Source organism: Micromonospora sp. CA-269861, from assembly GCF_050948505.1.
Lineage (GTDB): Bacteria > Actinomycetota > Actinomycetes > Mycobacteriales > Micromonosporaceae > Micromonospora.
Genome location: NZ_CP192014.1, coordinates 56515 through 111648, shown reverse-complemented (window position 1 = coordinate 111648; position 55134 = coordinate 56515). Strand labels below are relative to the sequence as shown.

At 70.8% G+C, this 55134-nt stretch carries 56 protein-coding genes, 2 tRNA genes and 1 riboswitch (2 of these 59 cut by a window edge); of the genes, 28 read left to right on the top strand and 30 right to left on the bottom strand.

From position 1 onward, the window contains the following. On the bottom strand, positions 1 to 237 hold the 5' portion of the coding sequence (locus ACQP0U_RS00555) for a septal ring lytic transglycosylase RlpA family protein (protein WP_433314823.1). Its footprint begins 396 nt before the window's first position; only the first 237 of its 633 coding nucleotides appear in the window; it begins with the start codon at positions 235 to 237; the stop codon falls past the left edge of the window. A 187-nt stretch (positions 238 to 424) separates the two neighbouring features. On the opposite strand from ACQP0U_RS00555, the gene ACQP0U_RS00550 reads away from it, so the two are divergent. From ACQP0U_RS00550 to ACQP0U_RS00540, 3 genes are read left to right on the top strand one after another with little or no spacing between them, the layout of a single operon-like run. Beyond that, a complete protein-coding gene (locus ACQP0U_RS00550) occupies positions 425 to 976 on the top strand; it encodes a phosphoribosyltransferase family protein (RefSeq protein ID WP_433314821.1) in 552 nt (183 codons plus the stop codon). A 33-nt stretch (positions 977 to 1009) separates the two neighbouring features. Continuing rightward, on the top strand, positions 1010 to 2056 hold the full coding sequence (locus ACQP0U_RS00545) for a questin oxidase family protein (RefSeq protein ID WP_433314818.1): 1047 nt from the start codon (positions 1010 to 1012) through the stop codon (positions 2054 to 2056). A gap of 56 nt (positions 2057 to 2112) precedes the next feature. Beyond that, positions 2113 to 2544: an ASCH domain-containing protein gene (locus tag ACQP0U_RS00540; RefSeq protein WP_433314816.1), complete on the top strand. Its 432-nt coding sequence runs from the start codon at positions 2113 to 2115 to the stop codon at positions 2542 to 2544. Positions 2545 to 2578: 34 nt separating this feature from the next. Here ACQP0U_RS00540 and ACQP0U_RS00535 read toward each other — a convergent pair whose 3' ends face one another. Continuing rightward, positions 2579 to 3460, bottom strand: coding sequence for an LLM class flavin-dependent oxidoreductase (locus tag ACQP0U_RS00535; RefSeq protein WP_433314813.1), 882 nt, complete (start codon positions 3458 to 3460; stop codon positions 2579 to 2581). Between the two features lie 184 nt (positions 3461 to 3644). Between ACQP0U_RS00535 and ACQP0U_RS00530 the strand changes: the two genes are divergently transcribed. The 3 genes from ACQP0U_RS00530 to ACQP0U_RS00520 all read left to right on the top strand — a co-directional run bounded on the left by ACQP0U_RS00530 (position 3645) and on the right by ACQP0U_RS00520 (position 5471). Further along, positions 3645 to 4013: a hypothetical protein gene (locus ACQP0U_RS00530; protein ID WP_433314811.1), complete on the top strand. Its 369-nt coding sequence runs from the start codon at positions 3645 to 3647 to the stop codon at positions 4011 to 4013. Between the two features lie 76 nt (positions 4014 to 4089). Next, on the top strand, positions 4090 to 4794 hold the full coding sequence (locus ACQP0U_RS00525) for a dihydrofolate reductase family protein (RefSeq protein ID WP_433314808.1): 705 nt from the start codon (positions 4090 to 4092) through the stop codon (positions 4792 to 4794). Positions 4795 to 4826: 32 nt separating this feature from the next. Continuing rightward, the gene (locus ACQP0U_RS00520; protein WP_433314805.1) at positions 4827 to 5471 is read left to right on the top strand and encodes a dihydrofolate reductase family protein; all 645 of its coding nucleotides are present in this window, start codon (positions 4827 to 4829) and stop codon (positions 5469 to 5471) included. Positions 5472 to 5490: 19 nt separating this feature from the next. On the opposite strand, the gene ACQP0U_RS00515 is transcribed toward ACQP0U_RS00520, so the two are convergent. Then, entirely contained in the window at positions 5491 to 5832 is a 342-nt protein-coding gene (locus ACQP0U_RS00515) for a VOC family protein (protein ID WP_238677566.1), read from the bottom strand. Between the two features lie 184 nt (positions 5833 to 6016). Between ACQP0U_RS00515 and ACQP0U_RS00510 the strand changes: the two genes are divergently transcribed. From ACQP0U_RS00510 to ACQP0U_RS00495, 4 genes are all read left to right on the top strand, one after another. Further along, positions 6017 to 6772 (top strand): hypothetical protein, encoded by a 756-nt coding sequence (locus tag ACQP0U_RS00510; RefSeq protein ID WP_433314802.1) that lies wholly within the window; start codon positions 6017 to 6019, stop codon positions 6770 to 6772. Next, on the top strand, positions 6769 to 7122 hold the full coding sequence (locus ACQP0U_RS00505) for a transcriptional regulator (RefSeq protein WP_433314799.1): 354 nt from the start codon (positions 6769 to 6771) through the stop codon (positions 7120 to 7122). The genes ACQP0U_RS00510 and ACQP0U_RS00505 overlap by 4 nt, the downstream gene beginning before the upstream one ends. An 89-nt stretch (positions 7123 to 7211) precedes the next feature. Next, positions 7212 to 8156 (top strand): ATP-binding cassette domain-containing protein, encoded by a 945-nt coding sequence (locus ACQP0U_RS00500; protein ID WP_433314796.1) that lies wholly within the window; start codon positions 7212 to 7214, stop codon positions 8154 to 8156. Beyond that, entirely contained in the window at positions 8153 to 8902 is a 750-nt protein-coding gene (locus tag ACQP0U_RS00495; protein WP_433314793.1) for an ABC transporter permease, read from the top strand. The genes ACQP0U_RS00500 and ACQP0U_RS00495 overlap by 4 nt, the downstream gene beginning before the upstream one ends. Here the strand turns inward: ACQP0U_RS00495 and ACQP0U_RS00490 are convergent. Beyond that, positions 8886 to 12023 (bottom strand): BTAD domain-containing putative transcriptional regulator, encoded by a 3138-nt coding sequence (locus ACQP0U_RS00490; protein ID WP_433314790.1) that lies wholly within the window; start codon positions 12021 to 12023, stop codon positions 8886 to 8888. The genes ACQP0U_RS00495 and ACQP0U_RS00490 overlap by 17 nt on opposite strands. 80 nt (positions 12024 to 12103) lie before the next feature. Beyond that, complete coding sequence (locus tag ACQP0U_RS00485; protein ID WP_433314787.1) at positions 12104 to 12490, bottom strand: winged helix-turn-helix transcriptional regulator; 387 nt, start codon at positions 12488 to 12490, stop codon at positions 12104 to 12106. 101 nt (positions 12491 to 12591) lie between these two features. Between ACQP0U_RS00485 and ACQP0U_RS00480 the strand changes: the two genes are divergently transcribed. The 3 genes from ACQP0U_RS00480 (at position 12592) to ACQP0U_RS00470 (ending at position 14723) form a co-directional block, all read left to right on the top strand. Then, positions 12592 to 13215 (top strand): NAD(P)-dependent oxidoreductase, encoded by a 624-nt coding sequence (locus ACQP0U_RS00480; RefSeq protein ID WP_433314784.1) that lies wholly within the window; start codon positions 12592 to 12594, stop codon positions 13213 to 13215. Continuing rightward, a complete protein-coding gene (locus ACQP0U_RS00475) occupies positions 13215 to 13637 on the top strand; it encodes a nitroreductase family deazaflavin-dependent oxidoreductase (RefSeq protein ID WP_433314781.1) in 423 nt (140 codons plus the stop codon). Before ACQP0U_RS00480 ends, ACQP0U_RS00475 begins: the two co-directional genes overlap by 1 nt. A 147-nt stretch (positions 13638 to 13784) precedes the next feature. Continuing rightward, the gene (locus tag ACQP0U_RS00470) at positions 13785 to 14723 is read left to right on the top strand and encodes an LD-carboxypeptidase (protein ID WP_433314778.1); all 939 of its coding nucleotides are present in this window, start codon (positions 13785 to 13787) and stop codon (positions 14721 to 14723) included. Between the two features lie 63 nt (positions 14724 to 14786). Here ACQP0U_RS00470 and ACQP0U_RS00465 read toward each other — a convergent pair. Together ACQP0U_RS00465 and ACQP0U_RS00460 are read right to left on the bottom strand one after the other, a co-directional pair. Then, a tRNA-Gly gene (locus ACQP0U_RS00465) sits at positions 14787 to 14860 on the bottom strand. Positions 14861 to 15040: 180 nt separating this feature from the next. Next, positions 15041 to 15598 carry a pyridoxamine 5'-phosphate oxidase family protein gene (locus tag ACQP0U_RS00460; RefSeq protein WP_433314775.1) on the bottom strand — a complete coding sequence of 186 codons (558 nt, stop codon included), beginning with the start codon at positions 15596 to 15598 and terminating at the stop codon, positions 15041 to 15043. Positions 15599 to 15697: 99 nt separating this feature from the next. Between ACQP0U_RS00460 and dcd the strand changes: the two genes are divergently transcribed. Beyond that, positions 15698 to 16276 (top strand): dCTP deaminase, encoded by a 579-nt coding sequence (gene dcd / locus ACQP0U_RS00455; RefSeq protein ID WP_089018323.1) that lies wholly within the window; start codon positions 15698 to 15700, stop codon positions 16274 to 16276. Positions 16277 to 16352: 76 nt separating this feature from the next. Here dcd and ACQP0U_RS00450 read toward each other — a convergent pair whose 3' ends face one another. After that, on the bottom strand, positions 16353 to 17393 hold the full coding sequence (locus ACQP0U_RS00450) for an NlpC/P60 family protein (protein WP_433314771.1): 1041 nt from the start codon (positions 17391 to 17393) through the stop codon (positions 16353 to 16355). 13 nt (positions 17394 to 17406) lie between these two features. Further along, a riboswitch (cyclic di-AMP (ydaO/yuaA leader) is annotated at positions 17407 to 17542 on the bottom strand. A gap of 235 nt (positions 17543 to 17777) precedes the next feature. Between ACQP0U_RS00450 and ACQP0U_RS00445 the strand changes: the two genes are divergently transcribed. Together ACQP0U_RS00445 and ACQP0U_RS00440 are read left to right on the top strand one after the other, a co-directional pair. Further along, positions 17778 to 18437 carry a hypothetical protein gene (locus ACQP0U_RS00445; protein ID WP_433314768.1) on the top strand — a complete coding sequence of 220 codons (660 nt, stop codon included), beginning with the start codon at positions 17778 to 17780 and terminating at the stop codon, positions 18435 to 18437. Then, the gene (locus ACQP0U_RS00440; RefSeq protein ID WP_433314765.1) at positions 18344 to 19759 is read left to right on the top strand and encodes an N-acetylmuramoyl-L-alanine amidase; all 1416 of its coding nucleotides are present in this window, start codon (positions 18344 to 18346) and stop codon (positions 19757 to 19759) included. Before ACQP0U_RS00445 ends, ACQP0U_RS00440 begins: the two co-directional genes overlap by 94 nt. Before the next feature lie 55 nt (positions 19760 to 19814). Here the strand turns inward: ACQP0U_RS00440 and ACQP0U_RS00435 are convergent, their stop codons facing one another. The 5 genes from ACQP0U_RS00435 to ACQP0U_RS00415 form a co-directional block, all read right to left on the bottom strand. Continuing rightward, complete coding sequence (locus ACQP0U_RS00435; RefSeq protein ID WP_433314762.1) at positions 19815 to 20828, bottom strand: NlpC/P60 family protein; 1014 nt, start codon at positions 20826 to 20828, stop codon at positions 19815 to 19817. A 167-nt stretch (positions 20829 to 20995) separates the two neighbouring features. Beyond that, positions 20996 to 21997 (bottom strand): hemolysin family protein, encoded by a 1002-nt coding sequence (locus ACQP0U_RS00430; protein ID WP_433314759.1) that lies wholly within the window; start codon positions 21995 to 21997, stop codon positions 20996 to 20998. Beyond that, a complete protein-coding gene (locus tag ACQP0U_RS00425) occupies positions 21990 to 23315 on the bottom strand; it encodes a hemolysin family protein (RefSeq protein ID WP_433314756.1) in 1326 nt (441 codons plus the stop codon). Before ACQP0U_RS00425 ends, ACQP0U_RS00430 begins: the two co-directional genes overlap by 8 nt. 103 nt (positions 23316 to 23418) lie before the next feature. After that, a complete protein-coding gene (locus ACQP0U_RS00420) occupies positions 23419 to 25617 on the bottom strand; it encodes a heterodisulfide reductase-related iron-sulfur binding cluster (protein ID WP_433321350.1) in 2199 nt (732 codons plus the stop codon). Positions 25618 to 25823: 206 nt separating this feature from the next. Next, positions 25824 to 26087, bottom strand: coding sequence for a cell division protein CrgA (locus ACQP0U_RS00415; RefSeq protein WP_433314753.1), 264 nt, complete (start codon positions 26085 to 26087; stop codon positions 25824 to 25826). Positions 26088 to 26308: 221 nt separating this feature from the next. Between ACQP0U_RS00415 and ACQP0U_RS00410 the strand changes: the two genes are divergently transcribed. The 4 genes from ACQP0U_RS00410 to ACQP0U_RS00395 are packed head-to-tail and all read left to right on the top strand — an operon-like array spanning position 26309 to position 29721. Continuing rightward, a complete protein-coding gene (locus tag ACQP0U_RS00410; protein ID WP_433314751.1) occupies positions 26309 to 27109 on the top strand; it encodes a DUF881 domain-containing protein in 801 nt (266 codons plus the stop codon). Continuing rightward, positions 27106 to 28785, top strand: coding sequence for a class E sortase (locus ACQP0U_RS00405; protein WP_433314748.1), 1680 nt, complete (start codon positions 27106 to 27108; stop codon positions 28783 to 28785). The genes ACQP0U_RS00410 and ACQP0U_RS00405 overlap by 4 nt, the downstream gene beginning before the upstream one ends. 4 nt (positions 28786 to 28789) lie before the next feature. Beyond that, positions 28790 to 29068, top strand: a complete 279-nt coding sequence (locus ACQP0U_RS00400) for a hypothetical protein (RefSeq protein ID WP_433314745.1) — start codon at positions 28790 to 28792, stop codon at positions 29066 to 29068. 2 nt (positions 29069 to 29070) lie between these two features. Then, positions 29071 to 29721, top strand: coding sequence for an aminodeoxychorismate/anthranilate synthase component II (locus tag ACQP0U_RS00395; RefSeq protein WP_433314742.1), 651 nt, complete (start codon positions 29071 to 29073; stop codon positions 29719 to 29721). Positions 29722 to 29776: 55 nt separating this feature from the next. Here the strand turns inward: ACQP0U_RS00395 and ACQP0U_RS00390 are convergent, their stop codons facing one another. From ACQP0U_RS00390 to ACQP0U_RS00355, 8 genes are read right to left on the bottom strand one after another with little or no spacing between them, the layout of a single operon-like run. Beyond that, a complete protein-coding gene (locus ACQP0U_RS00390; RefSeq protein ID WP_433314739.1) occupies positions 29777 to 30472 on the bottom strand; it encodes a SanA/YdcF family protein in 696 nt (231 codons plus the stop codon). A gap of 19 nt (positions 30473 to 30491) precedes the next feature. Further along, complete coding sequence (gene pknB, locus ACQP0U_RS00385) at positions 30492 to 32309, bottom strand: Stk1 family PASTA domain-containing Ser/Thr kinase (protein WP_433314736.1); 1818 nt, start codon at positions 32307 to 32309, stop codon at positions 30492 to 30494. Further along, positions 32306 to 33715, bottom strand: coding sequence for a protein kinase domain-containing protein (locus ACQP0U_RS00380; RefSeq protein ID WP_433314733.1), 1410 nt, complete (start codon positions 33713 to 33715; stop codon positions 32306 to 32308). The genes pknB and ACQP0U_RS00380 overlap by 4 nt, the downstream gene beginning before the upstream one ends. A gap of 1 nt (position 33716) precedes the next feature. Further along, positions 33717 to 35222 carry a peptidoglycan D,D-transpeptidase FtsI family protein gene (locus tag ACQP0U_RS00375; RefSeq protein WP_433314730.1) on the bottom strand — a complete coding sequence of 502 codons (1506 nt, stop codon included), beginning with the start codon at positions 35220 to 35222 and terminating at the stop codon, positions 33717 to 33719. Further along, complete coding sequence (locus ACQP0U_RS00370) at positions 35219 to 36712, bottom strand: FtsW/RodA/SpoVE family cell cycle protein (protein WP_433314726.1); 1494 nt, start codon at positions 36710 to 36712, stop codon at positions 35219 to 35221. The genes ACQP0U_RS00375 and ACQP0U_RS00370 overlap by 4 nt, the downstream gene beginning before the upstream one ends. Positions 36713 to 36742: 30 nt before the next feature. Next, entirely contained in the window at positions 36743 to 38218 is a 1476-nt protein-coding gene (locus tag ACQP0U_RS00365; RefSeq protein ID WP_433314723.1) for a protein phosphatase 2C domain-containing protein, read from the bottom strand. Next, positions 38215 to 38700 (bottom strand): FHA domain-containing protein FhaB/FipA, encoded by a 486-nt coding sequence (locus ACQP0U_RS00360; RefSeq protein WP_030331975.1) that lies wholly within the window; start codon positions 38698 to 38700, stop codon positions 38215 to 38217. Before ACQP0U_RS00360 ends, ACQP0U_RS00365 begins: the two co-directional genes overlap by 4 nt. 6 nt (positions 38701 to 38706) lie before the next feature. Beyond that, positions 38707 to 39495 carry an FhaA domain-containing protein gene (locus tag ACQP0U_RS00355; RefSeq protein ID WP_007454122.1) on the bottom strand — a complete coding sequence of 263 codons (789 nt, stop codon included), beginning with the start codon at positions 39493 to 39495 and terminating at the stop codon, positions 38707 to 38709. A 207-nt stretch (positions 39496 to 39702) separates the two neighbouring features. Between ACQP0U_RS00355 and ACQP0U_RS00350 the strand changes: the two genes are divergently transcribed. The 3 genes from ACQP0U_RS00350 to ACQP0U_RS00340 all read left to right on the top strand — a co-directional run bounded on the left by ACQP0U_RS00350 (position 39703) and on the right by ACQP0U_RS00340 (position 41771). Continuing rightward, positions 39703 to 39788: transfer RNA gene (locus ACQP0U_RS00350), tRNA-Leu, on the top strand. A gap of 64 nt (positions 39789 to 39852) precedes the next feature. After that, positions 39853 to 40968, top strand: coding sequence for an NAD-dependent epimerase/dehydratase family protein (locus ACQP0U_RS00345; protein ID WP_433314720.1), 1116 nt, complete (start codon positions 39853 to 39855; stop codon positions 40966 to 40968). After that, on the top strand, positions 40965 to 41771 hold the full coding sequence (locus tag ACQP0U_RS00340) for a WecB/TagA/CpsF family glycosyltransferase (protein ID WP_433314717.1): 807 nt from the start codon (positions 40965 to 40967) through the stop codon (positions 41769 to 41771). The genes ACQP0U_RS00345 and ACQP0U_RS00340 overlap by 4 nt, the downstream gene beginning before the upstream one ends. A 68-nt stretch (positions 41772 to 41839) precedes the next feature. Here ACQP0U_RS00340 and ACQP0U_RS00335 read toward each other — a convergent pair whose 3' ends face one another. After that, positions 41840 to 43711: a S8 family peptidase gene (locus ACQP0U_RS00335; RefSeq protein ID WP_433314714.1), complete on the bottom strand. Its 1872-nt coding sequence runs from the start codon at positions 43709 to 43711 to the stop codon at positions 41840 to 41842. A gap of 217 nt (positions 43712 to 43928) precedes the next feature. Here ACQP0U_RS00335 and ACQP0U_RS00330 point away from each other — a divergent pair, with 217 nt between their 5' ends. Further along, on the top strand, positions 43929 to 44528 hold the full coding sequence (locus ACQP0U_RS00330) for a hypothetical protein (protein ID WP_433314711.1): 600 nt from the start codon (positions 43929 to 43931) through the stop codon (positions 44526 to 44528). Here the strand turns inward: ACQP0U_RS00330 and ACQP0U_RS00325 are convergent. The 3 genes from ACQP0U_RS00325 to ACQP0U_RS00315 all read right to left on the bottom strand — a co-directional run bounded on the left by ACQP0U_RS00325 (position 44496) and on the right by ACQP0U_RS00315 (position 46180). Next, positions 44496 to 44894: a hypothetical protein gene (locus tag ACQP0U_RS00325; RefSeq protein WP_433314708.1), complete on the bottom strand. Its 399-nt coding sequence runs from the start codon at positions 44892 to 44894 to the stop codon at positions 44496 to 44498. The genes ACQP0U_RS00330 and ACQP0U_RS00325 overlap by 33 nt on opposite strands. Before the next feature lie 213 nt (positions 44895 to 45107). Continuing rightward, positions 45108 to 45329 (bottom strand): DUF397 domain-containing protein, encoded by a 222-nt coding sequence (locus tag ACQP0U_RS00320; protein WP_130405931.1) that lies wholly within the window; start codon positions 45327 to 45329, stop codon positions 45108 to 45110. Beyond that, complete coding sequence (locus ACQP0U_RS00315) at positions 45299 to 46180, bottom strand: helix-turn-helix domain-containing protein (protein WP_091396372.1); 882 nt, start codon at positions 46178 to 46180, stop codon at positions 45299 to 45301. Before ACQP0U_RS00315 ends, ACQP0U_RS00320 begins: the two co-directional genes overlap by 31 nt. A gap of 627 nt (positions 46181 to 46807) precedes the next feature. Here ACQP0U_RS00315 and ACQP0U_RS00310 point away from each other — a divergent pair. Together ACQP0U_RS00310 and ACQP0U_RS00305 are read left to right on the top strand one after the other, a co-directional pair. Beyond that, positions 46808 to 47092 (top strand): hypothetical protein, encoded by a 285-nt coding sequence (locus ACQP0U_RS00310; protein ID WP_124775688.1) that lies wholly within the window; start codon positions 46808 to 46810, stop codon positions 47090 to 47092. A gap of 97 nt (positions 47093 to 47189) precedes the next feature. Next, on the top strand, positions 47190 to 47666 hold the full coding sequence (locus ACQP0U_RS00305) for a hypothetical protein (protein WP_433314705.1): 477 nt from the start codon (positions 47190 to 47192) through the stop codon (positions 47664 to 47666). 7 nt (positions 47667 to 47673) lie between these two features. On the opposite strand, the gene ACQP0U_RS00300 is transcribed toward ACQP0U_RS00305, so the two are convergent. Together ACQP0U_RS00300 and ACQP0U_RS00295 are read right to left on the bottom strand one after the other, a co-directional pair. Further along, positions 47674 to 48549: a PASTA domain-containing protein gene (locus ACQP0U_RS00300; protein ID WP_433314702.1), complete on the bottom strand. Its 876-nt coding sequence runs from the start codon at positions 48547 to 48549 to the stop codon at positions 47674 to 47676. A 160-nt stretch (positions 48550 to 48709) separates the two neighbouring features. Further along, on the bottom strand, positions 48710 to 49396 hold the full coding sequence (locus ACQP0U_RS00295) for a PASTA domain-containing protein (protein ID WP_433314699.1): 687 nt from the start codon (positions 49394 to 49396) through the stop codon (positions 48710 to 48712). Between the two features lie 123 nt (positions 49397 to 49519). Here ACQP0U_RS00295 and ACQP0U_RS00290 point away from each other — a divergent pair, with 123 nt between their 5' ends. Next, complete coding sequence (locus tag ACQP0U_RS00290; protein WP_433314696.1) at positions 49520 to 50944, top strand: hypothetical protein; 1425 nt, start codon at positions 49520 to 49522, stop codon at positions 50942 to 50944. A 73-nt stretch (positions 50945 to 51017) separates the two neighbouring features. Here ACQP0U_RS00290 and ACQP0U_RS00285 read toward each other — a convergent pair whose 3' ends face one another. Further along, positions 51018 to 52496 carry a glutamate--cysteine ligase gene (locus tag ACQP0U_RS00285; RefSeq protein WP_433314694.1) on the bottom strand — a complete coding sequence of 493 codons (1479 nt, stop codon included), beginning with the start codon at positions 52494 to 52496 and terminating at the stop codon, positions 51018 to 51020. A 311-nt stretch (positions 52497 to 52807) separates the two neighbouring features. Next, positions 52808 to 53389, bottom strand: a complete 582-nt coding sequence (locus ACQP0U_RS00280; RefSeq protein ID WP_091396394.1) for a YceI family protein — start codon at positions 53387 to 53389, stop codon at positions 52808 to 52810. 99 nt (positions 53390 to 53488) lie between these two features. Here ACQP0U_RS00280 and ACQP0U_RS00275 point away from each other — a divergent pair, with 99 nt between their 5' ends. After that, the gene (locus ACQP0U_RS00275) at positions 53489 to 54007 is read left to right on the top strand and encodes a MarR family winged helix-turn-helix transcriptional regulator (protein ID WP_433314691.1); all 519 of its coding nucleotides are present in this window, start codon (positions 53489 to 53491) and stop codon (positions 54005 to 54007) included. Positions 54008 to 54217: 210 nt separating this feature from the next. Here the strand turns inward: ACQP0U_RS00275 and ACQP0U_RS00270 are convergent, their stop codons facing one another. Further along, positions 54218 to 55134: the 3' end of an ATP-binding protein gene (locus ACQP0U_RS00270; protein ID WP_433314688.1), read on the bottom strand. It continues 1741 nt past the right edge of the window; only the last 917 of its 2658 coding nucleotides appear in the window; its start codon lies off the right edge, out of view; the stop codon is at positions 54218 to 54220.

Genomic DNA, 55134 nt, shown 5'->3' with positions numbered 1-55134 from the left:
GGTCACGCTCGGCGAGGCGCTCACGCTGGGGGAGGTGGCCGGGGAGCTGGGGGTGAGGCTGCTCGCGGCGGTGGTCGGAGTCAGGTCGAGAGCCACCTGCCCCGACTGGTCAGGGCCGGAGACCAGCTGCACGGCACCGACGGTGCCGCCGACGGCGAGGGCGACGCCGACCGCCGCGGTGGCCACGATGCCCGCCGGGGAGGAGAAGATGCGGGTACGGGAGTGCTTGCCTGCCACCGGCCCGGTCCTTTCGTCGTCTGAACAAACCGGGTCGGACCGTAACGAGAGAAGCACTTCCGAAGTCAACGTGATCATGGCGGTATGCCCGCATTTGCACAGGTACGTGTAGCCGATCATCCGACCCGGGGTGGGCCGGGTGGCCCGGGTGCCGCCACGCCCACCGCCCGTGCCGCAGGATGGGCGGATGCCCGCCGATCTGACCGAACGCCTGGCCGCCCTGTTCCAGTGGATCGACCCCGGCCCGGGCACCAGCCACCTGGTCAGCGACATCTCCGGCTGGTGGCGGGACCCGGCGGTGCTGGCCGAGCTGGGGCCGGCCCTGGTGGCGCCGTACCGGGCCGCCCGGCCCACAGTGGTGCTCGCGCCGGCCGTCACCGGGCTGCTGCTCGGGCCGTTGGCCGCCACCGCCCTCGGGGTCGGCTTCGTGGCCGCCCACAAACCCGGTGACGGGCGACTGCCGGCCGGGCCGCTCACCTGGGCGCAAAGCCCACCGGACTACCGGGGCCGACGGGTCGACCTCGCCGTACGGGACCGGCACCTCGGCCCCGACGACCGGGTGCTGGTGGTGGACGACTGGGTGCGGACCGGGGCGCAGCTACGCGCCCTCTACGACATCTGCGCCGCACGGGGCGCCGAGGTGCTGGGCACCGCCGTGGTGGCCGTGGACTGCCCGCCCGACGTCGCCGCAGACCTCCGGATCACCAGCCTGATCCACGCGGCGGATCTACCGGCTTGACTTCAACCAAGGTTGAGCACCGACGATCGGCGAATGAGTGACGGAGTTCTCGACGAGGCGTACGAGCGGCTGCACCGCACCGGCCCCGAATTCCAGGGCTGGCTGTCCAACCACGGGCCGATGGCCGTCGAGGCTTTGGTGCGACACGGCCACCAGCACCGGGTACACCGATGGCTCGACGACTACCTCGGCCGACTCGACGATCTGCCCCGGGGGCTGCGCGCGATCGACGACTGGCGGGACGCGCTGGGCGATCCGAAGCGGGCCGGTGACTGGCTGGCGTACTTCGACAGGCAACTACGCGAACGCCCGTGGCGCGAGGTCCTCGGCACCTGGTGGCCTCGGCTGCTGCCGGGCATCGCCGCCGGCGCCACACACGGTGTGATCCGGGTCGGGCACGCCGTCCGCGCGCTCGACCTGGACGGCGAGAACCGACAGCGGCTCGCCGAGTTGGGTCAGGCGATTGGTTACTGGGCCGCCCGCTGGCAGCCGATCCCCGGCGCCGACAAGCTGCTCGCCGGCGAGACCGAGCGGCCGGGCACCGACGACATCGACGTGGAGACCGCACTGGCCGGGCTGCCCCGGATCGACGACCAGACCGGGGGTGTCCGGGATCGGCTGGGCCGCCTGCCCGGCGTACCCCGGTGGGAGCCAGCGCTCGCGACGCTGCGCCCCGTGCGGAGCCCGGCCGAGGCGCAGCGCGGGCTCACCGCGCTGGTGCACCGGGCCGGCCTGGACTACCTGCGCTTCGGGCACGCCGCGCCGGTCATGCTGGTGCACGCCGTGACCGCGCCGACCGCCGTGCTGCGTACCCTGCCGGCACTGGACCCTGGGCTGTGGGCGCCGAGCCTCGCCGCGGCCTGGGCCGCGACGGCGGCCATGACCTCGGTGTACGCCCCAGCCGACGGCATCGCGCCACCGACCGTGAGCCCCGCGACACCGGCGGAGGTCTTCGCCCGCGCGGCCCGGCACGGCGACGAGCACGTGGTCAAACTGGCCGACGCGATCCTCGACGCGCACGAGGCCAGTGGCGACGACCGACTCCTCACCGCACCCGGCTACGCCGGCCAGCTGATCTGAGCGGGCGACGCGTATTGCGGCAGCGTCCCGGGCCGTGCTGGCCTAGCCTCGGCAGGATGTGGCCTCGGATCGGTGAACTGCGCGCCCTCGCCCTCGGTACTCCCGGCGAGTTGCGGGCAACCCTCAACACCCTGGTGCTGGCCGGTGTGAAGACCGCGACGGCCGGCCGGCTCGCCGAGTACGCGGAGGAGGGCGAGGAGTTGGAGCACGTCGGCGAGCGCCTGGCCCTTGTCGACGACGACAACGCACTTGCCGGCGTGGTGGAGATCACCGGAGTCGAGGTGGTCCGCTTCGCCGACGTGCCCTGGGACTTCGCCCACGCCGAGGGCGAGGGTGACCGTTCGATCGAGGAGTGGCGGGCTGGGCACTCGGCCTACTGGGCGCGGCTCGGCACCCCGGTCGACGGCGACACCCCGATCGTCTGCCTCCGCCTCCGGCTGGTCTCCGGCGGCGAGGGCGGTGTGGCCGGCGGCGACCTCGGCACCTGACCCGGCGGCTCCCAGCCCGGTCGGTGCGGTGGCCTCAGCCGCGGAGTTGTGGCAGCAGCCGCGTCGCCACATCCACCAGGACGGCTTCGTCACCGGCGTACCAACTGCTGGCGCGCGGCCAGTGCGTCACCACGTCGGTGAAGCCCAGCTCGGCGGCCCGGCCGACCTGATCGGCGAAGAACTGTGCGCTGCTGAGCGAGAAGACCGGCGCCGCGTCCAGCGAGAGGTAGCGGTCCAGGCTGGCCGGATCGCGGCCGGCCTCGTCCAGGGTCCGGTCCATCCGCGCGGACAGCGCCGACACACTGGCCCACCAACCCGCCAGGTCGTTGTCGTCACCGGTGCCGGTGGTCACCCACCCCTGCCCGAAGCGGGCCACCAACCGCATCGACCGTGGCCCGTTGGCGGCCACCACGAACGGCACCCGGGGCTGCTGCACGCAGCCGGGGTTGTTGCGGGCATCCACCGCGGCGAACCACTCGCCGCGCCAGGTGGTGCCGTCCTCCCGCAGGATCAGGTCCAGCAGTTCGGTGAACTCGGCGAACCTGTCCACCCGCTGACGCGGCGGCAGCGTCTCGCCGCCCAGCACCGCCGAGTCGAAGCCGATGCCACCCGCGCCCAGACCGAGCAGCAGCCGGCCGGCGGAGACGTCGTCCACCGTGGTGATCTGCCGGGCGAACGCGGCCGGGTGCCGGAAGTTCGGCGACGCCACGAGGGTGCCCAGCCGAATCCGCGAGGTCACCGTGGCGGCGGCCGTCAACGTGGCCATCGAGTCGAACCACGGGCCGTCGACCAGGTCACGCCAACCCAGGTGGTCGTACGTCCACGCGTGGTCGAAGCCCCACTCGTCGACCTGTCGCCAGCGACGCTGCGACTCCGTCCACCGCTGGTCCGGCAGGATCACGATGCCAATCCGCATGATCGCCACCCTAGCCGGGCCGGACACCCGCGCCCCTGCTCATCCTGACCGGTCTCGGTCTGCGGATCGAAGCGGCGATCGCCGACCGGAAGTCGTAGGTCCACCGCTGCTTCCGGCCCGTACCCTCCGGGGAGTGCCCACCGAAACACCTGCTGCCCGCGTATCCCCGGACCGCCGGACGCGCATGATCCGCACGGTGGCGCTGCTGGTCGGGGTGATCATCCCGTCCCTCGTCCTCCGCGAGCTGGTCGAGTCCGAGTTCGGCAGCGGGCCGATGGCCGACATCAGCGCGGTCGCGGTGCCGATGACGGCGACCGCGTGGCTCGCGCCGTACGCCTCCTATCGGCGGCGCGACGCCCTGCTCTGGCTGGTCGGCCCGGGCATCTACGTCTTCACCGTGATCGCCTGGCGGGTGGCCCTCGCGCCCCACCGGGACTGGCGGCCCCGCCCGGAGGAGAAAGCCCACATGCGCTGGTCACGCGACCCGGAACACGCCGGAACGTGGCTCCTGACCGAGCCCGTGGGTGACACGCGTCACACTCCTTCCCGGTAGGGACATCGCCTTCGGCTCCGACCCCTCGGGGAGCGGCACCCAGGCGGGGTGTCGCCCGAGGAGAGGACCAGGCGCGATGACGAAGGTGACGGCACAAGTGTCGGTGTCGGTGGACGGCTTCTACGCCGGCCCACGGTTCGACGGGGACGGCGACTGGATGGCCTCGGCGGAGAGCGCCAAGTTCTTCCGGGTCACCCGGTGGGCGACCGAAGCGGCGGCCTGGCGGGAACGGCAGGGCTTCGCCGGTGGGGAGCAGGACACCGACTCCGAGGTGATCGCCGAATCGTTCGGCGCGGCCGGGGCGTACGTGATGGGGCGCCGGATGGCCGACGGGGGTGAGATCCCCTGGGGTGCGGAGCCGCCGTTTCGCGCACCTGTCTTCGTCGTCACCCACCGCCCCCGCCAGACGCTGCTGAGGGGAGGGGGCACCAGCTTCACCTACGTCACCGATGGCGTGGCCAGCGCCGTCGCGCAGGCGCGCGAGGTGGCCGGTGGCAAGGATGTCGCAGTGGCCGGGGGCGGCAGCCTGGTGCGGCAGGTGCTCAAGGCCGGCCTGCTCGACGAGTTGGAGCTGCACGTCGTACCTGTCGTGCTCGGCACCGGCCTGCGGCTCTTCGACGCGGACCTCGACCTGGGCGACCGGGAGGCGGTCGAGCTGACGCCGACCCGCGTCCTTGCCACCCCGCAGGTGACCCACATCCGGTACGCCATACGCGGTCGCGCCCCGCTCGTGCTCGACGACCGGGGCAGCGGAGGCGGCCCGACGGTAACCGCGAACTGAGTCACGGCCCATCCGAGGAAGTAGGAGAAACCATGCCGCAACTGTTGCGGGTGCAGTGCTTCAACGTTTCGCGCGACGGGTTCGGGACCGGGGAGGGGCAGAGCCTGGAACGGCCCTTCGGCCACGCGGACCCCACCCCGCTGTTCTCCTGGCGTGCCGCCACCGCCAGTTTCGTGTACCGCACCGAGCCGGGAGGCACCCGCGGCCTGGACGACTACCTGACCCGCGACGCCGAGTGCAACATCGGCGCGGAGATCATGGGTCGCAACAAGTTCGGCCCGCAGCGCGGCCCCTGGGAGGACCATGAGTGGCAGGGATGGTGGGGGGACAACCCGCCGTTCCACACGCCGGTCTTCGTGCTCACCCACCACGAACGCCCGTCGTTCACCCTGGCCGACACCACCTTCCACTTCCTGAACGCCGGCCCGACCGAGGCGCTGGCCCAGGCGAAGCAGGCCGCCGCGGGTCGGGACGTACGCCTCGGTGGCGGGGTGGCGACCATCCGCGAGTTCCTCGAGGCCGACCTGGTCGACACGATGCACATCGCCGTCGCGCCCGTCGACCTGCACCGGGGCGAGCGCCTGTGGGACAGCCACACCGAGTTGCTCGACCGCTTCCACCTCGAGTCGGTGCCCAGCCCCAGCGGAGTCACGCACCTCCTGTTCTGGAGACGATGACCGCGCGCGGCACGGACGACTACAGCCGGGCCAGCACCAGCAGCCGGTTGCCGTCGGGGTCGGTGACCCGCGCGGACCGTTCACCCCAGGGCTGGTCGACCGGCTCCTCGGTGACCGTTGCTCCTCCGGTACGCAACGCGCCCACGGCGGCGTCGCAGTCGTCGGCGTAGACGCACAACTCCCAGCGGTGCGAGTCGGCCGGCTCGCCAGCCTCCGGGTTGGCGGCCAGGCCGAGTTCGCTGCTGCCCAGCCGCAGCGCGACGAACTCCGGGGCGCCCTCGTCCGGGAACCGGTAGGTCAGCTCGAAGCCGACCACGTCCCGGTAGAACGCGATCAGTCGTGGCAGGTCAGGTGTCGTCACGATCGGAAAGGCTTCGGTGAACACGGACCACCTCCAAGCGGACCCTAGCCGGTACCGAGGCCCAGCAGGAACCACCGCTGTCGATCCAGCGGATGTCGTCGCCTCGCTGGAACTCTTGCGCAGAATGATTTGCGATGCAAACCTATTGGTAGTGCAGCAGCCGTGGAGCAGTCTGGAGGCCACCGTGTCGGACCGATCGAGCACCCCGCCGACCAGCGGCAACACACCTGGAGAGCTGCTGGCGTCGGTGACCGCTCTCCAGCGGCGTACCCGGGCCGCCCGCAACGCCTACTGGCTGCCGCTGCTGCTGTTCGGTCTCCTGACGGCGGTGGCCGCACCTCTGTACGTCGAGTCGGTCGAGCCGCTCGCCATCCGCGCCGGGCAGGACAACCCCGCGCTGACCGGCCTCGGTGGGGACTTCCTCGAACGCGCGGCGGCCCTCGGCTGGTACTGGCTGGCGGCGCTCATCGGCGGCTACCTGCTCAGCCTCTGGTGGTATCGGTGGCATGGTGTGCGGGTGGGCGTCGAGACACCGGCTCGGCCGTACGTCGTCGCCGGCATCGTGGGCACGGTGGTCGGGCTCGTGCTGCCGATCGTGCTGCGGTACCTCTTGCTCAACACGGCGACGGTGATCTCGAACGGGACCGGCTGGGTGACCACACCGCTGCTGGGCATATCCGATCGGGGCATGTTTCCGCACCTGATCATCGCTGTGGGACTACTGGTCCTGGCCCGACTCGAGCGCAGCCGTGGCCTGACGGTCGTGGCTGCCGTCTACGCCGCGGCGGTCGTCCTCGTGAACATCTTCTTCCAGACCGCCGATTTCCAGCCGGGAGACCTGAACCGCTACAGCTTCCTATTGGCGGCCCTGCTGCCCGCACCGATCCTGCTCGTCGGCGGTGGCGTCGCCCTCCTCAACTCGATCAAGAGGTCGGCGTGAGCAGTGACGCAGCGGCCGCCGGCCCCGGCAACGGTGGGCACCCGACGAACGGCCTCAACGACACCGTCCACCAACGCAACAGGCTCGGCATCCTCACCATCGCGGCGGAGGCCGAGCGGGTGGAGGTCGCCTACCTGCGCGACGCACTCGAACTCACCGCCGGCAACCTCTCCCGACACCTCGCCGTGCTGGAGGAGGCAGACCTGATCCAGATCGAGAGGGGCTACCACGGCCGTAGGCCCAAGACCTGGATCAGGATCACCGAGCAGGGGCAGGCCGCACTGGCAGCGGAGATCAGCGCACTACGGGAACTCCTCCGACGCCATCAGGAGTTCCGTGCCGCCACCTGAGCGTCACCGTGGTTGCCCACCAGCCCGTGTCAGTGGCCGTGTCAGGGCCGTGTCAGGGGGGTGACAGCCCAGCCGCCGATGGTAGTTGCATGACGAGTTCAGCGATTGCAGTCTCCGGGCTGCGGAAGGCCTACAAGGACAAGGTCGTGCTCGATGGCATCGACCTGGATGTCCGTGCGGGCACGATCTTCTCCCTGCTCGGTCCGAACGGGGCGGGTAAGACGACGACGGTGAACGTGCTGACCACGTTGGTGAAGGCCGACGGTGGGACCGTACGCATCGCGGGGCACGACGCCGCCACCCAGGCCAAGGCGGTGCGCGCGGCGATCGGGGTCACCGGTCAGTTCGCGGCGGTGGACGAGCTGCTGACCGGCCGGGAGAACCTGCAGCTGATGGTGGATCTGAGCCCGGTGCCCGCCAAGGACGGCAGGCGGATCGTCACGGAGCTGCTGGAGCGGTTCGATCTGGTGGAGTCGGCACAGAAGCCGGTGTCGACCTACTCCGGTGGTATGCGCCGCAAGCTTGATCTGGCGATGACGCTCGTCGGCGACCCGCGGATCATCTTCCTCGACGAGCCGACGACGGGCCTGGATCCGCGGAGCCGCCGCACGATGTGGTCGATCATCCGTGACCTGGTTGCCGACGGCGTGACGATCTTCCTCACCACCCAGTATCTGGAGGAAGCTGATCAGCTCGCCGACCGGATCGCCGTACTCGACCAGGGGCGTCTGGTCGCCCAGGGCACGCCCGACGAACTCAAGCGCCTGATCCCCGGCACCCACGTCCGGCTGCGGTTCACCACCGTCGCCGAACTCGACGCGGCTGCCCGGGTGCTCAACGACTCCACACGGGACGACGAGGCACTTGCCCTGCGGGTCCCCAGCGACGGCGGCACGGCCTCGCTGCGGGCCCTGCTGGACCGGCTCGACGAGTACGCGATCAGCGCCGAGGGGTTCTCCGTTCAGACGCCGGACCTCGACGACGTCTTCCTCGCCCTGACGGGCAGCCGCACCCAGGAGGTTTCCGCGAAATGAGCACCAAGTCCCACTCGATCGTCATGTTGCGCCGCAACTTCAAGCACATCGCCCGGAATCCGACCTCGGTGTTCAACGCGGTCCTGATGCCGATCGTGATCATGTTGATGTTCGTCTACATGTTCGGTGACGCCTTCAACGTCGGTGTCGACTACATCGACTACGCGACTCCCGGGCTGATGCTGTTGGCGGTCTGCTACGGGCTGGGGGCCACCGCGACCGCGGTGAACTCCGACATGACAAAGGGCATCATCAACCGGTTCAAGGTCATGCACGTCTCCCGCGGTGCGGTGCTGACCGGTCACGTCGTCGCCAGCGTGCTGACCAACCTGGTCGCCATCGCGGCCCTCGTCGGGGTGGCCTTCCTGCTCGGATTCAGCCCGTCGGCGAGCCTCCTCGGCTGGCTCGGTGCGATCGGCATCATCGTGTTGCTCGGCTTCGCCGCCGGCTGGCTCACGGTCGCCCTGGGGCTCTCGGCGAAGTCTCCGGAAACGGCGGGGCTGGCCTCCGTACCGCTGGTCATGCTGCCGTTCTTCAGCAGCGCGATCGTGCCGGCGGACAAGATGGGACCCGGGCTGCGGGAGTTCGCCGAGTACCAGCCCTTCACACCGATCATCGAAACTCTGCGCGGGTTCCTCAACGGCACGGCGTCTGCCGGTGACGTGATCCCCGCCCTCGCCTGGTGCGTCGCCATCGCTCTGGTCGGCTACCTGTGGGCGCGCTCCACGTTCACGAAGCGAGCGTGATCGCGACCACCTGACTCCAGCTCGTCCGACTGCCTTCCAGCGCCGCCTCTGCGAATCCCACTTCGCCGAGGCGGCGCCGTACTTCCTGCTCGATCCGGGCCACGTCCGGCTGGGAATGATCCTGCCGTCCGCGCACACCGGTGCTCGCGGCAAGCAGCTGCGCGGCGTGCTCGTACTGGTCACGGCGCAGGGCCAGGTTCGCGACGCCGACGATCACCCGCGCGATCGAGGGTGCGTGCCCCGTCTCGGCTGCCGCCTCGCAGGCCGCGGAATGGTGCTTGCGCGCCTCGTCGAGATCGTCGGCGACATACCCGAGCAGGTCGTGTGTCACCGCGCGGATGTGTGCCTGCTCCGCCTCGTCGCGCAACAGGGTCGTCGCGACGCCGACCTGGCGGGCCACCTCCTCGGCGTCGCCACGCCAGCGAGCGAGTTCCGCCCGTGACAGGGCCAGCACGGCCAACGCACCCGGCCACGTGACCCGTTTCGCGCAGCGCCGCGCCTCGGCCATGGCAGCCGCGCTGGACTCCTCGTCGCCGAGCAACCAGTACAGCTGAGCCTGCCGGGACCGTATCCGGATGATGTCCTCGACGGTGCCGACCTCGGTGACGACCGCTGCCGCCTCCTCGTAGTGCTCGCACGCACCGGCGAACTCACCGCGTACGGCAATCAGCTCCGCCAGCTCGGTCAGTGCGAACGAGATCCCGAACCGTTCGCCGAGTGCCCGGAACTCGGCGAGCGCCGCCACGAGATACGCGTCCACATCCCGGCCGTCCTGGCCGAGCACGATCCGCATCTTGCCGAGTTGCAGCCGGGCCAGCGCGCGTACCCAGGGATCCTCGTCGTTCAGCAGCGGTTCCCATGCGGCCAGGATCGCGTCCGGGGCTCGCAACATGCGTTCCAGCGGGACGACGAGAGCCGTCCCCGGGTGGCTGCCGTCACTGCGCTGGCTGAACTCGTACGCCCGGTGGATCCACTCCGCCGCCTGGCGCTCGTCACCCGGCCCCGAGTTGACGAAGAGCACGACGAGCGCGTACACCGTGGCCCGGATCTCGTCGCTGACCTCGCCGGGCGTCTCGGTGGCCGCCGTGATCAACTCCATGCCCTCGGTTCGGTGCCCGCCGAGCCACCAGTACCAGCCGGCGCCCGCGGCCAGCCGCATCGCCGCGTGCGCCTCGCCGGCGGCGAGCGCACCACGCATGGCGGAACCGATGTTGTCGTGCTCGACTTCGAGAGTGGCGAGCCATGTCACCTGGTCCGCGCGGCGGAGCTGCGGCTCCGCGGTCTCGGTGAGTTCGGTGAAGTACGCCAGGTGCGCGTGGCGCGCCAGGTCCGATTCGCCCGCCTCGGCGAGGCGGTGCGCGGCGTACTCCTTGATGGTGCCGAGCATCCGGTAGCGCGGGGCCTCGTCGCCCTCGGCGACCAACAACGACTTCTCGGCCAGCGCGGTGACCAGCTCGAGCACATCCTCCTGCTCGACCTCGTCACCGGCGCAGACCCGTTCGGCCGCTTCCAGGCTCACCCCGCCCGAAAACACCGACAGCCGGCGCAGGACCGTCCGTTCGGCGTCGGTCAGCAGCTCCCAACTCCAGTCCACCACCGCGCGCAGCGTCCGGTGCCGGGGCAACGCGGTACGGCTACCGCCGGTCAGCAGGCGGAACCGATCGTCGAGCCGCCTGGCGAGCTGGTCGATGGACATGGTGCGCAACCTGGCGGCGGCCAGTTCGATCGCCAGCGGCATCCCGTCCAGCGCCCGACAGATCCGCGCCATCGTCGACAACGTGGAGGCGTCGACCGCCAGATCCCTGCGCACCGCGCCGGCCCGGTCCCGCAGCAACCGGACAGCGGGAGAGATTTCGATCTCGCCGGGGTCGGCGTCGACGTCCGGCAGGGCCAGCGGCGCGACCGGCCAGAGCGCCTCACCGGTGATGCCGAGCGGTTCCCTGCTCGTCGCGAGGATCCGCAGGCGCCGACACTCCCCGAGCAGCCGGTCAGCGAGCACGGCCGCCGGCTCGATCACGTGCTCGCAGTTGTCCAGGATCAGCAACGCCTCCCGCTCGCGGATCGCGGCGACGAGCCGGTCGATCAACTCCATGCTCGGTGCCTCGCCGAGCAGAGCGTCCCGGAGTCCGAGCCCCGAGAGCGTCGCCTGAACCACGTCACCGTCCGCGCCGATGGCGGCGAACTCGACCAGCCAGGCGCCGTCCGGCAGGTCGTCGAGCATTCTGCGCGCGGTCTCCGTGGCCAGCCGGGTCTTCCCGGAGCCACCCGGCCCGATCAGGGTCGTGAGCCGGTGCTCGGAGACGAGCGCGCCGACCTCGGCGACGGCCTCGTCCTTGCCGATGAAGCTGCTCAACTCGGCACGAAGGTTGGTCTTCCGGTCCTCCTCGCGCCGTCGCACCTCCCCCCGCAGGAGCGCGACGTGCAACGCCGCGAGTTCCGGCGAGGGGTCGACGCCCAGCGCGTCGGCCAGGGCCGCACTCGTGCGCTGATACACGAGCAGCGCCTCGTTGTCCCGGCCGCTCGCGGCGAGTGCCCGCATCAACGCGATGACCAGCCGTTCCCGCACCGGGTGCGCGGCCACCAGATCGGTCAGCTCCGCGACCAGCTCCGGACCGTGACCGAGGCTGACCTCCACGTCGAAGCGATCCTCCATGGCCGTCAGACGCAGCCTGTCGAATCGGGTGACCGCCGCGTCGAGTGCCGTGCTGTCGACCAGACCGACGTCCTGCATCGCCGCACCGCGCCACAGGTCGAGGGCCTCGCGCAGCCGCCGTCCCCGCTGCGGGCCGTCGTCATCGCGAGCCTGGCCGACGAGGCGTTCGAACCGTACGGCGTCGACGACGTCGGGATCGACCACCAACCGGTAGCCGTCCGTCTGCCCCTCGATCGACCCCTCCGGCAGCGCCTTACGCAGCCGGGAAACCAGGCGGTGCAGGGCGTTCGCCGCGTCCGAGGGCGGATGCTCACCCCAGATCCAGTCGACGAGGGTCCCCTTCGGGACCACGTGACCCGGGTTGAGCGCGAGGGCGGTCAACAGCCCGCGCAGCCGCGCACCTGGCACGTCGATGAAGGTGCCGTCGTCAGCGCGCACTTCGAATGGACCGAGCATCCCGACCTGCACCTGGCAGATCTTGCCATGAACATGAGAAGCATCCGCGTCGCTGATCCCCGCTCCGCCGACGGCTGTCGGGGCGGCGGTGGTCAGCCGGCGCGGTTGAGCCGGGTGGCGTTGTCGTACGACTCGCGGGCGTCGAGCAACTCGTCCCAGTGCTGCTCGGCCCAGGCGCATGCCACCGCAATCGGTTCCAGCATGCTGCGGCCCACCGGCGTCAGCTCGTACTCCACGTGTGGGGTGACCTCGGCGAAGACGGTGCGCTTGACCAGCCCGTCGCGTTCGAGAGAGCGCAGCGACTGGGTGAGCACCTTGGGAGTGACGCGGTGCAACGGCACGCGCAGCTCCGAGAACCGGCGAGGCCCCTGCTCCAGGCAGCGGATGATGAGCGCCGCCCACTTGTCGCCGAATCGGATCGGGTTGAGCGAGGACGGGCACAGCTCGTCGAACATGTCGGCGGGCAGAGGTTGCCTCATAACTCAACGGTAACTGGTATCCGGGCGGTAACCACGACCCTCGATAGCGTCGGCGAATCGGCCGAGCGCACCGGCTCCGGCCCCGTTGAGAGGCGTACCTCATGAAGATTGTGATCTTCGGCGCGGGCGGCCGGGCCGGCCGGCAGGCCGCCGCCGAGGCCCACCGACGCGGCCACCAGGTCACCGCCGTGGTGCGCAACCCGGCGGGCCACAGCGACCTGGCCGACGTGCGGGTGGTGGCAGGCGACGTCACCGATGTCGGAAGCGTCGCGCAGGCAGCCGCCGAGCACGATGCCGCCATCACTGCCGCGGTGGACCTGTCCGTGGCACCGGACGACTTCTTCACCGCATCGTCCCGCGCCCTGACCACCGGGCTGGCGAAGGGCGGTGTACGCCGCCTGGTGGTGGTCGGCCTCGCCTCGATCATGCCCGGGGCGTCCGGTGCCGCCCTGATGGACGAGCCCGGCTACCCGAACGAGTACCGGTCCTTTTACCTCGGCCACGCAGCCGGCCTTGCCGAGCTTCAGATCTCCGACCTCGACTGGGCCTACCTGGCCCCCGCCGGCGACTTCGACCACAGCGGCACGCGCACCGGCCACTACCGGATCGCCGAACACGGCGACGCGGCCAGCCGGATCAGCTACGCGGATTTCGCTATCGCGCTGCTCGACGAGATCGAGGCGCCCCGCCACCACCGCGCCGCCGCGAGTGTCCAGGAGGCGTGATGCCAGGCGTCCACGACAGCCCGAACGCCTGGGTCGCGGAGCACATCCGCCGTTTCGAGGAGACCGGAGGCCGGCCACGGCCCGGCATGAACGACCTGCTCCTGACCACCCGGGGCAGGAAGACCGGCGAGCGGCGTCGCACCGCCCTCGTCTACGCGCGCGACGACGACCGCTACGTGCTGGCCGCGTCCAACCGCGGCTCGGAGCACCACCCGGCGTGGTACCTCAACCTGCTCGCCGACCCGTACGTCACGGTGCAGGTTGGTACTGACACCTTCACCGCGTACGCGCGCCCCGCGACTGCCGACGAGCGTCCACACCTGTGGCGCCTGATGGTTTCAGCGTTGTCGGAGTACGCGGCATACCAACAACGGATTACCCGGGAGATCCCCGTGGTTCTCCTGGAACCAGTTCCGAAATGAGATGCGTACGGACCGGCGTCCCTGTTGGATCTCGACATGGAACATGAGCTTGTTCGTCCCCGAAAGGCACGCCCGGGGGACCACCTCGCGGTCCTCTCACCGTCCTTCGCTGCGGCCGGTGCCTATCCCGGGATTCACGAGCAGGCCATGCGACGGCTCGCTGACCTGACCGGCCTCGTACCTGTCGAATACCCCACTACCCGCCAGGTGGGTGCGACCGCGGCGGCGCGCGCGGCGGACATCAACGCCGCCCTCGCCGACCCCCGGGTACGCGGCATTCTCGCCGTCATCGGAGGCGAGGACCAGATCACCGTCATCCCGCACCTGGACGCCGACCTGGCCCGAGCCGACCCGAAGCCGTTCCTCGGCACCAGCGACAACACCAACCTGCACCACTGGCTCTGGGGCCTCGGCATCGCCAGCTTCTACGGCGGATCCTCCCAGGTGCACCTCGGCCCCGGGCCTGCCGTCGACGACATCCACGTCCGGTCGCTACGAGCGGCGTTGCTCACCGGGGAGCGACTGGAGATCACCGATCCGGGTGAGTCCGAGGACATCGGGATCGACTGGGCGGACCCGCAGGCGTTGAAGTCCTTCGGCGAGCGCGAACCGACCGAGCCGTGGAGCTGGTACGGCCCGTCCCGCGCGGTCACCGGTCGCACCTGGGGTGGCTGCCTGGAGGTCATCCAGTGGATCCTGACGGCGGGACGCTTCCCGTTTCCTCCGGAGGTTCTGCAGGGCAGCGTCCTGATCATCGAGACGTCGGAGGAGCTTCTCCCCGCCCGCGAGGTCGGCTGGATCGTCCGATCCCTTGGTGAACGCGGTCTCCTCAGCGCCGTCGACGCCATCCTGGTCGCCCGTCCGCCGGTCTCCGACCACACCCGTCGACCCCCGGCCGCGGATCGGGCACGGCTACGCGAGCAGCAACGGGACACGGTCGTGGACGTGGTGACCCGCTACAACCCCGAGGCGGTCGTCTGCGTCGGCGTCCCGTTCGGCCACACCAGACCGCAGTGGATCCTCCCCCACGGCGGCCCGGTCACCGTCGACGGCGTGGAGCGCCGAATCTTCGCCGACTACCGGTAGGACCCTTCCACCCGCACGAGGAAGCCCTGGTCAGGACATGTGTCCTGACCAGGGCTTTCGCAGTGGAGCGGGTGACGGGAATCGAACCCGCACTGTCAGCTTGGGAAGCTGATGTTCTGCCATTGAACTACACCCGCAAGCGGCACCACTGTACCCGAGTCATCGAGCCCGTGCACCCAGGTACCCCCGCCGGTCGCAGCAGTCCGCCCACCCCTCAGCCCGGGGTTGATCCACTCGGTTTCCTGGAAGTCGGGGCATCCGAGGCGCTGGGACACCGCGGTTTCACCGAAACCGAGTTGATCATGTGGCGGCCGGGGTCAGGCGGCCGTGCACTGGACGTCACGGCTGAGGCGGGTCGGGCGCGTCTGCGGTACGGCGAGTGGGGTGGCGGCCGCCGACGGGGCGTGCGGGTCGAGCCAGACCCGAACGGCCGGTCGACCCGGCGCGAGGCCCGGGACGCCCGCGATGTGCTGCTCACGGCGGGTGAGCATCGCCACGTCGACGGTGAACTCGAAGAGCCGCCAGTCGACCTGCGGCTCGGCGCGGGCGCTCTGCGCCAACTGTGCCACCCGGACCGGGTCGGTCACCGGACGGGCGCGCCCGGCCACGTACGCCTCGTCGTCGCTCTCCTCCGGCGGGAACGAGTGCAGCGCGTAACGGCCGTCACGTTCGAGGTCGCGGCGCTTGGGAGAGTCGATGATGAAGCAGAACAGCCCCTCGGCGGTGATGACCGGGGAGACCGGATGGACGCGGGGCCCGCCGTCGGCACGGACCGTGGCCAGGTAGCCGAAGCCCGGCCCGTACTGCTGAAGGAGAACGCGGATCCCGTCGGCGAGTCGGGGCTCGTCGGCGGCGAATTCGGACCAGGAAGCCATGTGGGCATTCTATCGAACAAATGTACGAGCAGCGACCTCGACGCGCTGGTCACCGGCACCGAATCCGGCCGCTTTGGGCAACGCGGCTATGGTGGTCCGATGCTGCTCTCCGACCGCGACCTGGTCTCCGAGATCAAGGCCGGCACGCTGGGCCTGGAGCCGTTCGAGCCCACCCTGGTCCAACCGTCCAGCATCGACGTCCGACTCGACAGGTTGTTCCGGGTCTTCAACAACCACCTCTACACCCACATCGACCCCGCCATGCAGCAGGACGACCTGACATCAGTGGTCGAGGTCCCCGACGGCGAGCCGTTCGTGCTGCACCCGGGGGAGTTCGTGCTCGCCTCGACGCTGGAGGTCATCTCGCTCGGTGACCAGCTCGCCGGCCGACTGGAGGGCAAGAGCTCCCTGGGCCGGCTCGGGCTGCTCACGCACTCCACCGCCGGTTTCATCGACCCGGGCTTCTCCGGTCACGTGACGCTGGAACTCTCGAACGTGGCGAACCTGCCGATCACCCTGTGGCCGGGCATGAAGATCGGGCAGCTCTGCATCTTCCGGCTCTCCTCGCCGGCCGAGCACCCGTACGGCTCGGTGGTCTACGGCTCGCGCTACCAGGGCCAGCGGGGGCCGACGCCCAGCCGCGCCTGGCAGCACTGGCGCACCTGGCCAACGCGCTGAGGCACCCCACTCGCTGGAACCAGAACGACGAGGGCCCGCCGCGACGGATCGCGACGGGCCCTTCGGTCACCCGGGGTCAGCCCGGGCGGCCGTAGCTGTGGATCGGGCCGTCGTCGACCTTCTTCATCTTGACCGGTTGACCGGCCTGCGAGGCGTGCACCACCCAGCCGTTGCCGACGTACATGCCGACGTGGTGAATGTCGCTGTAGTAGAAGACCAGGTCGCCGGGGCGCAGGTCGCCCCTGCTGACGTTCTTGGTGACGCGGCTCTGCGCGGCGGCGTTGTGCGGCAGCGACACGCCGGCCTTCGCCCAGGCGGCCAGCATCAGCCCGGAGCAGTCGTACGAGTTCGGGCCCTCGGCACCCCAGACGTAGGGCTTGCCGATCTGCGCGCAGGCGAACTTGACCGCCGTGCCCGCGGCGCCGCCGGGGTAGCTACCCGGGCAGGGTGCCGGGCGCAGTGGACCGCCGCCGCCGTTGCCGTACACCTTGAGGCGCAGCTTCTGCAGACGGTCGATCTCTTCGTTGATCTGCTTCTTCTTAGCCGCCAACTGCGCTTCGGTGCGGGTCAGCTGGGCCACCATCTCGTCCAGCGGCGCCTTCTGCGCGGCCAGCTGGTCGCGCAGGTCGGCGACCTGGCGTACGTCCTTCTGCTGGTTGTGCGCGAAGCGGTCGAGCATTTCGAGCTGGCCGACCACCTCGCTGGGCGACCGGCTGCCCAGCACCGCGTTCACGGTCGAGACGTTCTCACCCTTGTAGGCGCGTACGGCCAGGGCGCTGACCTTGTCCATCGCGGCGTCGACCTGGCGCTCCAGCGGGGTGATCCGGGCGGCCAGCGCGTCGGCCTGCTTGCGCTTGGCGACGAGGTCGGTGCGGGTGGCGTTGTGCCGTTCGATGATCGGTTCGAGCTTGTTCCAGTCGGCGTCGATCTGGCGCTCGATCTCGGCGACGGACGGGTCGGCGTGGGCAGCCGTGGCGCTGCCGGTCAGTACGACGGCGATGCCGGCCAGCGCGGCGAGTGCGGTGGTGAAGCGGGACCAGCGTGGGCGCGGCACGATCGACGCCGGGCCGGCTGATGCCGACCGCTCGGACGACGGCCGCGGGGCATGGAGTGCCACCGGGGTTCCGTACTCCTTCTTCCTGACCGCCTACCGGGTTAGCTGACGGGTTCGGGCGGGAAGTCGGCGCCCTACCGCAATGGCTGCGGATTCACCCCGAGGGACCTGGGTCCCCGGTTCGCTCGGAAACGACTCGGCGGTGTCGGTCCGTTACCGCCCGGGCTGGGCGGAGCTGCTGTCGGGCCGACGAATGACCAGAGTAGAGACGCTTGTTACCGATCCGCAACCCGTGCGGCCGTGACACTCCGTACCGATTGGGCGAGGTCACCGACCGTGTGTGAAGAATTCTTTCCACATACTTCGATAGATAGAAAGGTATTGACGTGACCTCCCGGGCGGCGCGATGGTGACCTGACCTCACTCCGCGAGAATCTAGGGGGTTCGATGCACCATCCAACCCTGTCGACCGGCTGGCGCGCACTGCTCGCCACCACCGTCGTCGCCGCCGCGTCCGCGGTGCCACTCTCCGTCGGCCCGGCCGCCGCCGCACCCACCACCGACCGCCAGCAGCAGTACGCCGCCGCAGCCACCGAGTACGGCGTGCCGACAGTCGTGCTGCTCGGCGTCTCCTACCTGGAGTCGCGCTGGGACACCAACGCCGGCACACCGAGCACCAGTGGCGGCTACGGCCCCATGCACCTGACCGACGCCCGGCACGTCGCCGCCCTACCGGAACGCGGTCACCACGACACCGGCGACGAGGACCCCCGCGGCGACGACTCCCGTTCCGCCCGGGTGCCCGCACCTCGGCCGGTGGAGGCTCCCGCGCCGTCCACCGCCGCGTTGCAGACCGTTGACGCCGCCGCCACGCTCACCGGTGCCGCCCCCGAGGCACTGCGCACCGACGCGGGCCTCAACATCCGGGGTGGGGCCGCGCTGCTCGGCGCGTACCAGAGGATCTGGGCGCGCCGGTCGGCGCGGACACCGACCCGGCGGCCTGGTACGGCGCGGTGGCCCGCTACTCCGGCGCGGACAGCGCCGACGCGGCCGCGGCCTTCGCCGACGAGGTGTTCACCACCATCGGCGCGGGCGAGTCCCGGGTGACCGACGACGGCCAGCGGATCACCCTGCCAGCCCGTGCGGTACGACCCGACCGTTCCTGGCTGGACCGGCTGGGTCTGCGCCGGCTGGCCCGCCCGGACGGGGTGGAGTGCCCCCGCACCATCTCCTGCGAGTGGATCCCGGCGCCCTACGAGGCGTTCGGCGACGGGGACTACGGCAACCACGACCTCTCCGACCGGCCCGCGCGGCAGAAGATCGAGTACATCGTCATCCACGACACCGAGGCGAGTTGGGCGACGACCCTGAAACTCGTCCAGGACCCGACCTACGTGAGCTGGCACTACTCGCTGCGCTCGGTCGACGGGCACATCGCCCAGCACGTAAAGACCAAGGACGTCGGCTGGCACGCCGGCAACTGGTTCGTCAACGCGAAGTCGATCGGGCTGGAGCACGAGGGCTTCGCGGCGCAGGGGACCTGGTACACCGAGGCGATGTACCGGACCTCGGCGAAGCTGGTCCGGCACCTGGCGCTGCGGCTGGGCATCCCACTGGACCGCCAGCACATCATCGGCCACGACAACGTGCCCGGCACCATCGCCTCGACAGTGCGGGGGATGCACTGGGATCCGGGACCGTACTGGGACTGGACGCACTACTTCGACCTGCTGCACGCCCCCCGACTCGACACCGGCACCCCGGCCACCGGGCTGGTCCGGATCGACCCGGACTACGCCACCAACCAGCCGGCGTTCACCGGCTGCGTCACAGCGGGCGTGCCGTGCGCGCCGCGCGGCTCCTCGGCCGTGGTGCTGCGGAGCGCACCGTCCGCGGACGCGCCGCTCGTCAACGACATCGCGCTCCGTCCGGACGGCACCCCGAACACGATGGCCGTGTCGGACCACGGGGCCCGGGCATCCGCCGGGCAGACGTACGCGCTGGCCGGGCGGCAGGGCGACTGGACGGCGATCTGGTACCTCGGGCAGCGGGCCTGGTTCCACAACCCGGCGTCCGCGCCGACCGCCAGTTGGACCGTCGGCGTCGTGGCCACGCCGAAGCCCGGACGGGCCACCATTCCGGTCTACGGACGGGCGTACCCGGAACAGTCGGCGTACCCGGACGGGGTGCCCTACCAGACGGTCTCGCCGCTGCAGTACACCCTGGCCGCCGGGCAGCGGTACGCCGTCGGAGCTGTGCTGGCCGGCGAGTACTACCGGGCCAGCACCGTCGATGGCTCCTCGCCCGGTGACTGGACGGTGATTCGCGGCAAGAACCGCTACGCGCAGATCCAGTTCGGCCACCGGATCATGTACGTCGACCTCGCCGACGTGCAGCTGCTGCCGTCCCCGTTGGGCGCTCCCCGCTGAGAACCACGACGGCCCCCGGTCGGTGACCGGGGGCCGTCGTGTTGCGCGAGGTCGATCAGCCGGGTCTACGGAAGCCGGCGACGGGCATGGTGTTGATGCTGGACACCTGCACCGGTTTACCGGCACGTGGCGCGTGCACCATCTGGTTGTTACCCAGATACAGCCCGACGTGACTGAGGCCGGAGAAGAAGAAGACCAGGTCACCGGGGCGGGCGTCGCCTCGCGAGATGGCCTTGCCCTCGTTCCACTGGTCACCGGTGTGGTGGGTGAGGTAGATCCCCGCCGCCTTGTAGGCGTACTGGGTCAGCCCCGAGCAGTCGAACGAGTTCGGCCCGGTGGCGCCCCAGACGTACGGCTTGCCGACCTTGCCGCAGGCGGTTCTGATCGCGGTGCGGGCCGCCGCGCTGACCACCCCGTTGATGGTCGGGCAGGCCGCGGTCACGACAGTGGTCTTCGGCATCGACGCCTCGAGCTGCTTGATCTCGGTGTCGATCTGCTTCTTCTTGGCCGCCAGCTCGTTCTGCTGCCGGGTCTGGGTGACGATCAGCGCGTCCAGCTTCTGCTTCTCGCCGTCGTACTTGGCCCGGACGGCCAGCACACCCTCGACCTGCTTGCGCTCCTGCGAGGCAAGCCGGTCGAGGATGGTGAGCTGCTCGGTGAGCGTGTCCGGCTTGGCGCTGACCAGCAGCGCGCCGATGTCGTGCGACGGGCCCGAGATGTAGTAGCGGGAGGCGAGATCGCCGACCCGGTTGAGCGCCAGCTCGCTCTGCAGCGCCAGCGGCTCGATCTTCTTCTGCAGGTTCGCCGACTTCTGCCGGTTGACCTTCAGCTGCGCCCGAACCTTGTTGTACTGCTCGATGGTGGGCTCCAACTGCTCCCACTTCTTGTCGATCTGCGCCTCGATCTCGTCGACCGTGGGCGCGGCATGTGCCGGCGCGGTCAACAGACCGGCGCCGACCGCCGCAGCAGCGACCAGGACCAGCACCCGGTGGGCAGCGCGGCGCAGGCCACCAGAGCGAGCAGACGCATTCAGGTCGTGACGATGAGGGGGCATGGTTGCCACCGGCACCGACTCCTTTGCAACCGACCGCCGGGCGCCTCGCGTGAGGAAAGGGCCGAGGCAGACGACCCACAGCGGTCGGTGCCTCACATTAGGGAAGCTCGGGGCGGTAATCAAGGCGAGCGCAGTAACCATCACTGTCGTGCAACCGCTTGCACACCAAGGGTATTGGTCCATCAACCAACGATTGCGGTCAATACATCGTCAAGGGTGACCACACCGAGAGGCTTTCGTCCGTCGCTGACCAGCACCATGTGCCGCCGCTCGCGACGCATGGCCAGCAGAAGATCGGCGAGCGTACGCTCCGGCGGCACCACCGCCAGCGGCCGGTAGACGTCCGCCGGTACCGGGGACCGGCGACCCTGCCCGGCGTACCCGAGCACGTCCTTGACGTGCACAAAGCCGAGCACCCGGCGGGTCGACCGCTGCACCACCGGGAACCGGGACCTGCCGGTCCGGGTCGCCAGCACCTCCAGCGAGGCCGGCGAGACGTCCTCGGCCACCGTCACCACCGTCGACCACGGTTGCAGCGCGTCCGCCGCCGTGCGCGCGTGCAGGGCCAGCGCGCCGGTGATCCGCGCGTGCTGCTCCGCGTCGAGCAGTCCCTCGGTCCGCGCCTGGGAGACCAACCCGGCCAACTCCTCGGCGGTGAACACCGTCTTCACCGCCTCGGACGCCTCGATCCGCCAGAACGCGAGCACCCGCCGCGCCGCCCATTTCATCGCGAGCAACAACGGTTTGGTGGCCACACAGAACGCCAGCATCGCCGGACCGAGCCAGAGGGCGGAGACCTCCGGACCGGCAAGCGTGATGTTCTTCGGCACCATCTCGCCGACGACCGTGTGCAGGAAGACCACCACGCCCAGTGCCAGCACGAACGCCACCGGGTGCACCGCCCGCTCCGGCAGGCCGGCCGCGTGGAACGGCGGCTCCAGCAGATGCGCCAACGCCGGTTCGGCGATCGCACCCAGACCCAACGAGCAGACAGTGATGCCGAGCTGCGCGCCGGCGATCATCAACGGAATCTGGTTCATCGCCGACAACGCCCAGCGGGCGCGTTTCGACCCGGCGGCCAGCGGCTCGATCACCGTCCGGCGGGACGCGATGAGCGCGAACTCGCTACCCACGAAGAACCCGTTGCCGAGCAGCAGCAGCACTGTCACCAGCAGCTCAGTCATCGTCGTCCGGATCCGCCGGGCGTAACACCCGAACCTGCTCGATCCGGTGCCGCTCGACCTCGACGACTGTGAACTCCCAGCCGTCCGTCTCGACCGTCTCACCGGCCAGCGGGATGTGCCCGAGCTGGGCCATCAGGAACCCGGCCAACGTCTCGTACGGCCCCTCGGGCAGCCGGAATCCGGTCTGCTCGGCCAACTCGTCGGAGCGCAGCACACCGTCGACAAGCACTGTGCGCTCACCGCCCGGCACGGTCAGCTCGACCGAACCGTCGTCGTCCACGTTCGCCGGGTCGAACTCGTCGGCGATCTCGCCGACCAACTCCTCGACGAGATCCTCGACTGTCACCACGCCGTCCGTGCCCCCGTACTCGTCGACCACGATGGCCAGGTCGGCCCCGGCCGCCTTCAGCGCGGCCAGGACACCGTCCAGGTTCAGGCTCTCCGGTACGTACACCGGCTCGCGGGCCACCGAGCCGACCCTGGTCGACGCCCGCAGGGCCAGCGGCACGCCCAGCGCGTCGGGCACACCTGCCACGCCGGTCACCAGGTCCAGGGTCTCCTCGTACACCGGGAAGCGGGTCCGCCCGGTCCGCCGTGACTCCTCCAGCAGCTCGGCCACTGTGGCCGTGACGCGCAGCGCGACCACGTCCACCCTGGGGGTCATCGCCTCCGCGGCCCGCTTGTCACCGAAGCGGATGGTGCGACGCAGCAGCATCGCCGTGTCAGTGGGCAGCGCGCCGGCACGCGCCGAGATGCCCGCCAGCAGGCCCAGCTCCTCCGGCGAGCGGGCGCTCGCCAACTCTTCCTGCGGCTCCACGCCGAGTGCCCGGACCAGTCGGTTCGCCGAGCCGTTCAACCCTCGGATCACCCAGCCGAACGTCCGGGAGAAGGTGTGCATCGGACCGGCCGTGGCCAGCGCCGCCGGCATGGGCCGGGCCAGCGCCGCGTTCTTCGGCACCAACTCGCCGAAGAGCATGGAGATCAGCGTGGCCAGGGCCAACGCGAGGAACGGAGTGATCCGCTCGGTGTTGCCCCCGGCCAGCGGGCGCAGCAGCGGGGTGAACAGCCGAGCCAGGGCCGGCTCGGCCAGGTAGCCGGTGAGCAGCGCGGTGATGGTGATGCCGAGCTGCGCCCCGGAGAGCTGGAAGGAGAGTTCACGCAGCGCCGCGCGTACCGTGAGGGCGGCCTGGTCGCCCGCGGCGGCCCGCCTGTCGATCTCCGGCCGGTCGACCGTGACCAGGGCGAACTCGGCCGCGACGAAGAACGCGTTGCCCGCGGTCAGGGCTACGAAGCCGACCAGGGGCAACAGCGTCGTCAAGAGTAGGCCGTCGATGTCGCCTCACCTCGGCGAGATTCTTGCACGACGGCGGCGGCCCTCAGGGGCCGCCGCCGTCGATGAACAGATCCCAGGGGTACGCGTCTCAGCCGCCGATCGGCGCGGTCTCCTTGCCGCCCTGCGGCTGCTCGGGCTTGACCGAACGGAGCAGCACGCTCGCCACGTCGATCACCTCGACCTGTTCGCCGGCACCCTTGCCGTTGACCCCGTCGTTGAGCATGGTCGAGCAGAACGGGCAGCCGACCGCTACCGTTTTCGCCCCGGTGGCCATGGCCTCCTCGACCCGGTCCACGTTGATCCGCTTGCCGATCTTCTCTTCCATCCACATCCGCGCACCGCCGGCACCGCAGCAGAAGGAACGCTCGCTGTTGCGCGGCATCTCGGTCAGCTCGCCCTCGATGGCGTCACCGAGGACCTCGCGGGGGGCCGCGAAGACCCGGTTGTGCCGGCCCAGGTAGCAGGGGTCGTGGTAGGTGACGCCGCCGTCGACCGGCTGCACCGGCGTGAGCTTGCCGGTGGCGACCAGGTGCGCGAGCAGTTGGGTGTGGTGGACCACCTCGAACTCGCCGCCGAGCTGCCCGTACTCGTTGCCCAGGGTGTTGAAGCAGTGCGGGCAGGTCGCGACGATCTTGCGCTTGGCCTTCTCCCGGCCCTCGAACGCCTCGTTCAGCGTCTCCACGTTCTGCTGGGCGAGCATCTGGAAGACGAACTCGTTGCCGATCCGTCGCGCCGGGTCGCCGGAGCAGGTCTCGCCCTCGCCCAGGATCGCGAACTTCACGCCCGCCTCGTTGAGCAGCGTGGCCACCGCGCGGGTGGTCTTCTTGGCCCGGTCCTCGAACGCACCGGCGCAGCCGACCCAGAACAGGTACTCGAAGTCGTCCACCTCGCCGACCCGGGGCACCTCGAAGTCCAGGCCCTTGGTCCAGTCCTCGCGGGTGTTCTGCGGGGCACCCCAGGGGTTGCCCTTGTTCTCCAGGTTGCGCAGCATCACCCCGGCCTCGGAGGGGAAGCTCGACTCGATCAGCACCTGGTAGCGGCGCATGTCGACGATGTGGTCGACATGCTCGATGTCCACCGGGCACTGCTCGACGCAGGCGCCGCAGGTGGTGCAGGACCAGAGCACGTCCGGGTCGATGACGCCGCCCTCCTCGGCGGTGCCGATCAACGGCTTGTCGGCCTCGGCGAGGGCCAGCACGTCCAGGTGGGCGAGCTGCGCCTGGGTGGCCTTCTCCTCGCCGGTCAGGTCCTTGCCGCCGCCGGCCAGCAGGTAGGGCGCCTTCGCGTACGCGTGGTCGCGCAGGCTCAGCACCAGCAGCTTCGGCGACAGGGGCTTGCCGGTGTTCCAGGCCGGGCACTGCGACTGGCAGCGACCGCACTCGGTGCAGGTGCTGAAGTCCAGGAGGCCCTTCCAGCTGAACTGCTCGACGTGGGCGACGCCGAACTGGTCCTTCTCCGGGTCTGCCTCCTCGAAGTCGAGCGGCTTGCCCTGGCTCGTCATCGGGCGCAGCGCGCCGAGACCGGAGCCGGCCGGCTTGGCCGGCTCCCGCTTGAAGAAGATGTTGGGGAACGCCAGGAAGCGGTGCCAGGCGACGCCCATGGTGACGTTCAGGGAGATGACGATCAGCCACGTCATCGAAATAATGATCTTGATGGCCGCGGCGACGCTGACGCCGTCCGCCCAGTCGGGCAGCACCGCACCGACCGCGTGGCTGACCGGGGTGGCCCAGAACGGAAACTCGAAGTGGTCGGTGGCGACCTTGAAGCCCCGGATCACGAAGCCGAAGATCAGGACCAGCAGCACGATCCACTCGACGAAGTAACCCTGCCACATGGTCGAGCCGGTGAACCGGGACCGGCCGCCCGGGCGGGTCGGCCGGTTGCGCAGCCGGATCGCCATCAGCACCAGGATGCCGACCAGACCCAGCACCCCGATGATCTCGGTGACCAGGCCGAAGATCGTCCAGTGCCCGATGATCGGCAGACCACCGTCGGTGGTGACCACCTCGAAGTACGCCTCGAGCACCAGCAGCGACAGCACGACGAAGCCGACCATCACGAACCAGTGCGCGGCGCCCACCACGCCCCACTTGAGCATCCGGGTGTGGCCGGCCGTCTCCACGAGCATCGTCCGGGCGCGGGTGACCTTGTCGGAGAACCGCTCCGGCGCGGGTTGCCCGAGTCGGATGACTGCCACCATCTTCATGACCGCACGCACCGCAAGCCACACCGCCACGGCGGTGATGGCGGCCGCGAGGATCGTGGTGACGATCTGGACGCTGCCCATCGAGTTGGCCTCCCCGGTCTGCTGCCTGATGACCTCGCTCTGCTCGGTCATGCAGTGCAGCCTACGCGAAGGTTACCCAGCAGTAACGTGAGTCATCTCGCAGTAGGCCGCGCTGCCTGCGGACACCATAGGGGCCCCCACCCGATCCTGCCGGGCAGGGGCTCGACGAGGTGACGTGAGACCGCCGACGCGACGGTCTGAACGGATCAGCGCCAGCGGGAGAGCAACCCCAGCGAGGCGACCATCGCGCCGAAGCCGACGGCGAGGTTCCAGTAACCCCACGCCATGACCGGGTACTCCTGCTCGGACAGGTAGTAGAGCACCAGCCAGCCGATCCCGACGACGATCAAGGCGACCGCGGTGATCGGCAACCACACCGGGCTAGGCTTGCGCGACGACGACGCCGTCGTCGGACGGACGTCCGTCGGCGGGGTGTACACCTTCTTCTTACGGACCTGAGACTTGGGCACGGCGCTCTCCAGAGGGGTGACGACCTCGTCCGGCCTGACAACCGGGCGCGGGGGCGACGGTCCATGGCCAATAATGTTCGAGAGCTAGCGTAGTCCCGATTGGCCGCCCGGACCACGAATGGGGTCAGGCCGGTGCACGGAGTGACCGAAAGAGGCGGGACTGTTCGCATCACCGGCCCGGCCGGCACGAACCGATCCCCGACACGCGGAAGGAACGCTCGGTGGAGTACACATCCGGCGCAACCTCCTGGCAGAAGGTCCTCCGACGGGCCGCCGCCGGGCTGCTGCCCCGGCGACCGCGTCAACGCCGTCCGGGCTGGTCGATCGGGGTGCCCCTGATCGCCGCGGCGGCCGGGTTGCTCTTCACCACCACCGCGACCACCGCGGGCGGCACCGCTCTCCGGGAGGACCGGCGACCCCAGCTCAACCAGCTCATCGAGGACCGACGCGAGCAGGTGGCGGCCAGCGAACGCCGCGCCGCCACCCTGCGCGGCGAGGTCGAGCAACGGACCGACACGCTTGCCGACTCGGACGCCCCGATCAAGGATCAGCAGAACCGCGCCCAGGGGAGCCTTCAGAACGCCGGGTTCACCGCCCTCGGCGGGCCCGGGGTCACTGTCGAGCTGAACGACGCGCCCCAGCTCGACCAGACGCAGTCGGACGCCAGCAACGACGACCTGGTGGTGCATCAGGGGGACGTGCAGGCGGTGGTCAACGCGCTCTGGGCCGGCGGGGCCGAGGCCATGTCAATCATGAACGTCCGCGTGCTCACCACCAGCGCGGTACGCTGCGTCGGTAACACCCTGCTACTCCATGGCCGGGTGTACTCCCCACCGTTCAAGATCGTAGCAATCGGCGACCCCGCTGCCCTCCAGCAGGCCCTCGCCAGCTCTGAGGGAGTCCGGTTGTTCAAGGACGCGGTCGACGACTACCAGCTCGGCTACAAGGAGACAGCCTCCACGGTGCGAGTTCCCGCATTCGAGGATTCCACGGCCCTGCGCTCGGCTACGGTGCCCAAGTGAGCGGGCCGGACGAGCGTCGCGACGGGCGGCACCGGGACCAGACCGACGAGCCGACCGCCTTCCTGCCGAAGTTCGACCGGCCCGAGGCGGCACCCGGCCGACCGGCCCCGGCCGGCAACTGGCCCGAGCCGGTGCTGCACCCTCCGCGTGCCGAGCAACCGACGCGGCCGAGCGCCAGCCGACCCGAGCCGACCGACACCCCGGGCCGACCGGGTGTCGAAGCCCCGCCGCCCTGGCCGGGCACAGCTCGTGGGCTGGGCCCGCACGGTGGCACCGGGGTTCCCCCGCGACGGCTCCCGGCCGGCCGGCCGCCACCAACCAGGGCCCGGTTCGGCCCGCCGCCCCCGGCAACGCGACCCGACCCCCGCGCCCAGCGCCGCGCCGACCCGACCGCCCGTCGGGAATCCGCCGGGTGCCACGCCGACCCGACCGCCCGTCGGGAATCCGCCGGGTGCCGCGCCGACCCGGCCGCCGACCGCTGGCGATCCGCCGAGTGCCGCCCCGACCCGACCGGCAACGCCCGGTGGGATGCCGCTGCCGGCCCGACCGGTCTCCCCGGCCCCTCGAACTCGCCGCTGGCCGACTCGCCGACCGCGTACGTCCCGCAGGTCAGCGCGCGACCCGCACGACCCACCGGCTCCCCGGCCACCCCTGTCTCCCCAGCCGCCCCCGACCGCGTCGCAGCGGCCGGTCAGCAGGGCTTCGCGCCGACCGGGCCGGGCCGGGTCCCGCCGAGCGCTGGAGGGGATCGCGGCGCGGACCCGGCCGCCACCGCGCTGATTCCGGCCGTGCCCGCCAGACCCGCCAGCAGGCCGCCGACCATGGACTCGACCGCGTTGATGGGTGCTGTCCCCCGCACGGCGGTCCCCGAGGAGCCGACCGGCGGCAACCCCACCGACCCGCCCCAACCCCGACGCGGCGAGCGGGTGGTCCAACTGCGGCCGCACCAGACCGGCGAGGGCTACAAGAGCGTCTACTCCGAGCTCACCCGCCCGTCGTTCGGCTCGCGACTGCGCACCGGAGTGCGCGTCACCGGCGAAGTCCTGATCACCTTCGGCCTGGTGGTCCTGCTCTTCGCCGGCTACGAGGTCTGGGGCAAGTCGGCAATCGTCGACGCCCACCAGAACGAGCTCAACAACGAGTTGGCGCAGGCGTGGGGCCCGACCGACGACCCGACTGTCGCCCCGTCGGTGGGCCCGAGCGTCAAACCGTCCCCACCGGTCCGTGGCAAGCCGCTAGCGGGTCTCTACATCCCGAAGCTCGACAAGAACTGGGTGGTCGTCGAGGGCGTCACCCAGCAGGACATCCGCTTCGCCCCGGGCCACTACCCGACCAGCGCGCTCCCCGGCCAGGTCGGCAACTTCTCCGTCGCCGGCCACCGCAACCGGGCCACCTTCTGGCGGCTGGACGAGCTGGATGACGGCGACGCGATCGTGGTCGAGAGCAAGACCGACTGGTACGTCTACCGGGTGTCGCAGTCCCGGATCGTCCGGCCGACCCAGGTCGAGGTGGTGGCACCGGTGCCCGGCGAGCCGGACAAGAAGGCGACCAAGCGGATGCTCACCCTCACCACGTGCAACCCGAAGTTCGACAACTACCAGCGCCTGATCATCCACGCCGAACTGGACCGCACCCAACCCAAGTCCGCGGGCCGCCCGGCGGAACTGGGAGGCTGACCCCGTGTACGCGTTCATCTGGCGCAAGCTGCCGTTCGGCGTGGTCGGAAAGTTGACCGGCTCGGTGCTGCTCGTGGCCGCCACGGTGGCCCTGCTCTGGTATGTCGCCTTCCCCTGGGCCGAGCCCCTGCTGCCCTTCGACGACGTGCAGGTCGAGTCCGGCGTACCCGCCGAGACGGGTGGCGGCGACCCGGTGACAGTGGAGACCCCGGCCGGCGACGAGCACGAGCTGCCGTACGACACCGACCAGAACAACTCCGCGCCTCCCTCCCCGAGCAGGTGACCATGCGCGTCCTGGTGATCGACAACTACGACTCCTTCGTCTTCAACCTCGTGCAGTATCTGGGCCAGCTCGGCGTGGAGTGCGAGGTCCGCCGCAACGACGAGATCGACGTCGCCGAGGTGGGCACTGTCGGCGCGGACGGCATCCTGCTGTCGCCCGGTCCGGGCAGCCCGGACCGGGCCGGCATCTGCCTGGACGTCATCCGGGAGTACGCGGGCAAGCTGCCGATCTTCGGTGTCTGCCTCGGCCACCAGGCGATCGGCGAGGCGTTCGGGGCGACCGTGACGCGGGCCCCGGAGTTGCTGCACGGCAAGACCTCCGAGGTACGACACCACTCGGTCGGCGTCCTCGCCGGCCTGCCCGACCCGTTCACCGCCACCCGGTACCACTCGCTCGCCGTGCTGCCCGAGACACTCCCGGACGAGCTGGAGGTCACCGGCTGGACCGGCTCCGGCGTGGTGATGGCGATGCGGCACCGGACGCTGCCCATCGAGGGCGTCCAGTTCCACCCGGAGTCGGTGCTCACCGAGGGCGGTCACCTGATGCTGGCCAACTGGCTGGCCAGTTGTGGTCACCCCGAGGCGCTGGAGCGCGCGCCCGCGCTGGCGGCCGAGGTCGACGCCCGTCGCCGCGCGGCCTTCGCCACCGCCTGAGGGGTCGCGCCCTCAGGGCCCGGCCACCGGATCGTCGAAAGCCCGTGCCGGCCGGTCAGCCCCGCAGCGCCTCCTGGATCGCGGGATCCGCGGGCGAGCGCACCGCCGGCGGTCGGTCGCGCACTGCGTCCCACGCCGCCTTGCCACTGGCGAAGTAGTCCCGGATCGATTTCTCAGCGAGCAGGGCGGCACCGCAACCGTCGCAGCGGGCGGTCACTCCGTCGACGTCGAGGCCGAGGTGCCGGCACAGCGTCACGGCCCGGGACAGATGGTACGACTGGGTGACGATCAGGGCCCGCTCGACGCCGTACACATCGCGCGCTCTCGCACACGTGTCGTAGGTGTCCAGGCCGAACGGGTCGGCCACCACCCGACGCCTGTCGACACCGCGCTCGGCGAGGTACGTCGTCATCACCGCCGGCTCGTCGCCGGACGCGCCACCGCCGTCGCCCGACACGAGGACCACAGTGGCCCGCCCGGTGGTGACCAACTCGGCGGCGGTGTCCAGGCGGCCGGCGAGACGGTCCCCGGGCCGCTGCCGATCGGCCGCCACCTCGGTGCCGAGCACGATCACCACGTCGGCGGTCGGCGCGTCGGCGGCGGCGTACAGGTGGCCGCGTGCGGCGAGCGTCGTCCACAGCCACGGGGAGCTGGCGAGCACCAGCACGACCAGGCCCGCGACGGCCAGGCGGCGGAGCCGTCGAGGCCACCGCCGTACCGCCCCGACCGGGGACGCTTCAGCCTCGGTCATGCCGATGCCCGCGGGTGGCCTAGTCCTGGGGCCGGCCCGGCGGGGGCGGGAACGGCAGACCGATGCCGCCCCCGTTGCCGGGGGTGGTCGGCGTGCCCGTCGGTGTGGACGTCGGCGTGCCCGTCGGCGTCGGGTCGGCCTCCGGCTCCGGCTGGCTCACCTTGATGGTCACCCTCGTGCCGCTCGGCTTCTTCTCCTTGCCGTTCGGGCTCTGGTCGGTGACCTTCCCCGCCTCGGCGGCGGGCACCTCCGGCCCGTCCTGCGGGACGACAGTGAAGCCGGCGTTCCGGAGGACGCGGGTGGCCTCCTCCTGGCTCAACCCGACGACGTCCGGCACCTCGCGGACCTTGCCGTTCGAGACCGTGAGCGTGACCTTCGTGTTCTCGGGAACGCTCTCGCCCTCGGGCGGCTCAACCTTGAGAACCTCGTCCTGGCTCGCCTCGTCGTCCACCGTCTTGATCTCGTACTTGAGCTTCGCCTCGGTGAGCCGGGCGATGGCGCTCTCCCGCTTGCTGCCCTTGAGCCCGGGGGGGACGCGCACCTCGGGCTTACCGCCACAGAGCTGAATGGTGACCGTACCGTTCTGCTTCACCTGGGTGGTCGGCACCGGACTCTGCTGGACGACAGTGCCCTCGGTGCAATCACTTCTCAGCACCGGGTCACCCACCTGCGCGGACAGCCCGGCTTTCTGGATCTCGGCGATCGCCACGTCCCGGGTCTTGCCGGTGAGGGTGGGCACCGACTTCAGGTCTTTGTCCGCCTGCATGTTCCAGAGCAGGGCGGCGACCAGGGCGATCACCGCCAGCACACCGACCGCGCTGAACATCGCGATCAGCCAGGAGGACGCCTTGCGCTGACGCGGGTCACCGACCCGCGCGGGGATCTGCCCGGTCTGCGGCCCACGGCCGGGAGCCGGATAGCCGCCCCCACCGCCGGCCGGGGCCATTGCCACCGTCTCCGCCTCGCGCAGCACCGGGGTGGCCAGCACCGGCCGGCCGGCGGCGGCGCGGAGCAGGTCGGCCCGCATCTCGCCAGCGCTCTGGTAGCGGTTGAGCGGGTTCTTCGACAGCGCCTTGAGCACGATCGCGTCGACGGCCGGGGTGACGTCCGGGTTGATGTCGCTGGGCGTCGGCGGCGTCTCCCGTACGTGCTGGTAGGCGACGCTGACCGGGCTGTCCCCGACGAACGGCGGGTGCCCGCAGACCAGCTCGAAGAGCACGCACCCGGCCGCGTACACGTCGGAGCGCGCGTCGACGGCCTCGCCGCGTGCCTGCTCCGGGGAAAGATACTGGGCCGTACCGATCACCGCGCTGGTCTGCGTCATGGTGGTCGCACCGCTGGCCAACGCGCGGGCGATGCCGAAGTCCATCACCTTGACCTGGCCGGTCTGGGTGAGCATCACGTTGCCGGGCTTGATGTCCCGGTGGATGATGCCGTGCCGGTGGCTGAACTCCAGTGCGGCGCACATGTCGGCGCAGATCTCCAGCGCCCGGCGCGGCTGGAGTCGCCCCTCGGCGCCGAGAACCTCCTTCAAGGTCCGCCCGTTGACGAACTCCATGACGATGAACGGCAGCGTCTCGCCTGTCGGCGCGGTCTCCTCGCCGGTGTCGTAGACCGCCACGATCGCCGGGTGGTTGAGCGAGGCGGCGTTCTGCGCCTCCCGCCGGAACCGCATCTGGAACGTCGCGTCCCGGGCGAGGTCGGTGCGGAGCATCTTGATCGCGACGTCCCGACCGAGCCGGAGGTCGCGACCACGGTGCACCTCGGCCATGCCGCCATAGCCGAGCAGCTCGCCGACCTGGTACCTGCCACCGAGCAGGCGGGCCTGCGCTGTCATCGCGTCTGTCGTCCTTCGCTCGTCGTCGTCCCGCCGTCGCCCGGCTGGAGTTGTACCTCCCGACGGTACGACGTCCGGGTCGGATCGTCGCGCCCGTCGAGTCGTAGCGCGCCGGACGCCACGGTGCGCGGCGTCAGCCCGGCGGATACACCGGCCTGCGACTGCTTCCGTAGGTTGTAGGAAATCACGCCGGAGCAGAGCAGGACCAGCACGGCCAGCAGGATGGCGAGAAGCACCATTCCGGGCCGGGACCGCTGAGGCTGGGGCGACGGCGTCGCCGGGCCGGCCTGTCGGACGTACGCCGGCGGGTGTTCCTGCCGGGGCGGCCCGGACGGCACCGCTGCCGCACCGCGTGGGTAGCCGTTCGGTGCGCCAGGCGGCCGGGCGGGCTGGACGGCCGGCGCGACCGCGGTGGGGCGTGGCTGCTGGGCGGGCGCGATAGCGGTCGGCCTCGGCCCGGCCGCCGGCGGTCGGGCGGTCGGCGCACGCATCTGGTGGGCCTGCGGCACCTGGGCCCGACCGGGCGCGGCGGGTGAGGCGGGCGCCGCGGAGACCGGCCCGGAGTTGCCGCCGGCCCGGGCCTGCTGGGAGAGCGCGGCCTTGAGCTGACGGGCGACCCCGGCGAGCGCGGCGGCGCTCGGCCAGCGGGCGGCCGGGTCCTTGGCCAACGCCCGTTCCACAAGGGCGCGCACCTGCGGAGGAATGTCGGCCGGCAGTGGCCGGGGCGCCTCCCGGACGTGCCGCATCGCGATGTCGAGGGGGTTGTCGCCCTCGAAGGGCCGCCGACCGGCCAGGCACTGGTAGGCGACCACGCCGAGGGCGTACACGTCGGACGCCGGGGTGGCCACGCCGCCGGTGGCCTGCTCCGGCGAGATGTACGAGGCGGTGCCGAGCACCGAACCGGCGGCGGTGAGCTGGCCGACCATGTCGGAGCGGGCGATGCCGAAGTCGGTGAGCACCAGCGTGCCGTTCGGCCGGACGAGCAGGTTGCCCGGCTTCACGTCGCGGTGCACGATGCCCTTCTCGTGTGCGGCGTGCAGCGCGTCGGCGGCCTGGGCGACGAGGGCCATCGTCCGGGCCGGAGTGAGCCGGCCGACCCGGCTCAACGTGGACGACAGGGCGTCACCCTCGACGTACTCCATGACCAGGAAGGCGATCTGCTGGTCGTTGCCGAAGTCGTAGACGTCCACGACACCCGGGTGGTTGATGGTGGCCATGGTGCGGGCCTCGCCGCGGAACCGCTCACCGAAGTCCGGGTCGTCGAGCAGGGCGGGGAGCAGGCTCTTCACCGCGACCGTCCGGCCGAGCACCTGGTCGGTGCCGCGCCAGACGTCGCCCATGCCGCCGCTGGCGATCCGCTCGTCAAGACGGTAGCGGTTGCCGAGCTGCACGCCGGGGCTGAGCATGTCAGCGACCCCCTGGGTCGGCGATGGCGGCCCGCATGATCTGACCGGCGATCCGGGCCGCCTCGGCGCTGCCACCGGAGCCGGCCTGCTCCAGCATCACGCAGACCGCGGAGACCGGGTTGCCGTTCTTGTCCAGGGCGAAGCCGATGAACCAACCGTGGTCGGGCCGGTCCGGGGCGGACTGGGCGGTGCCGGTCTTGCCGCCGACCGTGTAGCCGCTGATCGCGGCATTCTTGCCGGTGCCGTTCCGGACCACGCTGACCATCATCTCGCGCAGGTCGGCGGCAACCTGCGGCTCGACGGGCTGGCGTAGCTCCCGCGCCTTCGCGGTGTAGTAACTGGTGGTCCGGTCCGGAGCGAGCAGCTGCCGCACCAGGTACGGCCGCATCTGACTGCCGTTGTGGGCGATCGCTCCGGCGATCATGGCGCCTTCGAGGGGCGTCATCCGGACGTTGTTCTGGCCGATCGAGGACTGGGCCAGCGCGGCCTGGTCGACGCTGCCATCCGGGTTCTGGATGTCCCCGGTCCGGCTGGCCGCCGTGGGCAGGCCGCCCTCGCCGAGCTGGCCGACGGTCAGGTCGTCCTGCTCGAAGCCGAACTGGCGGGCCTTCTCCTTGACGGTCTCGGCGCCGAGCCGCACGCCGAGCTGGGCGAAGCCGGTGTTGCACGATTCGGTGACCGCGTCCAGCAGGCTGACCTGCCGCTCCGGGCAGATCGAGGCGGCGGCGTTACGGATCGGGGTGCCCGAGGTGGGCGGGGTCCAGCTGGAACCGGCGGGGATCTGGGTGGTCTTGGTGACGCCGTTCTCCAGCGCCGCCGCGGCCACCACGATCTTGAAGGTGGAGCCCGGTGGCAGCGTCTCGGAGAGCGCGCGGTTCTTCAGCGGACCTTCCGGGTCCTGTTCCAGCTTGTTGTACGCCGCCGCTGCCTCGTTGGTGTTGTGACTCGCCAGCGGGTTCGGGTCGAAGCTCGGCATGGAGACCAGCGCCTGGATCGCGCCGGTACGCGGGTCGATGGCGATCGCCGCGCCCCGCTTCGCGCCCACCTCGTTGTTGCGCAGCTGGTCGTACGCCACGTCCTGGGCCCGCTTGGAGAGCGTGAGCAGCACGTTGCCGCCGCCGGTGTCGTCGCCGGTGAACATGTCCTTCAACCGGTCGCCGATCAGCTGGTCGCTGGTGCCGGCCAGGAAGTCGTTCTCCACCCGCTCGATGCCCTGGTCCGCCAGGTTGACGGGCTTGTAGCCGAGCACGTGGGCGTACTTGGCACCGCTTGGATAGGTGCGCAGGAACTTCAGGTTGCCGGTGGTCTCCTTGCTGGTGGCCAGGGCCGTGCCGCCAGCCTCGATGTTGCCGCGCTTGCGGTCGTACTCGGCGACCTGGACCCGACCGTTGTAGTCGCTGGTGCGGTATTCGTCTGCCTTGTAGGCCTGAATCCAGTTGAGGTTCGCGAAGAGCAGACCGAACAGGACCATGACGACGACGCCGACGCGGCGCAGGGGTGCGTTCACGGCTTGATCACCTCCGTGGGAGCACCGTGCAGCTGCTCGGGCGGGCCACCGCTGGGACGAGCGGCCTTGCCCCCGCCGCCTCCGGTCACCGGTCGGCGGGCGCCGTCGGAGACCCGCAGCAGCACCGCGATGAGCAGCCAGTTGGCCATCAGCGACGACCCACCGGCGGACAGGAACGGGGTGGTCTGACCGGTCAGCGGAATGAGCTTGCTGATCCCACCGACGATCACGAAGACCTGGAGGCCGAGGGTGAACGCCAGACCACCAGCGAGCAGCTTGCCGAACGAGTCCCGTACCGCGAGCGCGGCGCGCAGCCCGCGCTCCACGATCAGCAGGTAGACGACGAGCAGCGCGGAGAGGCCGAAGAGGCCGATCTCCTCACCGATGCCGGCGAAGATGAAGTCGTTCTGCACCTCGGGCAGGATCTCCGGCTGACCGCCGCCCGGCCCCGCACCGAAGAGCCCGCCCGTGCCCAGGGCGAGCAGGCCCTGCACGAGTTGGTAGCCCTTGTTGGTCGGGTCGGCGAACGGGTCGAGCCAGATCTCCGCCCGTACGTAGAAGTTGGCGAACGGCCCGCCGACCGTCGAGCCGAGGAAGTAGGCGAGGTACGCGCCGCCGAAGAAGAGGACCAGGCCGATCAGCAGCCAGCTGACCCGTTCGGTGGCGATGTAGAGGGTCACCACGAACATGCCGAAGTAGAGCAGCGAGGTGCCCAGGTCCTTCTCGAAGACCAGCACCAGGACGCTGATCAACCAGACGCCGACCACCGGGCCGAGGTCACGCCCGCGCGGGAAGTCGATGCCGAGGAAGCGTCGACTCGCCAGCGACAGCACCTCACGCTTGCGCACCAGGTAGTAGGCGAAGAAGACCAGCAGCGCCAACTTCGCGAACTCACCAGGCTGGATGGAGAAGCTGCCCACCCGGATCCACAGCTTCGCGCCGTTGATCTCGGAGATGCTCGACGGCAGCACCGCCGGGATCATCACCAGCACGATGCCGGCCAACCCCAGGGTGTACGCGTACCGCGAGATCGACCGATGGTCGCGCATGATGGCGAGCAGGCCGGCGGCGAGAACCACCGCACCGAGCGTCCAGGCCAGCTGGCGCCCGCCCTGACCCGCGAAGACGGCAAGGCTCTCCCGCTCGGCCACCGGGGCGTCGCCCAGGTCGATCCGGCGGAGGAAGCCCACCCCGAGCCCGTTGAGCAGGGCCACCGCCGGCAGCAGAGCCGGATCGGCGAACGGGGCGAGGAACCGGATGACCAGGTGCAGGCCGAGGAAGACCGCGCCGAGCGCGGCGGCCGGCATCCAGAAGTCCGGGGTGACCGTGTCCAGCAGGTTCGCTTCGACGGTCGCCCCGTACGCGGCCACCAGCACCATCGCGAGCAGCAGCAGGGACAGCTCGGCGTTGCGGCGCGACCGCGCCAGGCGTACGCCGGATTGCTCGCCCGCGGTCGCGGGCGAGGGTGCCGGTGTGGCCGCTACGGTCACGGGTGGGGTCCTCAGGATCTCAGCCGACGCTCACTCAGGAGACCGGCAACCGGCCGGGTCGAGCGCCGGCGTGGCCGAGTCGGAGGGCGTGACGTCGGGTGTGGTGGTCGCGCCGGTCCCACCGGGAGCGGTGGTGGCACCGACGGTCGGGCTTGCGCTGACAACCCCGTTGGGGGTCGGCGACGCGTTGGCGCTCGGGCTGCCGTTCGGGGTCGGCGTCATACCGAGCGGCGTCGGCGTGGGCGTCGGCGTGCTGCCCCCGGCGGCGGTCGGGTCGAGCGGACAGAGCGGCTTCAGGTTGGGGTTGCTCGGCGTGTCGCTGGTCAGCTCGGCGAGCTGACGCTCGGCGTCCGGCTCACTCTTGGCCCGGATGCCGACCTTGACGGTGTCCTGTGCGGCGACCGTGAGGTCGTCCAGACGGGTGCCGCTGCGACGGTGCACGCTGGACAGATCCATTCCGGCGATCTGACCCTGGACGCCGCGGAAGACGGCGACCTGGCCCTCTTCGGTGGCTCCCACGTAGTACTGCCGCTGGGTGTACGTCCAACCGCCGAACGCCGCACCGCCGACGATCACCAGCAGGGCCAGCGCCATCGCGGCGGTCCGGACCGGGCGGCGCTTCGGCCGGTCGGCGTCATCGTCGGAGGCCGCCGGCTCCTCCGGCGCGGCCGGGCGCGGCGCGGAGAGCGCTGATGCCCGGGCGGCCGGAGTCGAGTCGTCGGCGGAGGTCGCCATGCCCCGGTCCCGGGCGGCGGCGCCGCCCACGATCGGGGTCGCCTCGACGATGTCCTGGTCCGTGGCGTCGGCGATGATCACCGTGATGTTGTCCGGCCCACCGCCGCGCAGCGCGAGCTGCACCAGCCGCTCGACGCACTGCTGCGGGTCGGCGTACTCCCGCAGGGTCTCGCCGATGGTCTCTGCGCTCACCACGCCCGACAGGCCGTCGCTGCAGATCAGGTACCGGTCGCCGGGCATGACCTGACGGACCGAGTACTCCGGGTCGATGTCCCGGCCGTCGAGGGCGCGGGTGAGCAGCGACCGCTGCGGGTGACTGCTCGCCTCCTCGGCGCTGATCCGGCCTTCGTCGACCAGCATCTGGACGTACGTGTCGTCCTTGGTGATCTGCGCGAACTCGCCGTTGCGCAGCAGATAGGCCCGCGAGTCGCCGATGTGGACCATTCCCAGCTTGCTGCCGGTGAAGAGGGTCGCCGTCAGCGTGGTGCCCATCCCCTCCAGCTGTGGGTTGGCGTCCACCGTGTCGCGGAGTTGTTGGTTGGCGGTGCCCACGGCCGAACGCAACGCATCGACGAGAGCGTCCCCCGGGACGTCCTCGTCGAGCGGCGCCATGGCACCGATGACGATGTTGCTGGCGACGTCACCGGCGGCCATACCGCCCATGCCGTCGGCAACGGCGAGTAACCGCGGCCCGGCGTAGACGGAGTCTTGATTGCCGTCTCGGATCAGACCGCGGTCGCTGTGGGCCGCATAGCGCAGGGTCAGAGTCATGGCCGTAATTCGAGGGAAGTGCGGCCGATCCGGATCGGCACGCCGAGGGGGACGGGGGTTGGTCCGGAGACCTTAGCGCGATCGAGGTACGTGCCGTTAGTCGAGCCGAGGTCCTCGACGTACCACTGCCCGTCACGCGGCACGAGCCGGGCGTGTCGCGCGGAGGCGTAGTCGTCGGTGATGACCAGGGTGGAATCCTCAGCGCGACCGATGGTGATCTGCGCTTCACCGAGAGTGATCCTGGTGCCGGCCAGCTGACCGGCTGTCACCACCAGCTGGTGAGCCGCTCTGCCCCGCTTCACCTTTGCTGGCTTGGCCGCCTGCCCCGTCGAGGCGCCCACCGCGCGTGGCGCGGCCACCAGACGACCGGACCGGGCGCCCGCGAAGAGGTCCCGTCGGATCACCCCGACCACCGTGAACACGAAGATCCACAGCAGGATCAGGAAACCGAACCGGGCAACGGTGATGACCAGTTCCGGCAAGGCGGGTCAGCCGTCCACGCGGAAGGTCAGCGTCGTCGTGCCGAGCTGGACCATGTCACCGGGGTTGAGCGCGACGGCGGAGACCCGCTGCCCGTTCACCATGGTGCCGTTGGTCGAACCCAGATCGGTCAGCACGACCTGGCCCCCGTCGAAATCCAGCCGGGCGTGTCGCCGGGAGATGCCGACGTCGGGCAGACGCAGGTTGGCCTGGTCGCCGCGGCCGATCACCGTCGACCCCATCTGGAGGGGGTAGGTGCGACCGTCGCCGGAGACCAGCCGCACGTTGCGACCGCCACCGTGCCCGGGCGGCGGGCCGTAGCCACCGCCCTGGTCGTACGCGGGGTAGGCGGGCGGGCCGGCGTCGTAGCCGGGTGCCGACACCGGGGCGACCTCGCCGCCGGTGTAGACCTCGGCCGTGACACGGAACATGCCCGTGTCCAGGCCCTCGCCTCGCTCGATCTCGACGATCACGTCGCCGTAGACCGTCCACGCCTGCTCGCCGATGAACTCCGCCTGCGACTGGGCCAACTCCTGGGCCAGCGCGGCGGCGTACGGCGCCAGCCGACTGTGGTCGAAAGGCGAGAGATCGATCACGTAGCGGTTGGGCACCAACGTGCGCCCACCGGCCAGGATCGCCTTGTGCGCCTCGGCCTCCCGCTGCATGGCGTTGAGGATCTCCACGGGGTGGACCACCCCTTTGAAGACCTTGGCGAAGGCCCCTTCGACCAGGCCTTCCAGACGCTTCTCGAAGCGTTGCAGCACGCTCACCGGCTCCTCCTCGGGTCCCGAGGACATGATGGTATCCGGCCGGCGCGCGCGCAGCTCACACGCCGCTCGGCCGGCTGCTCTCGGCCCGTTCGGAAGGGCCGCGACTGTCGTGCTAATCTTCCGTCCGCCACGAACGGTAATCGCTCGTGGCGAGCGCCGGGGACAGCGTAGTATTCCCGAGGCCCGTTGGAGACAGCGGGGCCGGGGCGGCTACAGTGTTCCGGGTCGTGCCACGGGGATGTGGCGGAATGGCAGACGCGCACGGTTCAGGTCCGTGTGCCCGAAAGGGCGTGGGGGTTCAACTCCCCCCATCCCCACCAACGACGAGGGCTCCGCTTCATGCGGGGCCCTTCCGTCATATCGGGGCGTGCTGGACGTCACGCTATGCTCCGATGGATTCTGCCTCCGATGGACCAGGAGTGGCGTGTGAGTGTCGCGTTGGTGACAGGGTCGGGTGGTCTGATCGGCTCCGAGGCGGTCCGGCATTTCGCCGGCCTCGGTCTGGATGTCGTCGGCATCGACAACGACATGCGCCGGTACTTCTTCGGCGAGGACGGCTCCACCTCGTGGAGCCTGGAACGGCTCGGCCGTGACCTGGGTAACGCGTACACCCACTTCGCGGTGGACATCCGGGACCGGGACGGCCTGGAGCAGGTGTTCAAGAAGTACGGCTCGGACATCGCCGTGGTGATCCACAGCGCCGCGCAGCCGAGCCACGACTGGGCGGCCAAGGAGCCGTACACGGACTTCGACGTGAACGCCGGCGGCACGCTCAACATCCTGGAGAACACCCGCCGGCACGCGATCGACGCGCCGTTCATCCACTGCTCGACCAACAAGGTCTACGGCGACCGGCCCAACAGCCTGCCGCTCCTCGAACTGGATACCCGGTACGAGCTGCCCGAGGACCACCGCTGGTACCAGGGCATCACCGAAGAGATGTCGATCGACCACTCGCTGCACTCGGTCTTCGGCGCCTCCAAGGTCGCCGCCGACGTGATGGTCCAGGAGTACGGGCGCTACTTCGACATGAAGACCGCGTGCTTCCGGGGCGGCACGCTGACCGGCCCGGCGCACTCCGCGGCCGAGCTGCACGGGTTCCTGGCCTACCTGATGCGCTGCGTCATGGAGGGCCGGACGTACAACCTGTTCGGCTACAAGGGCAAGATGGTCCGGGACGCGATCCACTCGCACGACGTGCTGACCGCGTTCGAGGCGTTCTTCCGGGCTCCCCGATCCGCGGAGGTCTACAACCTCGGCGGTGGCCGGCACTCCAACACCTCCCACATCGAGGCGTTCCGGATCGCGGAGGAGATCACCGGCCGCGAGGCGCGGATCAACTACGTCGAGCAGAGCCGCACCGGCGACCACCAGTGGTATGTCAGCAGCATGGCCCGGTTCGAGGCGCAGTATCCGGACTGGAAGATCACTTACGACGTGCCGATGATCCTTCGGGAAATCTACGAGGCCAACGTGGACAAGTGGGTGGCCCAGCCATGAGCGCCCGAACCAAGCGCAACGTGCTCGGCGTACTCGTCGACGCGACCGACTACGCCACGGCGACCGACGCGGTGGTGACCGCGGCGCACGAACGGCGTCCCCTCGCGCTCACCGCGTTGGCCGTGCACGGTGTGATGACCGGGGTGCTCGACCCGGCGCACAACGCGCGGCTCAACTCGTTCGACGTGGTCACACCGGACGGCCAGCCGGTGCGGTGGGCGCTCAACCTGCTGCACCACGCCGGGCTCAGCGACCGGGTGTACGGGCCGACGCTCACCCTGCACGTGCTGTCGCGCTTCGCCGACGAGGGGCTACCGGTCTACCTGTACGGCTCGACCGAGGAGACCCTCGCCCGGTTGATCCCGGCCCTGGAGCGGATGTTCCCGGCGCTGAAGATCGCCGGGGTGGAGCCGTCCAAGTTCCGTTCCGTCCAGCCCGGCGAGGACGCCGAGATCGCCGACCGGATCCGGTCCAGCGGTGCCCGGCTGGTCCTGGTCGGGCTCGGCTGCCCGCGCCAGGAGGTCTTCACGTACGCCATGCGGCCGCTGCTCGACATGCCGCTGATGGCGGTCGGCGCGGCGTTCGACTACCACGCCGGGCTGCTGCGCCAGCCCCCGCCGTGGATGCAGCGTGCCGGCCTGGAGTGGTTCTGGCGCCTCGGTCTGGAGCCGAAGAGGCTCTGGCGCCGCTACATCATCCTCAACCCGGCCTACCTGGGCCGGCTCGCCGCACAGAAGACGGGCCTGTGGAAGGCCCCCCCGCCGGCACCGTCCACCGAACGGCCGGCCACCTTCTCGGTCTGAGCCCGATCCGTACGACGCGAGGCCCCACCCGGGCACGCCGGGTGGGGCCTCGGTCGTGGGAGACCGGGTCAGACGGTCAGGGTCCAGGTGTTGATGTAGCCGGTGTCGCCGGAGTAGACGTCTCGCGCCTGCAGCCGCCAGGTGCCGTTCGCCGCCTCACTGGAGACATTGGCGGTGTAGGTCGTGTTCACGTTGTCGGCGCTGTCGAAGTAGCTGCTGTTCTTCAGCCGGTACGCCGAGCCGTCCGGAGCGACCAGGTCGATCACCAGGTCTCCGCGGTAGGTGTGCACGATGTTCACCGCGATCGTCGAGCTCGACGAGGCGTTGCGGTTGCAGCCGGCGATCGTGATCGAGCTACTCACCGTGGCACCGGTGTCCGGGATCGCGACGTCGGTGCCGTTGGTGCCGGAGCATCCGCCGCCACCCGAACCGGTCACGGTCAACGTATAGGTGGCCGTGCGGGTGCCCGCCGCGCCGCTGCCGGTGATCGTGACCGGGTAGCTGCCCGCGGGGGTGCTCGCGGAGGTGGCGATGGTCAGGGTGGATGAGCCGCCTGAGGTCACCGTCGACGGGCTGAAGGACGCTGTCGCGCCGGCCGGCAGGCCGCTGGCGGAGAGGCTGACCGACTGGGCTGAGCCGGCCGTGGTGGCCGTGCCGACGGTGGCCGTCACCGAGCCTCCAGGTGCGGCGGAGCCGGAGGTCGGCGACACCGACACGGAGAAGTCGTTGGCCGGCGGGGTGCCGTTCACGACGTAGAGCAGCTGATTCGGGGTGCCGGTGCCGACGTTGGTCACCACGTTCGGGGTGGAGTTGTTGACCAGGTAGTCCCGTACCTGCTGCGGGCTCCAGGACGGGTTCCCCGACAGCGCAAGCGCCGCCGCGCCGGCAACGTGCGGCGATGCCATCGAGGTGCCGCTGATGGTGTTCGTCGCGCTGCTGCTGGTGTACCAGGCCGAGGTGATGTTGACGCCCGGGGCCAGGATGTCCACGCAGGTGCCGAAGTTGGAGAAGCTCGCGGCGGCGTCGTTGTTCTGCGTCGCGCCCACGGTGATCGCGGAGGCGACTCGCGCCGGGGAGTAGTTGCAGGCGTTCTGCCGGACGCCGAGGCTGTTGCCGTTGCCGGCGGCGACCGCATACGTGATGCCGGAGTTGATCGAGTTGCTGACGGCAGTGTCGATCGAACTGTTGGCGCCACCACCGAGGCTCATGTTCGCCACCGCCGGCTTGACCGCGTTCGCGGTCACCCAGTCGATGCCGGCCACCACCTGGGCGTTGGTGCCGCTGCCCTGGCAGTTGAGCACCCGTACGCCGACGATCTGGACGCCCTTGGCCACGCCGTACGCGGAGCCGCCGACCGTGCCCGCCACGTGCGTGCCGTGGCCGTTGCAGTCGTCGGCGGAGCCGCCGTCCACCGCGTCGAAGCCCGAGACGGCGCGGCCGCCGAAGTCGTTGTGCCCGTACAGCACGCCGGTGTCGATGATGTAGGCGCGGACGTTGCTCGCCGTGTTCGGGTAGGTGTAGGAGCTGTTCAGCGGCAGGTTGCGCTGGTCGATCCGGTCGAGGCCCCAGGAGGGCGGGTTGGCCTGCGTGCCGGAGATCGAGACGGTGTGGTTCTGCTCGACGTACGCCACCGCCGGGTCGGCCGCGATCCGCGCCGCCGCGCTCGCGCTCATCTTGGCCTCGAAGCCGCGCAGCGCCGCGCCGTAGGTGCGGGCCACCGTGCCACCGTGACGGCCGGAGAGCCGCTTCGCGGTGTCGCCGACCCGGTCCCGAGCCACGGCGCTGTCCTTGAGTACGACGATGTAGCTGTCCGGAACGGCGGTGGCGCCGCCGGCGGCCCGAACCACACCCACGGGTTCGGCGGCCAGGGCTGGGGTGCCGACGGCCAGCACGGTCGCCGCGGCCACCCCGATCAGCACGGACCTTCGTGGAAGACCCATCTCCTACCTCCCTCTGACCGGCAGTGGAACGAGACCACCGGTCCCAACATCAATCGACAGTTGCCGATCTAGCTGAGGGTAAGTCAGCCGTCGGGCAGTTGAACATGTCGAAACGGCCATAACCTTCGAGTGATGACCCCCTACGGGCACGGCGTCCGGGGCGAACGGGGGACGGGCCCGGATTCGCCTCGCCGGGATTCGGGAAAGACTCTCGAACATGGAGAGTCAGCTCACCATCCTGCTCCCGGTCGCCGCCGTCTGGCTGGCCGCCGGTGTGGTTGCCGACGGCCTTCCCCGGCTGCGCAACACCCGCACGCTGCGCCGGCGTACCGGATGGTTGCTGGTGCTGGCCCTCACCGGCATGGCGCTCACCGCGGCCGTGCTCGGCGCCGGGCTGCTCAGCGCCGGCACCGCGCCGGCCGACCGGGCCGCCGCCGGGCTCACCCTGGCCGCCGGCCCGGCGCTCGTGGCGACGGTCTGCTCCGTACGACGGATCCGCCGGCTGTGGGCCGGTGCGGGCGCGTTCGCCAGCGCCCCCGCCACCCCTGCGCCGCACGGGCTGCGCGCCGCCGCGGCCCACCCGCTCGTCGGGCTGCCACTGCAGGTCACCGCCCTGGCCACGGTGCCGGCGTTGATCGCGGCGGCCGGCACCGACCTCGGAGCCGACCCCGGTGTCACCGGACCGGCGATCACCGTGGGCGCGCTCGCGGTGGTCGCGATCGGGGTCCGACACGCACTGCGCCACAACCGCTTCGCCGAGCGGGCCCGGCCCGCCGCCGCACCGTCAACGCGGACGGCTGGCGCTCTGCACGTATAGCAACTCCAGGATCGACCTGGTCGCCTCGAACCAGCGGTCCAGCCAGTCCTGCGAGGGCACGGTGCCCTTCGGCGGCAGCTCCATCAGCAGACCGCGCAGCAGCGGGTGGTCAGCCAGGGACTCGGGCGGCTCCATCGGCCAGCCCGCCGGCGGGAACGACGGCTCGATCAGCGGGTTCGGGTCCAGCGAGGGCAGCGAGAGCGGAGGATCCGTCGTCTCGGAAGCGCCCTCCCGCCCACTCAACTCCTGATCGGTCGAGACCACCTCGGTGAGAACCGTGTCCCGACGAGCGCCGCGGTACTTGCCACCGAACCGCTCCGGCTTTGCCGGACCGGTGGTGAGGTTTTCTGAACCGATCGTCGTCATCCGTCTCGCCTACTCGCTCGGTTGCGGGTCGGTGCGGCGGATCGTCGACCAGCGCCGTACCGACCGGTTCAACGAGACGGGGGCGCTGTGGCGACGGGATTCCCGACGGAACCTCGCCGGCCACCGCCGCGACGCGACCGTCCGCCGCGCCTCCCGCAGACACGGCAGAGTCCCCGTCCGGCGAACCGGACGGGGACTCCGCTGACCACTCGGTCAGACCGCGCCGAACACACCACCCCGGGTGCCGGCGACGAAGGCGTGCCAGTCACCCGGCGCGAAGACCAGGGCGGGGCCCGCCTTGTCCTTCGAGTCCCGAACTCCGACCGCCCCCGTCACGTACGCCACCTCCACGCAGTTGTCACAGTTCGGCCCGCTCTTCGAGCTCTTGAACCATGCTGCCTGCGTCAGGTCCACGGGGAACCTTTTGGTCGCCATTTCCACAACGGCTCCTCTGCCAGTTTTGCGATGTGTGCGACGGACTCCTCCGGACGTATGGCCGCAGCGCGGATGTGATCGAAGATGAAGCTGTACTTCTGTAGTTCGTCGCTCTTCTCGAGGAAGAGCCCACCCGTGGCGTTCTCCGCGTACACAACATCCGGATCACCGGGCTCAGGGAAGCTGAGGATCGTGAACGTGCCGTCCATGCCGGCGTGCGCACCCACCTCGAAGGGAAGGATCTGCAGCGTCACGTTCGGCAACTCGGCCACCTCGACCAACCGCTTGAGCTGGCCGCGCATCACCTCGTCCCCGCCCACCGGCCGACTTACCACCGCCTCATCGAGCACCACCCACAGATCGACCGGATCGTCCTGGGTCAATAACGACTGACGGCCCAGACGGACACGCACCCTTTGGTGGACCTGATCGGCGGTGAAGTCCGGCCGAGCGGCGCGGATCATGGCCCCGGCGTACTCCTCGGTCTCCAGAAGGCCCGGAACGACCTGCTGTTCGTACGCCCGGATCGAACTCGCCGCCGCCTCCAGCCCGACGTACGCGCCGACGAGCACCGTGCTGTACGGATGCCACCAGCCCTTCTGGCGGGCCTCCCGGGCGATCTGCACCAGCTCGTCGCTCTCGGCGCCGACCACGCCGTAGATCCGCAGCATGTCCCGCACGTCGCGAGGGGTGGCAGTGGTGTGCCCGGTCTCGATTCGGGAGACCTTCGACGCCGAGCACTCCAACTGTTCGGCGACCACCTCGATGGTGATTCCGGCGGACTCCCGCTGGCGGCGCAGCTCGGCCCCGAGCCGCCGCCGTCTGATGGTGGGGCTGCGCCGCTCACTCATCGCGCAAGCCGTGAGTCACTGGTCCCCGCCGCTGGCTGCTCGACCCCACTCGGGCTACCTCCGGTAACGCGCCACTGGGTGACACCCGCCGGGGGCGCGACCGTCGACCGGCGAGCGTTCGCGACGAAGGGGGATGGTGCCGGTCCTCGGCCGGCCGCGACGGGCGAAACCGGCTCTCAGTGTGCCGTCCGGACGCGGATGGCTTCAATAGGCCTTTCGCGCGACACGCTCACGTATTGGCAAAAGTCGACGTGCAACTTGCATGAAGCACGTCCCTGATGCACTCTGTCCGTATGGCACGGATCACTCAGCGTCTCTGTTCGGTCCCTCGGAGTGGTGACCCCACCGATCCGGGGAAGCCGGGCACGACGCGGGCCCGGCCGACGACAACGCAACTTGCTCCGGGGTGAATGACCCCGCCGCTGCAAGCCGGCAAGCTGCGGCGGCGGGCGCGGTTCCCGGAAGCAACCGGGTGGTGGTCGGGTGGCGGCACGCCACCAGCGGGGTACGGCCCGACCACCGCCATCCGCACCACCGGTTCACGAGGCACGACCCCGTCACCGGCCGAGACGTCCCCCGTTCAGGCACCGCCGGCGCAACGCCGGCCGATCCTCCCCAGGAGCCCATGTGCTTCCCCGCACCGGTGACGTACTGCACGTGACTCGCGCGGCGAGTGTCCAGTTCCTCAGGCCGATCAAGTTCCGGGTGATCCGGGTGCTCGACTGGCCGACCTATGACGGCTGGCTCTGGCTCGACGGCTACGAGTTGAACGCCGCGGGCGACGCGGTCACCCGACGGTCGATCTTCGTCCAGCGGGAAGGGCTGCAGCAACTGCAGGCCGCCCCCGAACCCCGCCCGCACACCGTGCGGGCCCGCCGCCCGGTCGCGCGTACCCCGGTCCGGGTGGGCTGACCGACCCGATCCGCCGCCGGTGGGCGTGCCCGCGCCATAGAATCGGTACGCCCACCCCGGCACGTTCCACCCGCTCGTCCAGGACCCTGACCCTGGGATGGTCATGGTCAATCAGCCCGCCCTGCGGCGGCACCACCGCTCCCGTATCGCCTACGCCTTCGGACTCCTCGCCCTCCTCGGGGCGATGGCGACACTCCTGGTCCTCGTCCACGACCCGGCTATGTCGTCCACCCGGCTGACCACACCGGTGCCCGCACCGGAGATCACCGTGCTCGACTCCGACCCGCCGACGAGCGACGGCCAGTCGGTCTACGAGGAACCCGGCTGGATCGACACCGACGCCCCGGCCGACCACGCCGACGGTGCCGACCCGACCGGGCCGGTGTCCGGCCTGGGTGCCGGCGGTCAGTTCGACGGCCGCCATTCCGACGGCCGTCAGGAACTCACCGAGGCAGCTCCGGCAGAGCACAGCGCCACTGACATCCGCCGCTCCCTGTTCTGGTCCGGCATCTTCGGCCTCGCCATCTCGCTGGCCGGCATCGGCCTCGTCGGCACCCGCCGCCGGATGTGGTGACCAGCGGTCACGGCGTGCTCGTCACCGTGGGGCTCGGCGTGGTCGGGCTCGCCCCGGTCGAGGGCTGGTCCTGGGAGACGATCAACAACACCTCGTCGTCGGTCGACACCGGCGTGCCGGCACCCGGCTCGGTGCCCACCACGGTCCCCGGTGGCAGCTCCGACGGGCGGTACACCACCCGGTAGGCCAGGCCGAGCCGAGTCAACAGCCCTTCGGCGGTGGCCTGCGGCAGGCCGGCCAGCGGTGGCACCGGCACGTCGTCCGGCGCGTCCGTGGTCGCCGAGCTGCTCGGCGACTCGCTGGTGGGTGACGCCGACGTGGGGGCTGCGCTGGTCGGCGGGGCGCTTGGGGCACTTGTCGGCGGAAGTGACGGGGTGGGACCCGGATCGTCCCGGTCGTCGTCCTGCTGGGCGAGCACCAACCAGAGCGCGCCCCCGAGCAGGCCGGCGAGCAGCAGCGCCAGTACGCCCCAGAGAATCGGCAACCACCACCGCCGACCGCCCTGCTCCTCGACGTACCACTCGCCGGCGGGGTCATCAGGTCGGGGCGAGCGCACCTCGGCCCGACCGGACCAGGCCGGCGGTATCGGCGCCGTCCGGTCGGCCGGTGGGCCCGGCCGGGTGCCGGCGGACCGATCAATCGGCATGGTCTGGTCGGGCGACAGGTCGGGACGAGCCGGGACAGCCCGGTCGATCGGCGCCGTCTCGTCCGGGCCGGCGGGTCGAGCCGCCGCCGTCTCGTCCGGTCCGGTAGCGGCTTGCGTCGGCTCCGGCCGGTCAGCGGCTGCTCCGGGGGGCGCCGGCCGGTCGGCGGCGGGGGGCAGGGGTCGGGTCCGGTCGTCGTCGTGCTCGCCGGCGGGAGGCTCCTGGCGGTCGTCGCTCATGGCACGTCCTTTCCCGAACCCGGACGGGCGTCATGGCCCTCGACCGCCAACCTAGTCGCCCACACCGCCATCGGCGGGGATCAGCGTGCCGAGCCGCGCCGGCTGGCGGCGCGGCAGCACGGCGGGTACGCGCCGGAAGGCTGGACCTCGCGGCCAGGAATCAGGGCGTGGGCTTCGTGGTCGGCTGGTCGACGGAGTCTGCCCCACACCAGATGCTGACCTGGTCGTTCCACCGGGCCGGGTCGTCCTCGGCGGGCTCCTGCCGGTTGACCTTCCCATTGCGTCCGCTGACGTAGCGCGGGTAGAGGCCCTCGTCGACCAAATCGTCGGCGGCGTCCGCGCAGCTCTTGCCGACCACGTCCGGTACCTCGGCGGCCGGTGCCGGCCCGGCGACCTGTAGTTGCACAGTCGTTCCCCGGGCGACCTCGGTGCCCACGTCCGGTGTGGTGCTCTCGACCGTACGACCGACGCCGCCACCGAAGACCAGCCGCCAACCCAGCCGCTGCTTGCGCAGCGTCTCCCGGGCCCGCTCGAAGTCGGTGCCGATCACCGGCGGCACGGTCAGGCCGGCCCCCTTGGTGGAGGTGGCGGAGCTCTGGACCGCTGACGGCGTCGGCCGTCCGCTGGTCGGTCGGGGTGCGGTGGTCCGACTGGTCGGCGCACCAGCCGTGGTCGAAACGGCCAGTGGATCACCAGAGGGTGTGTCGTCCTCGCCCGCCAGCAGCCAGCCGCCGGTTGCCCCGACGGCGGCGAGCAGCACCGCCGCCAGCCCACCACCGAGCACGACGCTGGCCCGGCCCGCACCGCCACCGGCAGCATTCTGCTGGCCCGTGTTCGTGTCCGTCATAACGCCCACCGCCTCATCACCGGCGACCGTACCGCCCGCCGCCCAATCCGCCCGCACCGGCGGTCCACACCGGCGGGTCGTTGCGACTCGCCGCGCCGACGACGGGACGTTACGCTGCCCGGCATGGCCAGACAGGGCTGGGGAGTATCGATCGCGACGGCGATCGGGGTCGCTGCCGGCGCGGGTGCCGCACAACTGGGCTTCGGCTACGGGCTCGGCGTCATCACCTGGACGCCGACCGAAGCCGGAGCGACAGACACGGCCTGGGCGGACGGCCTCGCCTGGGCCACCTGGCTCGCCGCCAGCTCGACAGTCCTCGGCGCGGTCTGCGCGCAGCGGCTCCACCAACGGCACGCCACGGCGAAGACCGCGATCTCTCCGCAGACCGCGACCGACGGCGTCGCCCGGCACGAGAGCCCGCAACTCGGCGATCGGACGCCCGAGCACGAAACCCCTGGTGACGGGCGTCCACTGACCACCGACACCGCCCAGCCGAAGGTCGCGGAAACGCCACCACCGGTGGCCGAGCCGCCGGTCCAGGACCGAGGTGGCCTGCTGCGGCGGGTGGCCCTGGCGCTCGGCGCCGGGTTGGGCGGGCTGGTCACGGTGCTGTTGATCGCCGTACCCGCGCGGGTCGCGACGGGCGCCGACAGCGGCGCACCGCAACGGACGGCCGCCGTACAGGCGACGCTGGGCATTCTGATCGGCGTCCTCGTCGCGATCTGGGCGCTTCGCTCCCGAGCCGCCGCGGTCAACGTGACCGCGACGGCCGCCTGGCTCTGGCTGCTCGCGGTGGTCTCGGTGATCGACGGGGTACGCGTCGGGCGAGGGCTGACCGGCGCGCAACTCGGTACCTGGCAGTTCGACCCGGACCACGCCCGGTACTGGATCGGGGGCCAGCTCTACTGGCCGGGTGCGCTGCTGGCGCTGGTGCCCGCCCTGTTGATCGGCGTACTGGCCGCCCGTCGGTCCGCCCGATCGAGCGGGCACCGCGTGGGTGCGGCGGCCTCCGGCGCGGCGGGCCCGGTGCTCGTGGCGCTCGCCTACCTGAGCACCATGCCGCACTGGTCGACGCTGGGCCCCGCGCAACTCTCCACCCAGCTGATCGCCCCGTACGCGGTGATCGCCGGTATCGGCGGCTCGGTGCTGGCCGCCCTCCTCGGCGAGCGGGCCGAGCGGAACCACCCGGCCGGCCGGAGCCGTGGAGCCGGACGAGGTGCTGCCGCTCCGGACACGACGGCTGACCCGAACCCGGTCGCCGAAGGCGACTCCGCACCTCCGTTCTCCGGCCCGACGACCGACTCCGCATCTTCGGTCCCCGGCTCGACCACCGGAACTGCGGCACGGCGTAGGAGGGCCGGCGCCCCAGTGCCGACGCCCAGGACGGGCTCTCTGCCCGGCGAGCCGGCCGCCGTACCGCAGGTGCCCGCGCCACGGACGGACCCGGACTCCCCGGGTCCGACCCGTCCCGCCGAAGCCGCAGCAGTGGAGAACCCGACAGCAGGCGCCCGACGCACCCGCGCACCCCGCCGCCCCACCAGCGACTAACCCGCGCTTATCGGCGACCGGAACTGCAAGATCGGCGCGGCTGATTGCCGAGCACCGCGGGTCAGGGTTTGGGTTAGGGGACTGGCCAGGTGTGGACGGGTTCGTTGGTGCGCTGATGTTCGGCGTAGCGCTGGACCATGTGGTGCAGTGCGGCCGTCCGGTCCATACCGTGGTGCCGCTCCGCCGCCCAGACCGCCTCGGTCTGCCAGACGGCACCGTTGCGGCCGGTACGGCAGCGCTGCTCGATGACGCCGAGCAGCCGGTCCCGCTGCGCCGGGGCGACACCGAACCCGTCCAGACCGGCGGCGGCGGTGGGCAGCAGTTGCTCCAGGACCAGCTTCGTGACCGGCACGTCGCCGAGCCCGGGCCAGTGCAGCACGGCGTCGAGGCCACGTCGGGCGGCGGCGTGGAAGTTCTCCTCGGCCGAGCTGAAGGTGAGTTGGCTCCAGATCGGGCGGTCGGCCTCGGCCAGACCGCGTACCAACCCGAAGTAGAAGGCCGCGTTGGCCAGCATGTCCACCACCGTCGGACCGGCCGGCAGCACCCGGTTCTCCACCCGCAGGTGGGGGCGGCCGTTCATGATGTCGTAGACCGGGCGGTTCCACCGGTAGACCGTGCCGTTGTGCAGCCGCAGTTCCCCGAGCTGTGGCACACCTCCGGCGTGCAGGACCTCCACCGGGTCCTCGTCCTCGCAGATCGGCAGCAACGGCGGGAAGTACCTGACGTTCTCCTCGAACAGGTCGAAGATCGAGGTGATCCACCGTTCGCCGAACCACACCCGAGGGCGTACGCCCTGAGCCTTCAGTTCGTCCGGGCGTGTGTCGGTGGCCTGCTGGAACAGGGCGATCCGCGTTTCGGCCCAGAGTTGCCTGCCGTACAGGAAGGGACTGTTCGCTCCGACCGCCACCTGCACGCCGGCGATGGCCTGGGACGCGTTCCAGTAGTCGGCGAAGCTGTCCGGGGCGACCTGGAGGTGGAACTGGAGGCTCGTGCACGCGGCCTCGGGAGCGATCGAGTCGGTGTGCGTGCGCAACTGCTCGACGCCGCGAATGTCCAGCTCGATGTCCTCGCCCCGGGCGCCGACGATCTGGTCGTTGAGCACCCGGTAACGCTCGTTGGTGGAGAGGTTGTCCTCGACCAGGTGCCCCTCGGTGAGGGTGGGCAGGATACCGACCAGGACGATCGTCGCGTCGGATCTGGCGGCACGCTCGTCGGCCCGGGACAGGCTGCCCCGCAGGTCGTGCTCGTAGTCGGCGAAGCCGGTGCCCTCGATGAGTCGGGGCTCGGCGTTGAGTTCCAGGTTGAACTGCCCCAACTCGGTCTGGAAGAGGGGGTCCGCGATGTCGGCGAGGATCTCCTCGTTGCGCATCGCCGGCTCGGCGGCCGAGTCGACCAGGTTCAGCTCGATCTCCAGGCCGGTCATCGGCCGGTCGGCGTCGAAGCCGAAGTCGTCGAGCATCAGGGCGAAGACGTCCAGGCACCGCCGCACCTTCTGCCGATACCGGACGCGATCATCCCGGGTGAAGGCGCCCTCTGAGACGTCCCTGCCCATGTGTCCTCCCGACGGCCGGCGCGGTCGGGATCATGCCGTCCCGGAAGCGCTTTGTGAAGCATCCACGGTAAGAGCGCCCACCTGACCGGGGCCAGAGGCCGACGGCGGTGATCCGACGTCGGCCGGCGCGGACGCGCTCGTGGCGCCATCTGTACCCCGTCGTCGCCCGACTGGACCCGATGACCGCACGAACAACTCGTGACAATTACCACGAGCGGGAACGACGCAGGGCCCGCGCCGACGTACGGCGCGGGCCCTGCGTACCGGATCACCGGGAGGGTCCCCCCGGCCCTCCGGCGATCCGGAGGGGATCAGGCCTGACGGACGGCCTCGCCCTCGATCTCAATCTTGATCTTGCGGCTGACCAGCACGCCCCCGGTCTCCAGGGCCACGTTCCAGGTCAGGCCGAACTCCTCGCGGTCGATCTCGGTGCTCGCGGAGAAGCCGAAGATGTCCTGGCCGAACGGGCTGCGGCCGACACCCTCGAACTCCACCTCCAGCTCGACCGGCCGGGTGACGTCCTTGATGGTCAGCTCACCGGTGAGCACGAACTCGCCGCCGCGACGGGACTTGACCCCGGTGCTGCGGAACTCGAGCGTCGGGAACTTCTCGGCGTCCAGGAACTCGGGGCTGCGCAGGTGCGCGTCCCGGTCGGCCTGGGTGGTGTCGACGCTGGCGGCCTGAATGGTGGCGACGACCGACGACTGCAGCGGGTCCTCGGCGACGGTGATGGTGGCGGTCGCCTCGTTGAACTCACCGCGAACCTTGCTCACCATCATGTGTCGGGCAACGAAGCCGACCCGCTTGTGCGCCACGTCGAGCGCGTAGGTGCCGGCCGCCGGGATGGTGAGGCCGTCCCAGTCGCGGGTAACCGCATCGATGCTGCTGGTCATGCTGCTGTCCTCCAGAAGATTGTTTAGTAGCCCAACGACTGCTTGAGCAACTATAACTGCAACAACATTCCCCGTGTCAAGCACTGGTATGATGAACCGGTGACCAACGTCTTCGACGATCCCCGGATCACCGCCGTCGGCCTGCTCTTCGAGGCACACGCCGGGCTGTCAGCCCGGTTCACCGCCCAACTCGAGGAGCACGGCCTCTCCGCGGTCGAGTTCGAGGTCATCACCCGACTGGCCCGCTCGCCGGGCAACCAACTACGCATGACCGATCTCGCCGCGCAGACCTCCCTGTCGACAAGCGGAGTGACGCGTGTGGTGGACCGGATGGAGCGCGACGGATTGCTCACCCGCCGGGCCTGTCCGAACGACCGACGCAGCTCGTACGCGGTGGTCACCGCCGCCGGGATGCAGCGCCTGAACGAGACGCTGCCCGGCCACCTGCAGATGATCGAGCAGTGGTTCACCGGGCAGCTCGACCCGAAGGCGCTGACGGCCCTCCTCGACGGACTGCGCCGGGTCCGTGACGCCGCGCATCCGTGCGCCACTGCCGGCAGTGACGACGCCGACCCGGAGCAGATCGCCGCCGCCGACAACGCCGGTCGACGCCACTGAAGAAGGCGCCCGCTGTCCGGCGGCGGCAGCGGCAGAAAGACCGGCAGAACTGACCCCGCCAAGCTGGAGGATTCGGTCCAAGCCGACTTTCTGCCACCGCGCCGGTGGCAGGCTTCCTGCACCGGGGATCACCGGGGGGTGACGGCGCGGGCGATCAGCGAGGGGTAGCACCAAAGGGGGCTCTTCGCCCGCGCCACTCTCCCGCCGCGACTACTGAGCCGGCCCACCACGGGCGGCGACCAGCGCGTAGAGCAGGCCCGATTCATGCGGCAACAGCCGGATGCCGCTCTCCGCACAGACCCGGTCCAGTCGATCGAGCACCGCCGGGTCCGCAGTGCTCGCGGCCAGTCCCACAAGCGCCTCCACCACGTCGCGGCGATCCTGCCCCGCGTGGTCCGCGGCGGCGGCGAACCACTCGGCAGCCAACTCCCGGTCACCCCGGTGCAGCGCCAGGTTCCCCTCGATCAGCGCACAGAGCCCGGCCTCCGGCCCACTCCAGGTCAGCGCCGCGTCGTCCGACTGACGTTGTCGCGGCACTGTCGGCCGCGCCGGCAACGCCTCCACACCCCCGGCGCGTAACTCGCTCAACACCTCGGTCGCCTCCGCGACACGCCCGTCCTGGGCGAGCGCCAGCCCGACGGTCCCGAGCACCCGACGGCGGCGCCCCGGATCACCCAGCTCGGACAGTGCCGCTATCGCCCTCCGGCCACGGTCGATGGCGTCCGCGTACCAGCCCTCCAGGCGGGCGACCTCGGCACGATGGGCCCAGCCCAACACCCGCAGTCGCTGCTCCCCACTCTCGGCGGCGAGTCGGTCCACGGCAGCAAGCCGGCGGCGGGCCGCAGCCAGGTCGCCCGTGCGGATCTCGTGCCAGGCGAGGCTGTTCTGGGCCACCGCAAGATCCCGGGTCCGACCGTTGCGGGCCGCCAGCCGCAGCAGCACCTCGGCCTGCTCGCGTGCCTCGTCCTGCCGCCCGACGGAGATCAGCAGGCTGCCGAGCACGTTCCTCGCCTCCAACTCCCCGGTGACGTCGCCGGCCTGCCGGAAGGTGTCCAACGCCGCGCGGGCCGTGGACAACTCCTCGGCGCCCGCGCCGTGCTCGGCGGCGAGCCGGGCGACCCCGAGAG

Coding starts and splice junctions, on each gene's coding strand:
- ACQP0U_RS00475 (WP_433314781.1), top strand. CDS start 13,215: ATGCCAGGCGTCCACGACAGCCCGAACGCCTGGGTCGCGGAGCACATC.
- ACQP0U_RS00545 (WP_433314818.1), top strand. CDS start 1,010: ATGAGTGACGGAGTTCTCGACGAGGCGTACGAGCGGCTGCACCGCACC.
- ACQP0U_RS00305 (WP_433314705.1), top strand. CDS start 47,190: ATGGTCATGGTCAATCAGCCCGCCCTGCGGCGGCACCACCGCTCCCGT.
- ACQP0U_RS00290 (WP_433314696.1), top strand. CDS start 49,520: ATGGCCAGACAGGGCTGGGGAGTATCGATCGCGACGGCGATCGGGGTC.
- ACQP0U_RS00390 (WP_433314739.1), bottom strand. CDS start 30,472: ATGACCGAGGCTGAAGCGTCCCCGGTCGGGGCGGTACGGCGGTGGCCT.
- ACQP0U_RS00295 (WP_433314699.1), bottom strand. CDS start 49,396: ATGACGGACACGAACACGGGCCAGCAGAATGCTGCCGGTGGCGGTGCG.
- ACQP0U_RS00495 (WP_433314793.1), top strand. CDS start 8,153: ATGAGCACCAAGTCCCACTCGATCGTCATGTTGCGCCGCAACTTCAAG.
- ACQP0U_RS00460 (WP_433314775.1), bottom strand. CDS start 15,598: ATGGCTTCCTGGTCCGAATTCGCCGCCGACGAGCCCCGACTCGCCGAC.
- ACQP0U_RS00535 (WP_433314813.1), bottom strand. CDS start 3,460: ATGCGGATTGGCATCGTGATCCTGCCGGACCAGCGGTGGACGGAGTCG.
- ACQP0U_RS00470 (WP_433314778.1), top strand. CDS start 13,785: ATGCGACGGCTCGCTGACCTGACCGGCCTCGTACCTGTCGAATACCCC.
- ACQP0U_RS00285 (WP_433314694.1), bottom strand. CDS start 52,496: ATGGGCAGGGACGTCTCAGAGGGCGCCTTCACCCGGGATGATCGCGTC.
- ACQP0U_RS00355 (WP_007454122.1), bottom strand. CDS start 39,495: ATGTCCTCGGGACCCGAGGAGGAGCCGGTGAGCGTGCTGCAACGCTTC.
- pknB (WP_433314736.1), bottom strand. CDS start 32,309: ATGACAGCGCAGGCCCGCCTGCTCGGTGGCAGGTACCAGGTCGGCGAG.
- ACQP0U_RS00520 (WP_433314805.1), top strand. CDS start 4,827: ATGCCGCAACTGTTGCGGGTGCAGTGCTTCAACGTTTCGCGCGACGGG.
- ACQP0U_RS00395 (WP_433314742.1), top strand. CDS start 29,071: ATGCGCGTCCTGGTGATCGACAACTACGACTCCTTCGTCTTCAACCTC.
- ACQP0U_RS00485 (WP_433314787.1), bottom strand. CDS start 12,490: ATGAGGCAACCTCTGCCCGCCGACATGTTCGACGAGCTGTGCCCGTCC.
- ACQP0U_RS00345 (WP_433314720.1), top strand. CDS start 39,853: ATGCTCCGATGGATTCTGCCTCCGATGGACCAGGAGTGGCGTGTGAGT.
- ACQP0U_RS00480 (WP_433314784.1), top strand. CDS start 12,592: ATGAAGATTGTGATCTTCGGCGCGGGCGGCCGGGCCGGCCGGCAGGCC.
- ACQP0U_RS00335 (WP_433314714.1), bottom strand. CDS start 43,711: ATGGGTCTTCCACGAAGGTCCGTGCTGATCGGGGTGGCCGCGGCGACC.
- ACQP0U_RS00320 (WP_130405931.1), bottom strand. CDS start 45,329: ATGGCGACCAAAAGGTTCCCCGTGGACCTGACGCAGGCAGCATGGTTC.
- ACQP0U_RS00500 (WP_433314796.1), top strand. CDS start 7,212: ATGACGAGTTCAGCGATTGCAGTCTCCGGGCTGCGGAAGGCCTACAAG.
- dcd (WP_089018323.1), top strand. CDS start 15,698: ATGCTGCTCTCCGACCGCGACCTGGTCTCCGAGATCAAGGCCGGCACG.
- ACQP0U_RS00280 (WP_091396394.1), bottom strand. CDS start 53,389: ATGACCAGCAGCATCGATGCGGTTACCCGCGACTGGGACGGCCTCACC.
- ACQP0U_RS00330 (WP_433314711.1), top strand. CDS start 43,929: ATGGAGAGTCAGCTCACCATCCTGCTCCCGGTCGCCGCCGTCTGGCTG.
- ACQP0U_RS00420 (WP_433321350.1), bottom strand. CDS start 25,617: ATGGGCAGCGTCCAGATCGTCACCACGATCCTCGCGGCCGCCATCACC.
- ACQP0U_RS00530 (WP_433314811.1), top strand. CDS start 3,645: ATGATCCGCACGGTGGCGCTGCTGGTCGGGGTGATCATCCCGTCCCTC.
- ACQP0U_RS00340 (WP_433314717.1), top strand. CDS start 40,965: ATGAGCGCCCGAACCAAGCGCAACGTGCTCGGCGTACTCGTCGACGCG.
- ACQP0U_RS00365 (WP_433314723.1), bottom strand. CDS start 38,218: ATGACTCTGACCCTGCGCTATGCGGCCCACAGCGACCGCGGTCTGATC.
- ACQP0U_RS00430 (WP_433314759.1), bottom strand. CDS start 21,997: ATGACTGAGCTGCTGGTGACAGTGCTGCTGCTGCTCGGCAACGGGTTC.
- ACQP0U_RS00325 (WP_433314708.1), bottom strand. CDS start 44,894: ATGACGACGATCGGTTCAGAAAACCTCACCACCGGTCCGGCAAAGCCG.
- ACQP0U_RS00315 (WP_091396372.1), bottom strand. CDS start 46,180: ATGAGTGAGCGGCGCAGCCCCACCATCAGACGGCGGCGGCTCGGGGCC.
- ACQP0U_RS00525 (WP_433314808.1), top strand. CDS start 4,090: ATGACGAAGGTGACGGCACAAGTGTCGGTGTCGGTGGACGGCTTCTAC.
- ACQP0U_RS00380 (WP_433314733.1), bottom strand. CDS start 33,715: ATGCTCAGCCCCGGCGTGCAGCTCGGCAACCGCTACCGTCTTGACGAG.
- ACQP0U_RS00300 (WP_433314702.1), bottom strand. CDS start 48,549: ATGAGCGACGACCGCCAGGAGCCTCCCGCCGGCGAGCACGACGACGAC.
- ACQP0U_RS00445 (WP_433314768.1), top strand. CDS start 17,778: ATGCACCATCCAACCCTGTCGACCGGCTGGCGCGCACTGCTCGCCACC.
- ACQP0U_RS00550 (WP_433314821.1), top strand. CDS start 425: ATGCCCGCCGATCTGACCGAACGCCTGGCCGCCCTGTTCCAGTGGATC.
- ACQP0U_RS00540 (WP_433314816.1), top strand. CDS start 2,113: ATGTGGCCTCGGATCGGTGAACTGCGCGCCCTCGCCCTCGGTACTCCC.